Origin of the sequence: Catellatospora sp. NPDC049133, from assembly GCF_040648455.1 — a bacterium.
Taxonomy (GTDB): domain Bacteria; phylum Actinomycetota; class Actinomycetes; order Mycobacteriales; family Micromonosporaceae; genus Catellatospora; species Catellatospora aurea.
The window spans coordinates 1-46057 of sequence record NZ_JBEZDT010000057.1 but is presented as its reverse complement, the minus strand read 5'-3'; the positions used below and the strand labels follow the sequence as shown (position 1 = coordinate 46057).

Below are 46057 nucleotides of genomic sequence, written 5' to 3'. Positions count from 1 at the left end.
GCGCTACGAGCGAACCCCTGAACACTTCCTCGCATTTGCCGACATCGCCTGCACCCTGACCTGCTACAACCACCTCACCAAATGAGATGTGGCCTTAGGCAGCGGTGGCATGAGGTACTCGCAGCCGCCGACGCGCTCGCGCGCCAGCACCAGATGTCCGGACAGCAGGTCGTCGGGCAGATCAGCGGCGGTCAGACCGCCGATCAGGAACCTCGCGAGCTCGCCCGGGTCCAGCGCCTCCAGGAACGCGCGGACGTCGTCGACCAGGCCCGTGCCCACCTGATTGGCGACGATCTTACGGTCGAGAAGCCACTGTCTGGCCTGGCCGATGGCGACGGTCTGGGCCAACAGCCCGTGCAGTTCCACCACCTCGATGCCGCGGCAGCGGAGCTCGTCGACGAAGTCGGCATGGTCTCGCTGCGCCTTCTCCACCCACATCACATCGTCGAACAACAGGTCTGCCGCGTTGGTGGGGGTGAGGCGGCTGTGCGCGAGCCCAGGCGCGCACACCAGCACCTTCCTCAACTTCCCCACCTCGGAGTGCACGCCGTGCGTAGACGCAGGACTCATCTCGACCTCGCTCACGCGCCGCCTCCCCCGTCCCGTTCACTGCCTCAGTGCGCCCCGTCGCCGATCGTCTCGGAAGCGAGGTAGGCCAGCACGTCGTGAATGTCACCGGTCCGGCGGTGGACCCGGCGTTGACGTTCCGCGCCGGTGCCCGCCCTGCGCAGCCGGTCCCAGCCGGTGTTGACCGTCTGCAGGTCGCCGTCCCTGGTCAGCACCGGGCCGACGAAACGCAGCAGGTCATCGACGAGCTCCCCCGCCGGCACCAGTTCCCCGGTCGTCGGGTCGACCAGGTGGCCTTCGAGCCCGTCGCGGGCGGCCCGCCAGTGCGCGGCGTTCAGCAGGCCGGTCCGCAGCCGTGGTGCCGGCAGCCCGGCGCGTATGTCGTCGACGACGGTGGTCACCAGCGCCCGGACGAGCCCGGCCACCAGGACCGCGTCGTCGACCGTCGGCAGCACGTCGGCGACCCTGACCTCGACCGTGGGGTACCGGGCCGAGGGCCGGGCATACCACAGCACCATCCCCACATCCAGCATCACACCGGCCGTGATCAGCTGCTGGACGGTGCGGTCGTAATCCGCGGCGCTCGCGAAGTACGGGGAGGGGCCTAGACTCGGCCAGCGTTCCATCTGGATCGAGCGCCAGCTCGCGTAGCCGGTGTCGACGCCCGCGTGAAACGGCGAGTTCGCTCCGATGGCCTGGATGACGGGCAGCCAGGGCCGCAGGTGGTTGCAGACCTGGACGGCGAGCTCGCGGTCGGGCACGCCGACGTGGACGTGGCATCCGCACAGCGCCGGATCGAGTGCCACGGGTCCGAAGCGGTCGATGATCCGCTCGTATCGTTCGGCGGCCGGCCGGGTGATGGCCGCTTCCCGTACCGGGGTCGCCCCCACCGCCACCAGCCGGGCTCCGAGCGCCGCGCCGGCGGCGGCGGCTTGAGCACGGGAGGACGTCAGGTGCTCGCGAACCTGTGCGAGATCCCCGCACACCGGGGTCACCATCTCGATCATGCTCTCGCGGAACTCGTGCCGGCTCTGCTCCAGTGCCTGCCCGGTCAGCCGCGCCAACACCTCGTCGGCGACGGGCAGATTACGGCCGCTCGACGTGTCGAGCAGCAGGAACTCCTCCTCGACGCCCAAGGTCAGCGGGCTGCGGTCCGCGATGGCGACCCGAGGGCCGTCCCCTTTGAAACCTGGATCCATGTGCTCAGCCGCCTCTGGTGATCTGAAGACCTACTGACTGCATTTCCCCGGTACGGAGCCTCACCACCACCAGGTGCCCTTCCCGCATCGACGACTCGTAGGAGCAGGTCATGGCGGCCGCCCGCCGGCCGAGCCGTGTCAATCCGGCAGGTGAGGATCGTCGTCGGCCGGATCGGGGCGGCCTGTCTGCCGGCCGGCCGGAGCCCGGAAGTCGATCAGTTTGTGGGTGCCGTCGCAGAACGGCTTGATCCGCGAACGGCCGCAGCGGCAGAGCGCGACCGTCGGCCTGCCGGCCTCGATGTGCTCGCCGTCCGGGGTGATGATCTCGAAGTCGCCGCGTAACAGCAGCGGACCGTCCTCGTAGGGCGTCACCGTCACCGAGGGGCGGGCAGGTTCGTGTGTCATGCCGCTGCTCCTGCCAGCACATCGGTCTCTGGCAGCAGTTCGCGCGCTGCGGTCCCTGCCCGCAGCGAACTGCGGCCGGCGGCCCAGCTGTCGAGCAGGTGCGCGCTGACCCTGCCCCCGAGCACCTCGGAGCCGGCGGCGCCGAACAGCACGTCTGCGGCCAGTTCCGGGTGCTCGGCGACCAACGAGCCGCACATGTCGTACGCGGCGATCTGCTCGTGCACCGCGTCTGCCTCGACGTGCTCGTCGTAGAACAGGGTCGCCTTGCTGTCGCCGCCGAGGCGGCGCAGACCGTTGCCGTAACGGCTGTTGGGCAGGCTGGAAGACATCTCGAAGGCGGCGAGCTGACCGGTGAGCGCCGCCCGCAGCCGCCGATGCAGTGCGAACATCGACAGCATGTTGGTGACGGCGAGCGTCACCGCCGGCAGCCGGTCGAGGTAGGCGCCGTAGTCGGTGTCCAGACCCAGGCAGCCCATCGTGTTGCGAAACAGCTCGGCGTGCATCCGCGCGAGCCTGCCAGAGCCGTACTCGTCGATCTGGATCTCGATCAGCGCGGCCTTGGCGCGCCCGGTCAGCCGAGGGATGGCGAAGGTGTGCGGGTCGGCCTCCTTGAGCTGGTAGAGGGAGCGGTGCACGACGAACTCCCGGAGCTGCTCGATCGTGGCGTGGGACTGGATGTAACGGGCCAGTGACGGGCCCTCCCGCTCGGCGGTCAGCGCGGTCAGCGCGGCGGGTATCTCGGCGGCGCTGGTCGCCGGTTGCGGACCGACCTGATCCCGAAGTTCCCTTTCGAAGAGCCGCTCGATGTCGGCGCGCAACGCCAGCAGTCCAGGATCCCACTCCCAGCGGTCGTCGACGTCGTCGAAGCCGGTGTAGTGCAGCTCGTAGCAGACGGCCAGCGCGAGCTGCAGGTCCTCGTCAGCCAGCGGATCGACGTCGACGCGGTTCGGCAGACGCGCGTCCTTGATCGCCTTCCCTGACCGAAGACGTTCGATCACAGCCGCCGAAAGGCCGCCCCGCGCCTCGGGAAGTCTCATGGTCCGCTCCTGCCTCGCTGTGCTGTGGCGATCAGTTCGCCGCTGGTCGGCATGTCATTGCTCAGGACAGACAAGCATCCGCCGAGCAGCGACGGTCGGCTTGGACGGTGCCGCGGCCTGTCGCCCTGTTGCAGCTACCCGTCGGTACGCGCGCCCTTTTCGTGGCTGGGCGGGTCGGACGGTCTCGCAACGGCTGAGGGCACGTCGTCATCGCCTTCGTCGGTTCTCGGGTGAGCGGTTATCGCACCTTCACCTGATGTGCCCTGCCCGGCACCGTCGGTGAACTTCCCCGGCGTCGTTGCGAGATCATGCTCCCGGTACGTCTCGCTCTCGGTCGGCGACCGTTCCTCCCCTGCTGTCGAATCAGACCGGGCGTCCGTTACCTGCCGCTCCGCGCGGTCCCGGTATTGCTGAGCCATCTCGATGCCCCCGTTTCAGTGGCCGCCGAGTCCGGGTCCCCGCCGACAACGACGACATCCCGCAGACAGTGGAGTTCTGGAGTTCCCCATCGGTTACCCCTCAAACACGGGGCCGATGGCGCAGCAGGAAACGACGGAGCGCGGCAATCGGGATCTCCGCCACGCGGTCCGGGATCTAGCTCCGCCGCCGTGCCGGGCCCGCACAGCGATGTCGATGAACTCACATGCCGCAGTCGGTCTGGAGGACCGTGGGTGGCCGGCCCGATCGCCTCGATGATGGCCGGCTGAATCCTCATTTCGGGAGCATCCGGGTCGAATGAACAGCGCAGGCTCGGGGCGACGTGTCCGCGTCGTTCGCTCCGAGCCTGCGCCAGGCCGCTCATGACTCAGCGGTGGCGGTCGACGATGCTCTGGCACGGTACGCAGTGCGTGGCCCACGGCATCACCTGCAGCCGGGTCAGCGGGACCTGCTCACCGCAGCGCCCGCAGGCCCCGAGGGTGCCGCTGTCGAGGCGGTCGATGGCTGCTTGCAGCCGAAGCAGCTGTTCCTGCAGTGCCATGGTCACCATCGTCTGCTCCGCGGCCTCCAGCGCCACCGTGCCGGCGTCGGCGGCGTCACCGGAGCCCGCGTAGTGCGATCCCCGCATGGAGGCGGCCTGCGCTTGCAGGCGGCTGACCTGCCCGGTGGTCTCGGCGTGGCGCTGGCGGAGCAGCAGACCGATCGCGGCCATGTCCAAACCGTCGGTTACAGCGGTCATCGTGTCCTCCTATGTGGTGCGCCTGCGCCCTGACTTCCCTGCACCGGTCGCCCTAAACCGACCGCGCACCGGCCGTTGCCGCGTGATAACCGCGGCGGCCGGCTGAGGCACCGGCCGGCCGTGATGCTTCAGGCGGGCTGATCTGCCGCGGCCGTGGTAATCCTTCCCGACGTCGCCCAGGTAGGCGGGATGGTCGCGCTGATCCTGCTGGCTGTCGGCGGGGTCGTCTACAGCGTTGGCGCGATCCTGTTCGCCCTACGCCGCCCGAACCCCTGGCCGGCGGCATTCGGCCACCACGACGTGTCCCACGCCTGCACATTGATCGCCGCACTGTGCCAATACATTGCCATCTATCTCGCCGTCTTCGCCTGACAGCACCCGACGGCCCGCGAGCGACCCTATGGGCCCGGCCTCGGATCAGCGGCTCGCCAGGCCGGGCATGCCGGCCGAGTCAGTCGTCATGGCACGGGCGGCGTCGCCCAGGCGCAGGTTGTAGCTGCGGCAGTAGGCGCGGGTCAGCCCGACAGCCTCGTCCACACTGACACCGCGCGCCTGCGCGAACGCGCCCTTGCCCTGCTCGATGACGATCCGGCTGTCAGCGCGCCCGGCAACTGCTCGCTGAGCCGCTCACCGCGGCTGACGGTCCCTTGTCACACCGGTACCCACGGCACTTCGTGTTCATGCGGACGACCGTGCAACTACCGACGCTGGCGAAAGATCCAGCGGCTCGCGGGTCTGACACGTCCGGCCGACGACCCTCCGCCACGTAGAACGTCGGTTCGCCGGCCGGTAGGCGTTCTGCTACGGATGCTGGGAAGGGTGGACCACGGCCACGGGTCCGTGCGCGTGGGCGACGAGCGCGTGGCTGACGGAGCCGAGCAGCATTCCGGCGAACCCCCCTCGTCCTCTGCAGCCGACGACGGTCAGCCCCGCGTCACGCGAACTGTCGATCATCACTTGTTCGATGTCGAGACTGCGGCTCGGCCGGTACTCGACCTCGAGGTGCGGGTGTTCGGCGACGACGGGGGCGAGGGCATCGGCGAGCAGTTGGTCGGCGGTCTGCCTGGCGTGTTCCTCGGCCGCGGTCAGCGGGTCCGTGTCCTCGGATCCCGGCCAAGGCTCGGGCCAGTAGACGTGTATGGCGATCAGCGGTACGCGGCGGGCGGCTGCCTCGGCGGCGGCGAAGGATACGGCGGCGGCCGCGGCGGGCGAGCCGTCTACGCCGACGGCCACGGGGCCCAGTGGTGGTGTGGCTGTCGGTGGCTGTTCGGGGCCGGGCGGGATCTCGCGGTCGGGCACCGGTGGGCGCACCACGATGATCGGACCGTGGCCGTGCGCGGCGACCTGGGCGGCGACGGAGCCGAGCAGGAGTTCTCGGAAGCCGCCGATGCCGCGGCTGCCGACGACGGTCACTGCGGCAGTACGGGACAGGTCGATCAGCACACCGGCCGGGTTGCCCGGGACCTGGCGTGACTGGATGTCGACGAGTTCCGGGTGCTGCTTGTGGACGGCTTCCACGGCATCGGCGAGGCTGCGTTCGACATCGGCGCGGGTCTGCTCCTCAGCCATTGGCGAGGGCTGGGACAGGGCGATCGTGCCGTAGCCGTACAGCGGAGCCAGGTGCCCGTAGATAAGGTGCAGTGGGGCGTGGCGGCGTACGGCGAGTTCGGCCGCGTAGGAGGCGGCGGCGAGGCTGGACGGTGAGCCGTCGACGCCGACGATGACGGGCTGGGTGGTGGCCATGGTGCTCTCCTTCAGTATCGCGGATTGATGGCGTCTTCGGCGGGGCGTCGTGTGGTGGGCGGTGGCGGTTCACCGGGCGGCGGGTAGCCGACGCGCACCGCGACCTGCGGGTGGCCCAGACCCGGCAGCAGCGTGCGTAGCTCGTCTCGGGTGGTGGGCAGTTCGGTGATGTCGCTGATCGGTGCGGTGGACAGTCCCGCGGTGATCGCCGCGAGCAGTGCGGCGGACAGGGCTTCGCCGGCGTGCAGCCATCCGTCGGGGTCGTCGGTGTCGGTGTAGATGAGCAGGTAGCGTGCGCCGCGGTCGCTTTCCCGGCCGGGGCGCATGGTGTCCCCGCCGAAGGGTGCGTAGTCGCGCACCGGCACCCGCCGCGGCATGGCCCGTACGGTGGTCTCGGTGGGTACGCCTTCGCCGCTCCACGGTGGGCGGTGGGTCCAGTCGGCGAGTTCGGCGCGGTAGGCCGGGTCGGACAGTTGCAGGGCGCCTGCCTTGATCGCAGCGAGCGCGAGCACGGCTATGTGGTTGTCGTCGATGAGGTGCGCGTGTGCGCCCTGGGTCTCGGCGGCGATGATCAGGTCGTGGCAGGTGGCGTCGGAGACGGGCTGGCCGGTGAAGGGGCGCCGGTCGGTGTGCCTGCGCGCGACCGCGGCGGCGGCTTGCAGTTCGGCCAGGCTCGGGTCGTGGGTGCCGACGATGGTCAGTTCGGCGAGCAGGTCAGGATCGGCGGGGTCGGGATTGCGGTGTACGTCGGCGGCGTGTCCGGCCGCGGCCAAGGCGATGCGGGCGTGGTGCAGGGCGACGCCGCAGCTGACGGTGAGCAGCCGTCCTTCGGGGTCGGCGACCAGCAGTTGGCGGCGCCGGTCGGCGTACAGCCGGGCGCGCTCGCGGTCGATCTCCCACCGCCAGGGTTGGGTGTTGAAGATCGACGGTGCGGCCAGGGCGGTGTGCGCGGCGCCACGGAGGGCCTGCTCGTGTGCCGCTCTTGCGGTGGTCATGTCTTCACCGTCATCCCGCCGCCGTGATGGGGGCAGGGGCCCGCGACCTGCGTCGGCAGGGACAAGGTCCCGCACCGCCCAAACCTGCCGCTCGTGGCACGAAGGCGGCAGACGATCGGGTTGCGGCGTGGAAAGGCACCCGGATCATAGCGGGACGTACCAGGTGAGCAGGGTGCCACCGGTGTCGGCGCGGCCGATGGTCATGGTGCCGCCGTGCGGGGCTGCGCGGTCGCTGAGGTTGATCAGGCCGCCGCAGGCGAAGGCTCCGGCGCAGCCGTCGTCGGCGACGTTGACGGTGAGGCGGCCGCCTTTGGCACGGACTGTCACGTCGACGCGGCCTGCAGGCCGGGCAGCGGCTCAGCGGCAGATCGTCCGAGATGAGGCTGCCATGCGGACGCTGTCGCGTTTACTCGACGCCATCGCTTCCGGCGATCATTACCGGCCACGGACGGCGAGTTCCGGCCTCGTACGGTTGGGCGCGCATGGTCTGGTGCCGGGACGGCGAGTTAGTGCGTTACGGCTCATGCGACGGCCGGGGCGGGTCCCGCCGGGGCGGGCTCGACGGTGTCGAACGCTACACCGGCTGTCATCGTCGGCACTGACGGCGACGAGCGAGCCCTACGATCGCAGGTGTGCGGCTGAAGCCGTACGCGCGCTGCTGCCCGCCGTGGTGCGGGCAGGCCTGATGGTCAGCGGGCGGTCCTGCGGTGCCGGTTCTCGATGATGTCGTAAAGCTCCTGGGCGTCCCGCAGGTGCTGGAGGCCGAACTCGGTCATCCGGCCGTCTCGCAGGTGCACCATGTAACGCACGTGGTGGATGGCACGGATGCTGCCTTGGACGACCACGTGTGAGTTGCTCGTGCGGGACACGTCTATCCACCGCACCACGAATTTGACCTTTCCGCTGACCCCGACCTGCACGAACCCTCGCTCGTACAGGAAGAATCCGGTGTTGACGCGCGACAGCGTGGTGTAGGTGAGGAAGGCTCCTCCGGGCAACAGGAACAGTCCGATGACGATGTACCACGGCGCGCCCATGCATAGCAGGAACAGCCCGAACGCGGTGAGGACCACGCCGAAGTACCTGTGCAGCGGCACGTGGCCGGGATAGCGCCGCTCGAAGCGGCCCAGGTCGAGTCGGGCGGCCTCTGCGGCGACCACAGCCGGAATCCTCGCGGCCACAGCGTCTCCCACCGTTCTCGCCGCCATCGCTCGGTCCGTCCAGAATAGACGCACATGCCGGTACAGGCCAGCTCCGACCCTTGGCTGAGCGGTGTCCGCATCGTGGATCGCGAAAGAAGAAGTGCCTTCTGATCTGGGAGGATCTGACTTCTAAAGTCCAGATCTTCCAGCGAATCGGTCCAGTTCTTCGAAACCCTTCACCGGTGGAGCGCACCCTCCAGGCGCCGACCCCACCCAGAAAGATCAGCCAACCGGATCCGAGAGCTTGATCGACACTTGGCGGAAGGCCGGGGCTAGGTGGCTGTGCGGCCGATCTGCTCGTCTTCGATGGCGTAGGTGATCTGGTCCACGACTGCGGTGACGCCGGACACCGTCTCGGCGAGCCGTACAGCGATCTGGCCTTTGCTGGACCGGCGGAGGGCGCCGGTGAAGGTGACCACGCCGTCGTGGACGTCGACGTCTACGGCGGCGGGCTGGAGGTGAAGTGCCCGATTCAGGATCGACTCGACGATCTCGGCTCTGATGTCGGCATCGGTGCGCCGGAACATGCCCAGCAGGTCGCGCCGGGTGACAATGCCGATCATCCGCCCTTGACGATCGACGACGGGCAGCTGCTTGATGTGTTTGTCGGCCATCAGGCGTGCGGCGTCGGCCACACCCGCATCCGGTGCGACGGTGATGGCGGGCGTTGTCATCAGTTGTCGGGCGACGGCTCCATGAGCCTTCGCCCGAGCCGACTTACGGGAAGGCCGTTGCAGGAAGTGTGCGGCGTCCGCCGGTTCCTGCAGATACTCGATGCGGCGCAGCAAGTCTCCCTCGGAGACCACACCGGCCAGGCGGTGCAGATCGTCGAGGACAGGGACCGCGCTGATCTTGTGGCGAGCCAGGAGTTGGGCGATGTCGGCGTAGGTCGTGTCTAGGGGAACGGTCATGACCTCGGCGGTCATGACATCGCGCACCGTGGGCTCGTTCATGGCGCTGCCTTTCTCGACATGCCCATACGCGGAGCAGCTGCTCCGGGGTGGCGTGGGCGCGGTGGTCATCTCCAACGTGAACCCGGCGCACGGCTCATGGACAGGGCCGCACAGCCCCCCGCGGCGGGACGTATGACCTGGTGAAGCTCGGCTCCGTGGATTGGTCGGGCGCAGTGCCGGTTGGGACGTTCCTGCTTCCGGGCTCGGCAAAACAGCGGACAATGGTGTCAATCGCAAGGGTGGTGAGAGCGATCGCAGCCAGTTCTCCGATCGTGGTGTTCACCGGCCTGGTGCCGGCTTCGGTGAGCCGGCAGCCGCCTCGCCACGCCGCCTGTCCTGGTCGTGGCGCACATCGAGCTAAGCAGGACGCCATGACGCGACGGCAGCCGGCAGGACCGGTATGGCCGCGACCAGGGCGAAGCGCGCTGGAGGAGCTGGTCGCCCGCACCGGCGACACCGACGCATTGACCAGGCTGCGGCAAGCTAGAACCGGTCAGGTGCCGCTCACGGACACGACGGAGCGGGCGGCCTTCGCCGCCGCGAACGCGCCGCTGGCAGCCGTTTACGGCACGGCGACGTACTACACCGACCTGAGTACGCCGACCGCCCCGCGACACGTACGGGTCTGTGCGGGCACCGCGTGCTTCATCGCCAGCGGCGGGCGGCACATCGCGCAGGTCGAGCAGGCGCTCGGCGTGCGTGTCGGCCAGAGCAGCGACGACGGCGAGGTGTCACTGCAGGAGGTCCACTGCCTCGGTTTCTGCTATGGCGGCCCCGCGGCGTTGGACGGCGACGAGCCCGCGGCCGGAGCCGACCTGGCCGACCAGCTGACCGGGTGCACCCCGCGGCGCGCACCCGAGATTCCGGCCTGGGCGGTCACCCACTCGGCCGTGCTGCGCGGCCTGGCAGGTGAGCCTGCGTGGCAGGTGTGGCCACGCCTGCTCGGGCGGCCCGGCGCGGTCGAGCGGGTGCGGGCTGAGGTGGCCGAGTCCGGCCTGCGCGGCCGGGGCGGCGCCGGATTCCCGGCCGCCCGCAAATGGGAGGCGGTCGCCGCGGCCGCTGGCCCACGCTACGTCGTGGCCAACGGCGACGAGGGCGACCCGGGTTCGTACGCCGACCGGCTGCTCATGGAGCGCACACCCGAGCGGGTGCTGGAGGGCCTGGCCCTGGCCGGGCTGGCGTGCGGCGCGGAGCAGGGTTTCGTCTATGTCCGATCGGAGTACCCGCAGGCATACCGGAGCATGTGCGAGGCGGTCCAGCGGGCACGAACGGCCGGGCACCTCGGCAGGGCGGTGCACGGCTCGCCGGTCGCCTTCGACGTCGAGGTGGTGGCCGGGGGCGGGTCGTACGTGGCGGGTGAGGAGACGTCGCTGCTGCGCTCGATGAGCGGCCTGCGCGGCACCGTACGACCGCGGCCGCCGTACCCGAGCGAGTACGGCCTGTTCGGCCGCCCGACCGCGGTGAACAACGTGGAGACGCTCGCGGCCGTGCCCGCAGTCGTCGCCGACGGAGGTGCCGTCTACGCCAGGCTCGGCCGTGCCGAGACCGGGACTTTGGTGGTGTGCCTCAACGAGCGTTTCAGCTGGCCGGGGGCGTACGAGGTGGAGCTGGGCACGCCGCTGCGCGACATCGTGTACCGGCTCGGCGGCGGCCTGGCAGGTGGCCGCGAGCTGCGGGCGCTGCAGGTCGGTGGGCCGCTGGGCGGGTTCCTGGGCCCCGATCAGCTCGACGTTCCGCTGCTGGCCTCGGCGCTCGACGACGCGGGTGCCGCCCTGGGCCATGGGGGCGTCATCGCCGTCGACGACTCCGTGTCCGCCGAGGCGCTGCTGGCTCACCTGTGGCGGTTCTACGCCCAGGAGAGCTGCGGAATGTGCACCCCGTGCCGGGAGGGCACGCGGCGCGGGCGCACCGACCCGGCCGCGAGTTCCACCGACGACGCATTGCTGGATCTGATGGGTGCCGCAAGCTTGTGCCCGTTCGGCCGGAGCATCCCGCGGGCGGTGCGCAGCCTGCTGCGCGTGCTCGGAGGGTCCGGGCCATGAGGGTCACCGTCGACGACCGGGTGGTCGAGGTCCCCGCGGGCGCGACCGTTCTGCAGGCGATCCGTGCGGCCGGAGCCGTGGTGCCGACGCTGTGCCACGACGACCGGCTGAGCCCGTCGGGCAGCTGCCGGCTGTGCCTGGCACGCCTCACCGGCCGAGGAGTCGTCGCCGCCTGCGTGACTCCGGCCGCCGACGGCCAGGTGGTGAGCACCGGCGACCCTGACGTGACGGCGATGGCCCGGCAGGTCCTCGAGCTGACCGTGGAACGCCTGCCCCGCAGGGCCTTGGACCTGCCGACCGAACTGGTCGACCGCTGCGCGGAGCTCGGCGTCGGCCCCGACGGGTTCGCCGAAGCCGGCCGCGGGCTCGGCGCGGACGACTCCCATCCCTACGTGCACCTTGACCGGGACTTGTGCATCGCCTGCGGGCGGTGCGTGCGCATGTGCGACGACGTGCAGGGCGCTTTCGCGCTCACCCTGGCGGGCCGCGGGGCTGACACCGTCGTCGCCCCGGGCGCGGGAAGTTGGGCGCAGTCGGCCTGCGTGTCGTGCGGCGGCTGCGTGGACACCTGCCCCACCGGTGCCATCACGCAGGCGGGCCTGGCCGCCACCCAGGCCCCGGTGACCGCGGTGAACACGACCTGCGGCTACTGCGGCGTCGGCTGCGCACTGACCGTGCACGTCAGCGACGGACGGGTCGCCGAGATCACCCCGGATCGCGACGGGTCCGTCAACCGGGGCCACGCCTGCGTCAAGGGCCGGTTCGCGTACGGCTTCGCCGCCTCGCCCGACCGGCTGACCACCCCGCTGATCCGCTCGGGTCAGCGGCTGGAACCGGCCACCTGGGACCAGGCGCTCGCTGTCATCGCCGACCGGTTGCACGGCGTCGTCGAGCGCCACGGCCCCGACGCCGTGGCCGCGATCTCCTCGGCCCGCGCCACCAATGAAGAGAATTACCTGATGCAGAAGCTGATGCGCACCGTCATCGGCACCAACAACGTCGACAACTGCTCGCGCATCTGCCACGCCCCCTCGGCCGTCGGTCTCACGGCCGCGTTCGGCCTGGCCGGCGGCACGAACCCGGCCGACGACATCGAGCTCGCGGACTGCATCCTGCTGGCCGGAGCGAACCCGACCGAAGCCCATCCGGTGGTCGGGGCCCGCATCCTGCAGCAGGTCCTGTCCGGAGCTCGGCTCGTCGTCGTCGACCCGCGTCGCACGGCGCTTGCCGGGTACGCCGACGTGCACCTGTCCGGCAGGCCCGGCAGCAACGTGGCCGTGTTCAACGGCCTGGCACGGATCATGCTGGAGGAGGGCTGGGTCGACGACGTCTTCCTGTCCGAGCGCGCGGACGGGCTCGAAGAACTCCGGGAGCAGCTGCGGTGGTTCACTCCCGAGCGGGTCGAGCAGGTCAGCGCGGTGCCTGCCGGTGCCTTGCGGAAGGCGGCGCGGCTCTACGGCACAGCGTCCGCGCCGTCGATCATCTACGGGCTGGGCGTCACCGAGCATGCGCACGGCACCGACGGGGTGCGTACGCTGGCCAATCTGGCGATCCTGCGCGGCGCGGTCGGCACCGCGTACGGCGGCGGGGTGAACCCGCTGCGCGGCCAGAACAACGTGCAGGGCGCCTCGGACATGGGGGCGTTGCCGGACCTGCTGCCCGGGTATCAACGGATCGATGATCCGCGGGCCCGGCAGCGCTGTGAGCAGGTCTGGGGTCATCGCATGCCGTTGCGGCCCGGCCTGCGCATCCCGCAGATGTTCGACGCCGCCATCGACGGCCGGGTGCGGGCGCTGTGGGTGTTCGGTGAGAACATCGCGCAGACCGACCCGGACAGCGGCCACGTCCGGGCCGCCCTGGCGGCCTGCGAGTTCGTGATCTGCCAGGAGATCTTCCTTACCGACACGGCCCGGCTGGCCGATGTCGTACTGCCAGGCGCGTCGTTTCTGGAGAAGGACGGCACGTTCGTCAACTTCGACCGCCGGTTCCAGCGGGTACGGCCGGCGCTGGACCCGCCGGGCCAGGCCCGCACCGACTTCGACATCCTCCGGTCGGTCGCGGCCGCGCTGGGCGCCGACCTCGGCTGTGCCACACCGGCTGCGACGCTGGCCGAGTGCGCCCGTGTCGCGCCGCTGTTCGCCGGGATCTCCCACACGCGGCTGGAACGCGAAGGCCACTTGCACTGGCCGTGCCGTTCAACCGACGGCCCTGGTGAGGCACGCCTGTACCAGCAGGGTTTCGCCACCCCGAATGGTCGCGCGCAGCTGGCCGCCAGGCCTTGGCTGCCGCCGGGCGAGCAGCCGGACGCGGCGTTCCCGTACGTCCTGATCACCGGACGGCGGCTGGTGCACTACAACGCCGGCACGATGACCCGGCGCACCCCGAACCTCGCCCTACAGCCACGCGAAAGCGTGGACATCCACCCCGACGACGCCGCCGCGCTCGGCCTGCGCGACGGCGACGACGTCGAGATCAGCAGCCGACGCGGCAGCATCACCGCCGCGGCGCACCTGACCGCGGAGGTCTCCCCCGGCCAGGTGTTCCTCGCGTTCCACTTCCCGCAGGTCGCCGTGAACCTGCTGACCTCTGCCGAGGTCGACGCGGTGACGTCGTGCCCGGAGTACAAGGTCACCGCGGTACGCCTGTGCCGGACGTGATGTGCCGGGCGCGCACCGCCTTGTGGCGAGCACGGCGAGCAGCGCGGCTGCCCACAGCAGCAGAGCGAAGAAGTGAGTCAGCTGCCGGACCAGCAGCAGTGCGACCGGCGGTCGTCGCGCTGCCGGCAGCGTGTTCGGTCCTGACATCGCATGCTTGCGGGTCACCTCACCGGTGGTGAGACCGGTCGCCATGGTGTCATCGGAAGCGTGCGACGCGGATGGGGCAGCACGACGCGTCTCAGCGCTGCTCATCGGGCCCCCCGCCCACAGGTTCGGACGCCCTTGCCCGGGTTGCGCTCGTGGTCAGTGTGGCGCGTGAGGCGGTTCCACGCGCGCTTCCGAGCCGGGGAACACCATGCTCTCGCGGTCGGTGTCCAGCCAGCGCACGATGTAGGGCGGCGTCCCGTCCCGGTGACGCAGCTCGGTGATGACGCCGACCCGCCGTGGCTCGCCGACGTGGATGGCCTCGAGCACGAGGCGGTCTCCGACGTGTGCCTTCATGCCTCCACTGTCGCTCCGGACCGGGCTGACGCGGCAGGGAACAACCGCAGCGGATTCGGGACTTTCGGCCCGTTCCGCTCAGGGGGCACGTCCGGGGTCGTCCGGCAGCGAGGCTGTGGACGGTGCCTGCAAAGCTGATCCAGATCGGGGGCCCTGCAGGGTTGCAGCCCACGCGCAGGACGTGATGATCGGCCCCGCCTGCACGCAGCCAGGGGTGCAGCCCACCGCCACCGCGCACGGCCTGGCGACGTCACTGATGTCGCAGCCCATCGATGTGCCCGCGGCCTGTCTCCGCCGGCCGGCAGATCGGCTCCCGGATGCGCCGGCGCCACAGCGCCCGGCCCGCCCGCCCGCCACTGCCGCCACGCCCGTCATATACGGCAAACGGGACATTAACCAGCGGGCGGCGCTAGGCTGCGGGTTGTGGATCAACAGCGCGGAATGGTCATGGGCGCGACGCGACGAACACTGCTGACCAGCGCAGGCGCGGCAGCCAGCGGCCTGGTAGGCGCCCACGGTTCACCCGTCGCCGGCTCCGCCCAGCCCGCAGCCGACCCCATTGTGCCTGCGGCCGACCCCGTCGTGCCGGTGGTCGACCCCATCGTGCTCGGCCCGGCCACGGACATCCCGGTCGGCGGGGGCAAGGTCTATAGCACCGCGATGGTCGTCGTCACCCAACCCCTGGCCGGTGACTTCAAGGCGTTCAGCTCGATCTGCACGCACTGGGGCTGCCAGGTCACCGAGGTGGAAAGCGACCAGATCATCTGCCGCTGCCACGGCAGCCGCTTTTCGGCGACCGACGGCGTGGTCGTCCTGGGCCCCGCCACACTGCCTCTCGGCCCGAAGGCCGTGACCGTCAAGGACGGCCTGATCACCCTCGGCTGAGTCCGACCCGCCGCCGATCAGCGCGCTGCCACCGCCGCTCCCCTGCCTGCTGCCCCTGGCCGTGGCGACCTTGGCGCTCGCGGACGCCTCTGAGGTGCCGCCAGCCAGCCAGCAGGACCAGCAGAGCGCACGGCAGGGCGATCCGCACGCCCCGCGCCGCCGCGTCCAGGTGGAAAGTTCCGCGCCACACGGCCGGCTTGAAATGTTAGTCGCTAACATTTATGGTGCCGGTATGCAGGACACTCCGCGCGGCCGCCGAGGCCGCACCCGTGCCCGGCTGCTGGAGTGCGCACTGGACCTGTTCGAGCAGCAGGGCTACGAGCAGACGACCGTGGCGCAGATCGCCGGTGCCGCAGGCGTCACCGAGATGACGTTCTTCCGCCATTTCAGCGCCAAGGATCGGCTGGTCGTCGAAGACCCATACGACCCCGTCATCGCCGACGCGGTCGCCGCACAGCCGCACACGCTCGCGCCGCTGGCCAGAGCGGTCGCTGGACTGCGGGCGGCCTGGGGGCAGCTGCCAGAGCCCGAAAGTGACGTGGTCCGGCGTCGGGTGCGGATCGCGGCGGGCACGCCTTCGCTGCGCGCCGCGATCGCTGCCAACAACGCCGCCACCGAGCAGATCCTCGTCGACCAGCTCGTCGCCGACGGCGCCGACCCCCGTTCAGCACGGGTCGCGGCCGCCGCGGTGCTGGCAGGCATCACGGCGGCGCTGCTGGACTGGTCACAGCACGACGGGCTCACTCTGACCGGCGCGGTCTCGGCGGCCCTGGACACCCTGGACGGCGCCCGGTGACCACGCCACGCCTTCGGGCCTGCGCACTGACCCGCCAGTTCGGCGGCGGCGCCGGCGTGAGCGGCATCGACCTCGAGGTCGCTGCCGGTGAGATCCACGCCCTGGTAGGGCTCAATGGCGCGGGCAAGACCACGCTCATGCGGCTCCTGCTCGGCATGCTGCATCCCACTGCGGGCCGCGTTCACGTTGACGGGCGACCATTACCAACCGCGGACTGGGCCAACGTCGGGCACCTCGTGGAGACTCCCCTGGCCTACGGGGAGCTCGACGGCCGGACGAACCTGATCCTGGCCGCACGCCTGCACGGCGCCGACGCCGGGCAAGCCGCACGGATGGTCGACGCTGTCCTGGCCGAGCTCAACCTCACCAGTTACGCCGCGGTACAAGCACGGCGGATGTCGCTGGGCAACCGGCAACGCCTCGGCCTGGCCAGCGCACTGCAACACCACCCCCGTGTCATCGTGCTCGACGAGCCCACCAATGCCCTGGACCCGTCCGGAGTGATCCTGCTGCGCGAGGCGCTCCTACGACGCGCCGCCGACGGCGCCGGAATCCTGGTGTCCAGTCACCACCTGGACGAGGTGGCCCGGGTCGCGCACCGCATCACCGTCATCAACGCCGGCCGCGTCATCGGGACCCTCGACCCGCACGGCGTCGACATCGAAAGGTCCTTCTTCGCGCTCGTCCACGCCGACGACACACACCACGATCGGAACGCGTCATGACTCTGTCGATGCTGGCAACCGCGATCGCCGTGGAAGGCCGCAAAGCTGCGGCCTCGCGCGTACTGACCAGCACCGCGATCCTGCTGACCGCCGGTGTCGCAGCGTTGGCGGCCGCCACCACAGCGGCGGCGAGCAGTGGCAACGAGCAGCTCGCCGCCAAACTCGGGCCGCTGGCTGCCGCGGGCGGATGGCCGGCCGTGCTCGACGTTGCCACCCAGGTCACCGCCGCAGCCGGGCTGCTGGCTTTCGGGGTCGGCTTGAGCTGGATGTTCGGGCGCGAGTTCACCGACGGCACCATCACCGGCCTGTTCGGCCTGCCCGTCAGCCGGCCTGCCCTGGCGCTGGCGAAACTCGTCGTATTCCTGCTGTGGGCGGCGGCGACAGCCACGGCGCTGACCATCGCCGTCGCGCTTACCGGCCTCGCCGTCACAGGGCAGGTGCCTCACCCGGCGGACTGGGCCGGCCTTGGCCGCCTGCTCGCCCTCGCCGCCATGACCGCCACGCTCGCCATCCCGGCGGCCTGGGCCGCCACCCTCGGCCGGGGACTGCTTCCCGCCATCGCGACCATCGTCGGTCTGATGGCCGTCACCCAGATGATCGTCGTAGCCGGCGCCGACGGCGGCTGGTTCCCGCCGGCCGCACCCGCGCTGTGGGCCCTACTACCCGCCACGATCGCCCCGGCACAGCTCCTGCTCGCCGCGACCTTCCCCATTGCCTTCAGCATGCTGACCCTGCACGCATGGCACCGCCTGCAACTCGATCGATAGAACACCGACAATGCGGTGATGCCTTCGATGTCGCGGCCCGCAGGCCGCAGACGTCCGTGGCGCGACCCAACCGTGGATGTTCAGCTGCTCGGCGGACCCGCGACCTCGGCAGCCAGGGCTACTACGTCAGGGAGATGTTCGGGGGTGGCCAAGTGCCCCATCGATGCGATGATCCTCAGGCGCGTGTTCGTGGTGCGCTGGACTACCGGCGCCAGCCGCTGTGGTGGCAGGAACCGGTCATGCTCGCCAACGGCAACCAGGCACGGTAGGTGAGCGCGGTCGGCCAGCAGCGCGGCGGGCAGCGGCGGCGGGGCCAGCGTCGTGCGGCAGTTCGCCGCCATCAGGGTCATCCACTCCACCTCCGTCTCGGGTGCGTCACGGCCGGGGGCGACGAACAGCTGCAGCATGTCACGGGTGCGGTCAGGGGTGGGACGCAGCAGCCACGCTGCTGAAGCACCTACCAGCTTCGGATCGACGGTGAGCCGGACGAACCCCGCAGGTGACACCAGCAGCCGCGCGGCGACGCCGGGCGAGCCTGCTGCCAGCGCCACCGCGGCACCCAGCGAGTTGCCCACCAGGACCACGCCGTGCATCTGCGTGACGTCGAGGACTTCGTCCAGTAGGCGGCCGTACCAGGCCAGTCTGGCTCGCCGTGGTCGGCGCTGGTCGCTGAGGCCTGGCTGGCCCGGCAGGTCGACGACGGTTGTCGGCCAGTGTTGCGACAATTCACGCAGCCATGGCAGCGCCGCTGCGGCGTTGTGGCCGGTTCCGGGGATGACGACGATGCGCGGCCTGCCGGTGCCGGCCGAGGCGAGATGGACCTTCCCGGCTGTGGTGTCGACGGTCGTGGTGGCAAGCGGAAAGTCCGCCCGGGCCAAGGCGTCTGAACACCATTGCTGTACCGCCGCCTGACCGCGTGCGTTTCGGTACACGGACTGCATCACGTCAGTGTGCGGGCAGGCGCGTGGTTCGTCCAGGTCGCTCGCGCCGCGTCCAGCAGAGTTGCCTGGATGTGCAACTGGTCGCCAACGCTGTCTTCGACGACGGTGCCGAACCCGCCTGACGTCGCGGCCGGTCCGCATTGACACGTCGCGATCAACCGCCCGCTGTCCAGGCGGTGGATCGCAGCCATGTCTGGCCGTCGCGCAATGTGAGCTCCGGTACCGGCTGCGCTTGAACCGCCCGGCCGAGGTCAGCCCAGCCGGCGGCCGGGGTGTAGCCCGACCGGCGTCGGATCCGCGGACCCACGCACCGGGGCACCGCACCGTCGGGCACCCGTGCGCTACGGTGTGGGCCGGTGTGCCGGGAAGTCTGGTCGGCGAGCAAAATCCGTCCCTCGACTCTTGGAGCACACCGTGATCACCGAAGTCCTGCTGGCAGTCGCCGGCCTGGTGCTGCTGACCTTCGCCGCCGACCATCTGGTGCTCGGCTCGTCGCGGCTGGCCACCAGGATGCGGATCAGCCCGGTCGTCGTCGGGGTCGTGGTCATCGGACTGGGCACCAGCGCCCCGGAGTTCCTGGTGTCGGCGCTGGCCGCAGCGCGTGGCGACACCGGCATCGCCGTCGGCAACATCGGCGGCTCCAACATCTTGAACCTGACGCTCATCCTCGGCACAGCCGCGCTGATCACCCCGTTCGCCGTCGGCTCGACGGTGATCCGGCGTGAGGTGCCGCTTGCTGTCGGGTCGGTGCTGGTGTTCGCCGTGGCAGCCTATATCGGGCTGGGGCCGCTGACGGCGCTGCTACTGGCCATGTGCGCCACAGGTGCGCTGTTCGTCCTGGCGCGCTGGGCCAAGGACGGCGGCAACTCCGAACTCGTCACCGAGGTGGCCGGGTTCGAAGCCGAGGGCGGCGCCGTGGTCGTCGCGCCGGTAAAACGCGCCGCAGCCTGGTTCGAGCCGGTGCGCACAGTGCTGGGCCTGGCCGGAGTACTGGCCGGTGCACAGCTGCTGGTCGCCAACGCCTCCACGATCGCCGCCCAGCTCGGCGTTCCGCAGATCATCATCGGGTTCACGCTGGTCGCGTTGGGCACGTCGCTGCCGGAGCTGGTCACCACGATCCAGGCGCAGCGCCGCGGCGAGACCGACCTGGTCGTGGGCAACCTGTTCGGCAGCAACCTGTTCAACAGCCTCGCCGGTGGCGCGTTCATCGGCTTCGCGGCCGGTGCCGACCACCCGGGCACGGCCGCGCTGACGCTGCTGTCGGTGATGGTGTTCACCACGGTGCTGGCGTGGGCGCTGCTGCGCCGTGCCCTGCGCCTGACGCGTGTCGACGGCATGGTCCTGCTCGGCGTGTACGGGCTCACTCTGCCGCTGTTGCTGTTCTCCTGACCTGCGTCCGCGCGCCGACGTTGCTGAGGTTCGGCAGCCAACTGCTGCCGAACTCGGCCGAGTCTCAACCTGGAACCGACAGCCGGAGGCAGCCGATGCTGTGGCACATGACAGACGACATCGCCGTACGGACCGAGGACTTGACCAAGTTCTACGGGCCCCGCCGCGGCATCGAAGGCCTCGACCTCGAGGTGCGTGCCGGGGAGGTGATGGGCTTCCTCGGCCCCAACGGGGCCGGTAAGACCACCACGATCCGGCTGCTGCTGGACTTTTTGCGCCCCACCCGCGGCCACGCCACCGTGCTCGGGCTGGACCCCCGCCGCGACAAAGCCGCCTTACACCGCAACATCGGCTACCTACCCGGCGAGCTGGCGTTTCCCGGCCGGGAGAAGGCCGCCGACCTGCTGCGGTTCTTCGCCGACTCCCGCGGCGGCGTCGCCTGGCAGACCGTCACCGATCTGGCCGAGCGCCTGGAGCTGGACCTGTCGCGGCCGATCCACACCCTGTCCAAGGGCAACAAGCAGAAGGTCGGCCTCGTGCAGGCGTTCATGCACTCCCCCGCCCTGCTGATCCTCGACGAGCCCACCAGCGGCCTGGACCCGCTGATGCAGCAGGAATTCCTGGCACTGGTGCGCGAGGCGCGCGCCAACGGGCAGACAGTGTTCATGTCCTCTCACGTCCTGGCGGAGGTGCAGCAGACCGCCGACCGGGTCGCGATCGTCCGCGACGGACGCCTTGCCGCGGTCGAACGAGTCGAGTCGCTCGGCCGACGTGCGGTGCGCACCGTCGAGATCCACTTCGACGGGCCGGTCGAGGCCGCCGAGTTCGCCGTACTGCCCGGCGTCAGCGACGTCACCGTGTCCGGGCCGGTGCTGCGCTGCACCGTCGACGGCCGCCTCGACCCGCTCATCAAAGCCGCCGCCCGCCACGAGGTCGTCGACCTGCTGTCGACCGAACCCGACCTCGAAGAGACGTTCCTGAGCTTCTACTACCACTCCGAAGGAGCAGGCGATGTCCCCGCTGGTGCGTAAGACCTGGCGCGACGACCGCCGCGCCATCATCGGCTGGGCGCTCGGCATCGCCGCGTTCACCATCATCTACACCTCCTTCTACGCCGGCTTCCAAGGCGCCGCGCAGCTCAAAGACGACGCCCTGCCCGAAGGCATGAAGGACTTCCTGTCCATCCAGGACATGACCTCCGGCGCCGGCTACCTGCAGGCCACCGTCTACAGCCTCGTCGGACCGCTGCTCGTGGTCATGGCCGCTGTCATCCTCACCGTTCGCACCATCCCCCGCCCGGAAGAAGACGGCGGCATCGAACTGCTCATGGTCAACCCGCTGTCCCGGCGGGCATTCGCCGCCCAGCGGCTGACGGCGACCTTCGTCACCGTGACCGCGCTGGCCGCCATCCCCGGTCTGCTGGTGCTGACGATCGCACCCGGGGTCGGCATCGACGTGCCGGCAGCCAACATCATCTCGGCCTCGGCCGGGCTGGTCGCCCTGGCCTGGTGCTTCCTGGGCATCGCCTTCGGCATCGGAGCGGCCACCGGCCGCCGCGGCATCGCCTTGGGCGTCACCGGCGCACTCGCCGTCGGCACCTACATCCTGCGCGGCGTATCCGGGATCGTCGACGGCGGAGCATGGCTGCGGTGGCTGTCACCCTTCCACTACTTCATCGGCACCGACCCGCTGCACACCGGCTGGCACCCCGCCCACCTGCTCGCCCTCGCGGCGGCAGGCGCCGTCGGCGCGGTCGCCGGGGTCGTCGTGTTCGACCGCCGCGACGTCGGCGTCTGAACCTCGGCCGCTGGGGCGGGAGCTGGCCTGCTACCCGCCCCAGCCCGTCAGCGCCGCTCCTCCGCCGACAGGACATCAATTGAGCGACACCCACCCCGTCTGGCTTACCGACGCCTGCGCCGAGCTGCTCCACACGAGCTCCGGGCCGCACCCGACCGAAGCGAGCGCATTGGGCGTACGCGCCGCGACCGCTTCCCTGACCAGCGCCGCCACCGTCGACGCGCTCCTGCAAGCCGCCGCCGACCACTGGGCCGCCACCGACCCCGCAGGCGCCCATGAACACGGGCTGGCGCTGCTCGCCACCCTGCGGCAGGTCACCGCAGAAGTGCTCGACGGCTACCAACGCAGCGCCCGCGACGAAGCCACCCATCGCGAAACCGAACGCGCCGCGTTCCTCGACGACCTGCTCGCCGCCCACCCCGACCCCGGACACCTCGCCGCCCGCGCCCAGCGCTACGGCATCCGCCTGTCCGGCCGGCACAACGTCATAGCAGCCCGCACCACCGAGCTGTCACCGGCGGCGGCGTACGCGGTCGACGACGCCCTCTCCCAGCGCTTCGGCGCCGCCAACACCCTCACGACGCTGCGCGACGGCGAGCTGATCTGCGTCGTGGCCGGCGGGTTACGCGGGGTGCCCGCCGAACTCGCCCGCCACCTGCACACCCACCTGCCGGCGGGCAGCTGGCAGATCGCCGTCGGGCGCACCCACCCCGGGCTGGGCGGCCTGGCCACCTCCCTCGACGAGGCCCGCAACACGCTGCACCTGGCCGACCGGCTCGGGTTCACCTCCCCCGTCCTGCACGCCGCCGACCTACTCGTCTTCCCGGTCCTGCTCCGCGACCGCGATGCGATCACCGACCTGGTCACCACCGTGCTCGGCCCGCTCACCGAAGCACGCGGCGGTGCCCAGCCGTACCTGGACACCCTGGCCGTGCTGTTCGACAACGAAGGCAACCACACCGCCACCGCCCGGCAGCTGCACGTCAGCGTCCGCGCCGTCACCTACCGCCTCGACCGCATCCATGCCCTTACCGGATACCACCCCGGCGAACCCACCCAGCGATTCACCCTGCACACCGCCGTGCTCGGGGCCCGCCTGCTCGGCTGGCCCGATAGCGCCGATCGCTGAACACGCCGCAGCGGGCCTCGAGCTCACCCGCGCGGCTGGACACCGACCGTCCCACCGGTTGATCACCGCTGAGGGCCAGGGCTGATCATGGGGGTAGGGTGGGAGCAGGTGTGCCGGGAAGTCTGGTCGGCGAGTCCGTTTTCGCTGACCGCAGGAGGCCGGTATGTCCCCCTCTACACCCACCAAGGTGATCTTCGGGCGGGGCACTTGGGCCGAGACCCGGCGCCTGGCCGACATCCTGCGCCAGGAAACCGTCGGCGGCGCCCTCCTACTCGCCGCAGCCGTCGCCGCGATGATCTGGGCGAACAGCCCATGGTCACCCGCCTACGACGCACTACGGGAGTACACCGTCGGCCCGGTCGCGCTGCACCTGAACCTGCCACTGGGCGTGTGGGCCGCCGACGGGCTGCTGGCGATCTTCTTCTTCGTCGCCGGCCTCGAACTCAAACGCGAATTCGTCGCAGGCGACCTACGCGAACCCCGCCGGGCCGTCGTGCCGATCGCCGCGGCCACCGGCGGCGTGATCATCCCCGCGCTGATCTACCTCGCCGTCAACCACGCCGACGCGACCGCGGCACGCGGCTGGGCCATCCCCACCGCCACCGACATCGCCTTCGCCCTGGCCGTGCTCGCCGTCATCGGCCGCGACCTACCCTCGGCACTGCGCACGTTCCTGCTCACCCTCGCCGTCGTCGACGACCTCATCGCGATCGCCATCATCGCCCTCTTCTACACCCAGAGCCTGCACCCGCTGCCCCTGGCCGCGGCGCTGATTCCGCTGGCCGCATTCGGTGTACTCGTCCAGCGCCGCCACCGCTCCCCGTGGCTGCTGCTGCCCCTGGCCGCGGCGACCTGGGCCCTCGTGCACGCCTCCGGCATCCACGCCACCGTCGCCGGAGTCCTGCTCGCCTTCACCGTCCCCGTCCGATCGCGCCCCGGCGGCGACGCCCACGGCGAGCACGACCCCGGCCTGGCCGGCCACTTCGAACACCGGCTCCGCCCCATCTCCGCCGGTATCGCCGTCCCGATCTTCGCCCTGCTGTCCGCCGGGGTGACCATCGGCGGCCTGACCGGCCTGACCGACGCCCTCACCTCGGGCGTCGCCATCGGCATCACCGCCGGCCTGGTCGTCGGCAAGACCATCGGCGTACTGGTCGCGACCGTGCTCGTCGCCCGGTTCACCGCCGCGAAACTCGACGAGGACCTCGCCTGGACCGACATCCTCGGCCTGTCCATACTCGCCGGGATCGGGTTCACCGTCTCCCTGCTGATCGGCGAACTGTCGTTCGGGCTGGGCACCGAAGCCGACTCCCACGCCAAGATCGCCGTGCTCACCGGCTCGGTGGTCGCCGCAGTATTGGCAGCCGCGGTGCTGCGGGCGCGCGCACGTGTGTACAGGCGCATCGCCGAAGCCGAGCAGATCGACACCGACGCCGACGGCATCCCGGATGTCTACGCCACATCACCGGTACCCACCGCTGATCGTTGACAACGCGGCGAACGCCGAGAAACGGGCGTCATTGGACGGCACCCTGCGCAGACACCATCTTATTGATCAACTAAGGGCGGACGCGTACCGGCGTCCGCAGCCCCCGTGTGTCTTGGACGTGCTACGACCCACCAGATAGGACCATCGAGAGCGGCGCGATGACCCGCCCGGTCGAGAGGTCGACTTCCCGTCCACCTCAAGCGATTCGACCGCCGACGCAAGCCGTATGACACAGAACGACGCCGCCAAGATCGCCCTCAGATCTCGCGAATGCCTCAACCCGTACGCGCGTATGTGCACTTGACCCGTGTCCTGACGAACACAGAAGGGCTGCGCGCTGCGGCGGGCACGTCATCCGCAGTCGCAGTGCCCGCCGCCCGTGGATCGATCGGCGGTTCTGTCGGCCGGTGCGGGATTTGCCACCTTTCGCATTGCGGTGCGGTTCGTACCGCCGACGCAGCGATCGACAGCATCGCACTGCCAGCTTCTTGATCCTGGAGCCGGAAGTTCCCATCTGCGGCACGGCAGACCCTGCCGCTCAGTCCTCGTCGAGAGCGGCCGGCGGCATGGTCGTGGGGCTCGCCGACGGGGCTCTTCTAGGGCTCCGCCGCGTAGTGACAGTGCGCACGATGGCGCACTCCACCGCGACCGCCCAATTCAACCTTCCGCAAGTGACCAAGCTCGATCCGCACGCCCGCATATCTCGTCGAAGCGGTGTACGAGATCTTCGGCAGAAGGTGCCCGCTCTGTGCGGTGGAGTCCGCTGAACGTCGCCCACCTCATGGTCGATGGCTTCGGTCCCGGGTACGAACGCCGAGCCGCGATCGAGTGAGCCGGTGTGGCCGACCGTGCCCCGCGACCTAAAGGGCGTCGAAGGATTTCCGTGACTCCTGGATGCCGGCGGCGTTGTCGACCGCCCAGCAGGCGAGGTGTCGTACAGCGGCGAGCAGGCTGATGCCGCGCGGGGTGAGCGCGTAGTCGACGCGCAGGGGTTTGGTGTCGTGCAGGGTGCGGGTGACCAGTCCGTCGCGCTCCATGCCGCGCAGGGTGGCGCTGAGCATACGTTGGGTGATGGGCTCGCTGAGCCGGCGAAGCTCGTTGAAGCGCTTCGTGGTGTGCCCCAGCTGGCAGATGACCACCACGGACCATTTGTCGCCGATGCGCTCCAGCACGTCGCGCACCAGCTCGCGGCCCTGACCGTAGTTCACCAGTTCCGGTTCGCTGATCGAGGTGGTCGGATGCGCCATGCGCAACAGTATATGTCGTATACCGGGTCCCGCCTTTCACCGGTTGGTACCTCTGGCGATACCAGGGCACTTTGAAGTGCCTTCTTTTCGTTCATGCCGGGATTGCAGACACTCGAAGCTCGGTACTGATCGGGTACCCGGTAGGTGATGGAAACCACATGTGAGCTGGAGCTGCATCCTCGGAGGAAGACCATGAAAGCTGTAGGTCTGCACAAGTTCGGTGGGCCGGAGGTGCTGCGGGTCGTCGACGTACCGGAACCGCACGCCGGCCCCGGCCAGGTCCGGATCCGGGTGCACGCTGCCGCGGTGAACCCGGCGGACATGCTGCTGCGCGGCGGCACATGGGCCCTGGAACTGGAAGGGGTGCCCGCACCCTATGTACCTGGGATGGACGTCGCGGGCGTGGTCGACGAGGTCGGTCCGGACACCGACACGGGGCTGCGCGTCGGTGATCCGGTGATGGCGATGCTGATGCCGTTCCTTCCCGCCGACGACGGCACCGTCGCCTACCGGGGCGGCGGCTACGTGCAGTACGCGGTCCTGCCGGCGAGTTCGGTGGTCCGCGCGCCGGACGGGTTCGGTCACGAGGCCGCGGCGACGCTGCCGATGAACGGCCTGACCGCGCTGCTGGCCTTCGACCAGCTCGGCCTGCCGCCCGGCTCGACCCTGGCCGTGATCGGGGCCGCCGGAGCGCTCGGCGGATACCTGGTCCAGCTGGCCGCCCACGCCGGGCTGACCGTGATCGCCGACGCCGCCCCGGCCGACGAGCAGCTCGTCCGCGAACTCGGCGCGACCGAGGTCGTGCCCCGGGGACGCGGGGTCGTCGACAGCATCCGGGCACGGTATCCCGAGGGCGTGGACGCGGTCGCCGACGTGGCGCTGTTCGGGCCGCGGCTGCTCGACGCCGTCCGTCACGGCGGCACCTTCATCAGGTTCCGGCAGGCCGAGGAGCCCGGCGGCTACACCGCCGAGAGCACCCGCGGGATCAGGGTGCTGTCGCCGTTCGTGCCCGAGTACGACGGCCGCACCGACAAGCTCGACGAGATCCGCCGCCTGGCCGGTGCCGGCGTGCTCACGCCCCGGATCGCCGAGGTCATGCCCGCAGGCCAGGCATCAGACGCCCACCGCCGGCTCGAGGCGGGCGGGGTACGAGGGCGGTTCGTCCTGACCTTCTGACAACAGTCCGACGCATACCAAAGACGCGTCCGAAAGAGGAACAACCGTGTCTGCACACTTCACCGACAAGGATCCCGGTCACCGGCGCGACCTCCGGCATTGGCCGGGCAGTCGCCGAGCGGGTCACCGCCGAGGGCGCCAAGGTGCGCGCCCGGCACGGCCTCCTACAGCGCCGCCAGCATAGCGTCATCGGACTCACCCGTCGGCCGCGCTCGACACGGCCGCGAAAGGGGTCCGGATCAACGCGCTCGTGACCGGCGGCACCCTCGCACCCCGCCACCGGCGCTATGACGGCTCGGGACAGCACGACCGCCCTGAACGCGGTCATCGACAACTACCAGCGTCTGTTGCGGGCGATCTGAGAGTTCACCGGGTGCGGCCGGATCGTCGCCCATAATCACAGTCGCGGTCTCGTGCCGCATCGTGGCTGCGCTCTTCTCACCGGGGCGCCCAAAGGGCTTCTACTCGAGCCTATCGATGTTACGAACGAAGTGACAACTTCGGTCGACGAGTCGGGCCAGGCTCGGCGCGACCGAGCAGATGGCGCATGCGAGCCGCAGTCAGTCCACGCCCGCGCACCAACAGCTGAACGGCCTCGCGGGCGAGGCGCTGTCGTGACCACCCGGTTTCAGCGGCGGGCACCCGGCCGGTGACATCACCCAGCGCGAGCAGAACCGCGGCGATGCTGACCGAGCCGCCGGTGTGATGGCGGCCCCGCTCCGTCGGAGCGTTTCAAACGTCCAGGTCCGCTGGACGGCTATACGGTGGCGGGGAAGTCGGCCCGACGTGACAGCGCTTCGGAGGTCCGGATGTCGGCCAGGTTCTCTTCGATCGTCTTCACCACGACGTCGAAGGCGCCGCTGCCCAGAACCAGCCGGTGCGGGGGCGACGCCTGGGCCATGGCGGCGATGACCGCGCGAGCTCCGCGCTGCGGGTCGCCGGGCTGCTTGCCATCCTGGTCGATCATCGCGCTGCGGACGTCTTGCAGCATCGGCTGGTACTCGGCGATGGTCTCATCGACGGCTTCGTCGGCAAAGCCCGCATAGGCCCTGGTCCGGAACGCCCCTGGCTCGACCGCCATCACCCGGATGCCGAGCGGCTCCACCTCGTTGCGCAGCACCTCGGTGACAGCCTCAACCGCGAATTTGGAGGCGCTGTAGTAGCCGAATCCGGTCACCCCGCGCAGCCCGGCCACGGAGGACATGTTGATGATCCATCCCCGGCGTCGGGCTCGCATGCCCGGCAGTACGGCACGCGTGACCGACAGTACGGAGAAGAAGTTCAGTTCGAACATCTGCCGCACGGCGTCGTCGGCCATGCCCTCGATGGACCCGTACCAGCCCCGGCCGGCGTTGTTCACCAGCACGTCGACGGCGCCGAAATGCCGTTCGGCAGCCTTTACGGCGTCGATCACCTGCTGGTCGTCGGTGACGTCCAGGGGCAGGATCAGCACCCGGTCGCCATAAGCCTGTGCCCACTCCTTCAGCCGCTCGACCCGCCGCGCGGTCAGCACCACGCGATCGCCGACATCGAGCGCGGCCTCGGCGTAGGCCGAACCGAATCCACCCGGCGTGCCACCGGTGATGAACCACGTCCTCATGTCTTCCCCAATAATGATCATTTTCCTGGCGACCATCCGACGGCCGACACTCACAACGGACGCCGCCTCAACAATGCCACAAATCGTGTGAAATGTACTACGGTGCGATATGCAGCGCCGCGATCAGCGGGCCACGCATCGTGAACCGGTAGTGCAGGTCGACCACCCCGCCGGGAAAGTCTCCTTCGAGATGCTGGACGACGTCGTAGTGCGTCTCGTCGATCCGACCGGCACCGGTGAGTTCGGTGGTGAACGTGTACTCGCTCGCCGAGCGGCCCAGCCAGGTCCGAATCTCCTCCAGACCACGATAGGCGTGCCCATTGTCCGTCACGACGGCATCCTTGGTGTAGCACGCGATTGCTGCATCGACGTCGCGAGCCCGATGCGCGTCGAGGTAGGTGGTGACTTCGGCCGGCAATGCCGACGAGGCGATCGGGGTTGCCCGACTCCAGTCCGTTCTCATCTGACCACTGTCGGGTCTCCCGCAGGGGGAGGGTCAACTGGCGACCGCGGGCCGCACGACGACATCGACGTGCGTGACCCCATCCGGCATGCGCAGTCCGAGCGCCGGTGAACACGCCAAAACTCCCGCAGATGCATGGCTTCGCCTTGCGAGCCGCACCGGGTGGACGGACTCCCGGATACGAACGGTGCCGGCCCTACCAGTCAGGCCTACTTGGAGGCGCGGGCGGCTTCGATGATGAGGTCGGCGACCGCGCCGGGCTGGGAGACCGGGACGGCATGGGATGCCTTGACTTCCACGGTCTTGGACTTGGCGCGCTCGGCCATGAACTTCTGGGCGGCCAGCGGGATCGCCTTGTCCTCGGTGGCCAGCAGCGCCCATGACGGAATGACCTTCCAGGCCGCCTCGACCGCCTTGCCTTCCAGCGCGGCAGTGGCAGCCGGACGCTGCGTGACCGCCATCAAGGCCGCGGTCGGTGCAGGGACGTCGGCCGCGAAGTGCTCCCGGAACGCCTCGCGCTTGACGTACAGGTCGGCGCCCTCGCCTCCGCCGGGCAGCGGGAACGGCACCGACTGCAGGTTCGCCCCCAGCGTGTTGCCCGGGAACCTGTTGACCAACTCCCCCGTGCTCTCCCCTATCTCCGGTGCCAGCGCTGTTATGTAGACCAGCGCCTTCACGTCCGGATCACCCGCGGCGGCGCTCGACATGACGGCCCCGCCGTAGGAGTGCCCAGCCAGCACGATGGGGCCCTGCACGCTGTTGAGTACACTGCGCAGATAAGCCGAGTCCGTTGCCAGGTCCCGCAGTGGGTTGGCCGGCGCCACCACCGGGTAACCCTCGGCCTGCAGGCGCTCGATCACGCCGTTCCAGCTTGACGCGTCGGCGAACGCGCCATGCACCAACACCACCGTCGGTTTGTCCTGCTGCTGAGCGGGCTGAGGTTCTGCGGCGCCCGCCGACGTGACGGAGTTGGCCGTAACAGGTGCGGTGAGGGCGAGAGCCGCCACCAGCACACTGGCCGCGACCCCCAACAAACGCGATTTCGGTGTCGGTTTCATGGTTCTCCTCCGAGGCTTGCGCTACGCCAGCGGCGGACCAAGACGCACTGGTGCCAGCGCGAGAGTCGGCCGGGCAAGACATAAAGGTCCGAGAGGACACTTCAGGCACGTTGCGGGACCGCGACCGCATTGAACGTGTCGCCCCCGCCATCGGATGCTGCGCTGCAGACGCAATGCTACGCCCGTTATGGAAGTTATATATCGATTTGGCATGAGCGAGGGCCGTTCGTAGCACGGAAGCGCCCTGTTTCAGCCCTCTGCCCGGATCAGCTCAGCGCCACGCTCGGCGATCATGATGGTGGCGGCGTTGGTGTTCACGCTGACAAGTGTCGGCATCACCGACGCGTCGATGACGCGGAGGTTCTCGATGCCATGCACCCGCAGCTGCGGCGTGACCACGCACTGATCATCAGTACCCATCTTGCAGCTTCCGGCCGGGTGGAAATAGGTCCCCGTTGCTGTGCGGACGTAGTCCTCGACCCGGAGGCCCCTGCCTGGCAGCAGTTCCGCTCCGCGCCATGGATCGAATGCCGCACTCGCCGCGATGGTTCGCGCCTTCTCCACGCCCTCGGCCAGACGACGCCGATCGCTGGGATCAGCCAGATAGTTCGGATCGATCAGCGGGCTGCTGTCCGGATCAGCGTTCGCCAGTCGCACGGATCCTCGACTACGGGGCACGACGGACACGCCGAAGGTGAAGCTGCTTGCCGGAGTGTCGAACGCCCCCACGTAGTGGAACGGCACATGCAGGAACATGATCTGCGCGTCAGGCCCGCCGACGGCCTCACTGCTGCGATACAGCAGCGAGGTCTCCGCGTGGTTGGAGTTGCCGGGCAGAATCTGCCGCATGGATTCGAAGACCACACCGGTCAGCGGGTGGTCCTGCAGGTTCCTTCCGACACCGGGAAGGTCATGCACCACCTTGACGCCCGCCTGCCGCAGTTCGTCTGCCGGCCCGATCCCCGACAGCAGCAGTAGGCGTGGTGAGTCCACCGCACCGGACGACACGATCACCTCTCGGTTGGCGCGTACGTCGACAAGTTCGCAGTTGTGTCGCACGAGGACACCTGTACAGCGGCCGTCGCGCACGAGCAGGCTTGTCGCGCGCGACTCGGTCCACACCGTGAGGTTCGAGCGACGTAGCGCCGGTCGCAGATACGCAACCGCGGTACTCTGCCGCTTTCCGGCGCAGATGGTCAGGTCATGCCAGCCGGCTCCTTCCTGCACCGCACCGTTGAAGTCGCCGGTGACCGGATGGCCGGCCTGCGCGGCGGCATCCACGAAGACCTGCGACAGTGGATTGGGCGTGGCGGACCTTTGGGGCATCATCGGCCCGCGGAAGCCGCGATACCGCAGATCCCCGTCTGGCACCGTCTCCATTCGCTGGAAGTAAGGCAGGACGTCGTCATACGCCCAACCGGGCGCGCCGCCCTGAGCCCACGAGTCGAAGTCGTTGCGATGGCCACGCAGGTAGACCATGGCGTTGATCGAACTGCTTCCGCCCAGCGTTCGCCCACGAGGCCAGTTGTGCTCCCGACCCCCCATCGTGCTCTGCGGCACCGTCCGGTACGCATGATCGACTTCGGTGCCCCACAGGGCAGGCCACGCCGTCGGCACGTGGATCTCCGGGCGGGTGTCCTCCGGGCCGGTCTCCAACAGCAGGACACTCACATCCGGCTGCTCAGACAGCCGTGCCGCCAGGACACAGCCTGCCGAACCGGCACCGACGATCACATAATCGAAATCCATGCTTCCTCCGATTCACGTTCCGGTAGCCAGCGCCCACCGCGCCTGGCAACGACCACGTAGCAGCGGCGGACCCAACTTTTGACGATCGCCCGGCGCTCGCTCAGTCATTGCCCCAGAACAACCGACGCGGCTGCGGACGACTTCAGATGGGCCCATTGAAAGCTAGCGCACCGATAGCTCGTGCACAAGGTTTCTGCGTCATGGATGGATGACCTCGTCGGCAGGCCCCCGATTAAGCCACACCAGCCGCCGGCCCGCGCTGCAATGAGGCCTTCGACGCGACCGAGACGCCTCGGCCGCCACCGCCCGCCGAATCCGGTCGGAGACGGGCATCGAGTGCCGGCGCGGGTGCCCCGCAGTCCTGGACCTGCCCTGCCCAATGCTGCAGCAGGCTGCCTTTCCATCAGTTGGCGTTGCCCATACGCCCACTGTCGGGTCTCCCCCAGAGGGAGAGTCAAGTCCTGCTCCGGGAGGGTGCAGATTGCCATGAGCGGCCGGCCAGACGATCGGGAAGACGCGGCTGACCGACGCGAGCGCGTGCACCGGGTCGCCAGGAGCGGTGGGTGGGTGGACCCGCACCCCGGACGAATCCCGCCATCGCGCTTGATCGCCATTCGACAGCCCGGCGGGCCGGTCGCCCGCATCGAAGGAATATCTCGACCACGTACCATCGTTCCGTATGCGGAACGCCAAGTGAGGTCGACCCAGCAGCTTGACGACAGAGCCCCCCACGGGCACGAGCACAAAGGGGACGTACGTGGGATTAAATACCCAAGTTATGGCATCCGAAGCCAGACGATGCCCACCGAGCTGACCAGCGCCAACTTCCGGCCATCGGGAGAGCGACAGATCTCGGCCGCGTTGTCGACGCCTTCTGCACGGTCGGGCGCCACAGCTGCGGGGCCGGCTACCCGGCCAATCTGACCGAGCCCGCAAACCCAAACGATCGCCGGTCGAGCCGCGACTTGACGCGGCGTCGACCTGGGCGACAGCCCATCCCGAGTTCACATCAATAGCCGAAATCCGACCAATTACCTTGTACACGAGGATTATGTGGGCTAGGTTTTTGTCATTGAGGCGGGGCCGCTGGGCGAGCTCCCGCACACTCCCGAGGAGGAAGCCATGGGCAAGGTAGTGCAGCCGGCAGTCGTGATGGTGTTCGCCGAGTCGTCCACTTTGAGCGAAGCGGTCGACCGCCTGCGGCAAGCGGGCTGTCCGGTGGCCCCCGCCAACTGGAGCTGGGAAACGGCTTCAACTGCGGCGCACGTGCAAAGGCTCATCGGCGGCATCGACGGTGCAATGGTCCTGGTCAAGCAATCCCGCCGCAGTGCGACGCTCCCCCACACCCATGGCGACCATTCGGCCGTCATGGCACTGGTGTGCATCGAAGTGCCAGCTCTCCAGGCGGGACGGAACACCGTGGAACGGTGCGAGGAGTTGCCGGGCGAGACGCTCGACCCGAACCCGGCATCGGCGCGGACCGAGCCCGCGACACCGGTCGACCCCGAAGACGCGCTCTCACAGGACCTGGTGTCGATAGCCGACAAGATCGACGCCATCCTGGGGGAACGCGAGCACGGCACCGCCGTCGCCCGGTGGGCCGAGCAGACCGCCGCGCGACTGGGTCTTGATCGCCGGACGCAGCTGCGCACGGCAGCCGCTGGACGCCTGCATGACGTGGGCAAGATTTGCGTTGACGAGTCCCTGCTGGCCAAGCCCGGCCGGCTCACCGCCGACGAGTGGGTCGAGATGCGCCGCCACCCGGACGAGGGTGCCCGGCTGCTCGTCGAGATGAACCGGCCGGATTTGGCCCCGCTGGTCGCGGCACACCATGAGCGGTATGACGGGACCGGTTATCCGCGCGGCCTGGCCGGTGCCGACATCCCGATCGAGGCACGGATCATCGCGGTGTGCGACGCCTGGGCCACTATGCGCGTTGACCGCCCGTATGCCCGGGCGCTCGGGGTCGGCAAAGCGCGCGAAGAGCTGGAGACGGGACGGAGCACGCAGTTCGATCCCCGCGCGGTCGACGCCTTTCTCCAACTTGTCGACGAGGGCGCCATCGACGAGCCGGCACTGCTGTCCGAGTACACCAGCCGGCAGTCGGCCGGGCGCGGACACTTCTGACGTTGTGCCCGGCTCCTGAGGAAGGAGGACCGCCGAAGTGACCGCAGCACCAGGACTCGTCGATGAGGTCGCCCAGTCCATACGCTCCTGTGAATCCGTCTACAGAACGTGCAACGCGGTGGTCGACGCTGTCAGCACCCACACGGGTGCCTCGGTGAATGTTCTGCTGACCAACGCCAGCTACCTGCACCTCGGCGCGAGCAGCGGGGTCTGGCACGCGCCGAGGACAGTGCGCATCAACTACGGCATGGCCGGGCGGGTACTGACCACGGGGCACACCGTCACGCGTCGCACCTCTGCCGTCGACCGCACCGGGCCGCCCGCAGGCCGACCAGCCGGCTCGATGATCTGTGCTCCAGTGCGCGGCACGCGCGATACCGTGATCGGCGTCATCATGGTCGAGTTCGACCTCGTGCTGACCGACCTCAGAGACTGGGAGTCAGCGCTGACGAGGATCGGCGTGCTCCTGGGCGCACGTATCCACCAGCTGGGTGGCCCGTCCGAGCCGAGCCCGCCCCAGTGGCTGCTCAGCCACACCTTGAGCATCGCCACCGCCAACGACCCCACGGAGCTGGCACAACGCTTCTGCCGCGCGGCGGTCGACCTGTCCGGGCTGCGATGCGCAGTGACACTCATCCGCAGGGCCAACGACCTCGTCGGCAGCGCTCCGCCGCTCGCCGTCCTGGCGGACCACTGCGGGTCGGGGTCACGGCGACTCGTCGACGCCGTCGGCGCCCTTCCGCCGGAGAGCCTGTCCGCGTTGATGGATGCCGCGGCTCGCCAGCAGGCCGCGTACTCCCGGGGCGGGGTAGGCGTCGCCGACACCAGCGGTTTCGAACCACTCGCCGACGTCGGCGTGCGCACCCTGGTCATGGCTACTCTGCCGGTGAATACGCGGCATCCCGACTTCGACGCCGTCACGCTGATCATGGACGAGCTCGCGGTTCAACCACTGCCGGACACCGCGGTCATACTGGAACTCCTGATGATCAACGCCGTCGCGTCCTACGAGCGCATGTCCACGCAGCACACACTGCAGACTCTGGCCGACTCCGACCCGCTCACCGGCCTGCGCCACCGACGCCCGCTGGCTCGACAACTGGCCTCCGGCGCTCCGTCGCCCACGGCCGTGCTCGCGATGGACATCGACAACTTCAAGGCCATCAACGACACCTGGGGCCATGACGCCGGAGACCGTGCACTCATCGAGGTGGCCGACGCCATCCGCCTGGCGCTGCGCGAGGGCGACGAGGTGTTCCGCGTCGGCGGCGACGAGTTCGTCGCGGTGCTGAACGTGGCCGGCCGGGACGAGGCCGTACAGGTCGCGGAACGGATAGCGGCTGCGGTAGCCGACGGCGGCCGGACCATCAGTGTCGGGGTGACTTTGCGGCGGTCGGAGGACGTGGAGACGACTCTCCGGCGCGCCGACGAGGAGTTGTACGCGGCAAAACGTGCCAAAGACCACCTCGGTCGTGGTCGGCCACTGTCCGGACGACGTGTCGGCGAGCAGGTCCGCTAATTTCTCCGCGGGCGGACTGGCACCCGGCCCGCGCAGAAATCGTGGTGCCGATGGTCGCCAGACCGCCGGACCGCTGCTGACCAGCGCCAAGTTCACCGTCGCCCCGGCTCGGTCGAGATCGTCTAGCACGACCAGCCGGGCGTGACACGTGGCAATGTCGGCGAGTTGTTTTGCCCGACCGCGTCGCAGCGCCGCGGCCGCCGGTCAGCAGCGGGCCTGGCCGGCCTATTAACTTGTGCAAGAGTAAACCGTGGTAAAGTTGGTTGGGGCGGTGAATCGCCGCGACCGAAGCGAGGCCACGTGAGCCGGTTGCCAGCACCGTCGGTCGAGCCAGACACGAACGCAGGAGGTCATGTGACACAGTCACCAATACGCTCGGATGAGCCCGACTATGCCTCAATGCGGCTTGACGACCAGTTCTGTTTCGCGCTGTACGCCGCCTCGCGCGCGGTGACCAGCGCCTATCGGGTTCTCCTCGAGCCAGTAGGACTGACATATCCCCAGTATCTCGTGATGCTGGTTCTCTGGGAGCGCAAGAGCGTCGCTGTGAAGGACCTCATTTCCGCGCTTCAGTTGGAGTACGGCACCTTGACACCGTTGATCAAGCGGATGGAGACCAACGGGCTTATCACCCGTCGACGTCGAGGCGAGGACGAACGTGTTGTCGAAGTCGCACTCACTCCGAAAGGTGAAGCACTTAGGGAACGCATCAGTTGCGTGCCGACGACAATCGGTGACGCGTCGGGACTCACCCAAGAGGAGATCGCAATAACTCGGATGCTACTTCGCCGCCTCACAGCGAATGAGCTCGCCTTCGCAGCGGCATCTTGATCTCCTGGCAGCCGGTCGCCCACCCACAGGGCAAACCCTCCCGGCCCGGTCGCGCAGACCGCCGCCGTGGCGGCGTGGCCATGTGTCCCGAGCGTGTCGCCACTGTCTACAGACGACCGACATCCTGATCACCGCCGACCGAGAAGACAGCACGTCCCGCGGGCGTGATCATGGAGGCTTCCGTGGTCATTTCCTCTGCACACCAGGGCATTTGACAGTGTCGCGCAAGACGCGCCACGCCACAACCAAGATCAAAGAAGTCTCGGCCAGTTCATGCGCACCAAGTTCCGTGGGGCGGTTCGCCAAAACCGTACGCTCGTACGTGTAGAAAACGTGTCTCGAAGAACATAAAAGGCCGGGCTCCAGCCTGAACCGGGCACCACGCAAGCTGGCCAGCACCGTGGCGAAGACCTCCACGATGATCAACAGCTGCAAGTGCTCCCACCCTCGCACCTATGGTCCCCTCAGCGAAGTCCAGGGTCCTTAATCGGGTCTAGCCCTGGCGCAGTCGTAGATGTTCATGGACGAACCGGATCGCCATGGCCCCCTCGCCGACGGCTGATGCGACCCGTTTGATGGAGCCGCTGCGCACGTCGCCTGCGGCGAACACGCCGAGCCGGCTCGTCTCCAGCAGGTACGGCCGCCGAGGTGTGCCCTGGCGCAGGTCGGTGACGGCGTCGGCAGGCACGTCCGGGCCGGTGAGCACGTACCCGTGGTGGTCGACTGCGATCTGTTTGTCCAGCCAGGTGGTGCACGGTTCGGCCCCGATGAACACGAACAGGGCGGTGGCCGGGATGCGTCGGCTGTGTTCGGTCTTCATGTCGACCACGACCACCTCCTCCAGCCGGTCGCGTCCGGCCAGTTCGCATACCTCGGTGTTGGTGTGGACGGTCACGTTGGGCAGTGCGGTGATGCGGTCGGCGAGATAGCGCGACATGTCCCGGCTCAGGTCGTCGTGCATGATCATCAGGTGGGCGTGGGCCACGTGGCCGGCCAGGAACACGGTCGCCTGTCCGGCGGAGTTGCCGCCGCCGACCACGGCCACCTGGTCGCCGCGGCACAGCTGGGCCTCGGCGGCGGTGGCCGCGTAGTAGACGCTGGTGCCCTCGAACTCGGCCAGCCGGGGCACCCGCAGTTTGCGGTAGCGGGCCCCGGTCGTGATCAGCACGGTCCGGGTGGCGATCTCGGTGCCGTCGGCCAGCCGTATCAGGTGGAGCCCGTCGTGTTCTTCCATCGCCGTGACCGATGCGGGCACGGTTATCCGAGCGCCGAACTTGCGGGCCTGCAGCGTGGCCCTCTCGGCCAGCTCCGCGCCGGAGATCCCGCCCGGGAAGCCGAGGTAGTTCTCGATCCTCGACGAGGTGGAGGCCTGCCCGCCGGCGGCGACCGCGTCAAGGACCACGACCGACAGGCCCTCCGACGCCGCGTACACGCCTGCGGCCAGCCCGGCGGGGCCCGCGCCCACCACGACCACGTCGTAGTCGGAGCCGGCGATGCTCGGCTCGGCGAGCCCGACGACCCGCGCGAGCTCGTCGTTGCCCGGATTGCGCAGCACCTCCTGGCCGCGCCAGATGACCACCGGCGTCTCCTGCGGCGTGACGCCGAGCTGGCGCAGCAGCGTCTCGGCGGTGGGGTCCTGCTCCACGTCGATCCAGCGGTAGGGCAGCCGGTTGCGGGCGGCGAAGTCGCGCAGCCGCCGCGCGTCGGCGGAGTAGCGCGAGCCGATGATCCGGATCCCGGCGCCCATCTCGATCAGCAGCGAGCGGCGGATCATGTACGCCCGCAGGATGAGGTCGCCGAGCGTCGGGTCGTGGGCGACCAGGGCGCGTACGTCGTCGACCGGGATGCTGAGCACCTCGCCGGGTGCGCGGACCACGGCGCTCAGCAACGCCGGCTGGCCCGCCAGGAGGCTGAGTTCGCCGAGGAAGCGGCCCGGCCCGTGCACACTGATCTCCCGCTCGGCCGGGGTGCCGTATCCCTCGATCAGTGCGACGGCGCCGGACAGGATGACGTGGAAGTCGTAGCTCGGGTCACCCTCGTGGAACAAGGGTTCGCCGATGTCGGTGGTGTGGCGCTGCCCGCGTGAGGCCAGCGCGTCGATCTGTTCGGCGCTCAGCCGCGGATAAGCTCCGTAGCGGTCCGGTGTCTCCTGTACGGGCTCGGACATTCTGGTCACCTTCTCTGACGGTGATGAAGTCGGGTGGCATACCTGGGTTAGTCGGCGGGAGGCTGGGCCAGCACCTGTTCGACCCAGCGCAGCAGTGCGCAGGGTGGGGCGGCGCCGACCTGGCGGGCCCGTACCTGCCCGTGGTCGAGCAGGAGCAGTAGCGGGATGGACTGGCCGTCCGGGCCGGGCACGACGTCGAAAGCGACCGCCTTGGCCTGACCGCCTTCGAACACCGCGATCACCGAGTTGGTCGTACCGAGATCTATACCGACTGCTTTTGCCATGCTGATCACCAGCCAGCCGTGGACGCGTGCCGGACGATGCCGGGTGCCAACTGTCGTCACCCGGCAGTACGGGGCAAGCTCCTCAAGTTCCGGAATCGAGGTCGGGGAGGCCTCAACGCATAAAGGGCCGGCAGCACCAACTGCCTGTTAAGCCCTCACCGTCATGCCGACGCGACCACACCAAATACGCACCAAATTCTCATACTACCCACCACGGACGGGACAAAACATGATCCGGACGTTGCCGGAGAACCGCACCCAGGCCAGCCTGCCAGAACCGCCACATGGTCGCCGGAGCCAGTGGCGCTGGACATGGGCATACGGCTGCTCGGCAGGGTGATCTGGCCGACGCCCATGCCCAGGTCGTCCTGGCCCAGCGCGTCCCTCGCCGGACGGGGTTGCCGTAACATGATTGACCAACACCGAGTGACGGTCGCTCACCGGATCGGGGCAGGTGCGTGACCGCGCACCGTGCCGGTGGCACCGCCCCTGTCGGGAGATGCACGATGACGACGGCAACGTTAACGACTCGGTTGGGACGACGAGCGCTTCGGCCGGTGACTTGAGATGACCGTGATCGGACTGGTCGCGTCACCGGGGGCGGCTGCCGATCTGACACAGAGTCTTCTGGCGGACCTCACCGGCCTGATCTCTGTTCGACTGCCGGAGGGAGACTGGCATATACGGCTGGCCGTGGACCGGCTGGTCGACGCCCCGGCAGACTTGAACCGGCTGGTCGACGCCGCCCGGCGCAGGCTGCTGGACGAAGGCTGGCAAATGGCCGTCTGCATCACCGATCTACCGTTGGCGACCCAGCGCCGGCCGGTGGTCGCCCACGCGAGTGCGACGCACGGTGTCGCTGTGCTGTCCCTGCCTGCGCTGGGCGCGGTGGGTGTGACCCGCCGGGCCGCGGACGCGATCGTGCGCCTGGTTGAAGCACTGCTGGGCGAGGTCGACACACAGAACGCGGACCTCGATGATCGCGCCACCCGGCGGCGTCGGGTGGCCCTGTACCGACGGACGCGCGAGCTGAACGAGTTGCCGGTACCTGAAAGCGGAGCCGTCGGTCTGATCGCTGGCGTACTGACCGGAAACCTGCGGCTCCTACTGGGCATGCTGCGAGCCAACCGGCCGTGGCGACTGGTCTCGCGGCTCTCCCGAGCTCTGGTCGCGGCTTTGGCCGTCGACATCCTCGCGCTGGTGACGAGCGACATCTGGCGGCTGGCGAACGCGTTGGGCGCGGCGCGACTGAGCATCCTTACCGTCGGTTCGCTACTCGCCGTGGTACTGAGCCTGGTGCTCGGCGCCGGCCTGTGGGAGCGGATGCCGCCCCGGACTGCCGGTCCCGCGATTCGCCAACAGGTGGCTCTGTTCAACATCGTCACGATTCTTACCGTGGTTATCGGCGCGGTAGCGCTGTACGGCGAGCTGGTGATCCTGACCGCGGTGGGGGTGCTCGTCATGGTCCCGGCCGATCTGATCGCCGCTGCCCTCGGTCATCCGGTCGGTATCAGTGACCAGGTACGGCTGGCGTGGTTGGCCAGCTCTCTCGGCACGCTCGGCGGGGCGCTGGGAGCCGGGCTGGAAAGCGACGAAGCGGTACGTGAGGCTGCGTACCATTATCAACCAGACAATGAGCTGACCGCCGATCGCTGACCTCTTCCGCCGCTACAGCAGTTGTAGCTACGCGCTTGCTGCACCGCATGGCGCCAGGTGCCTGGGCAGCACGTTCACCGGCCGCTGGGTGTCCATGTCGATGAGCAGCGTGCCGTAGATGTGACCGTGCCGCATGGGTAAGACCCGTGTCCGATGTTGCAGCGTCGTCAGTGGCTATTCGCCGGCGCGCTGCGTTGGGCCCTGGGTGGTAGCGCATCAGCGCCGGCGGTTACGGCCACTCGACGACCTCGTGCACGCTGTCGATCCGGTGGACCCCGGGTTGCCGCACACGGTGGTCAGGCCGAGTGACCTGAGCAGATCGAAGGTGACGCTGCGGACCGTCGCCTTGATGTTGTTGATGTCAGCCGACCGCTCCTTGCCGTGGGCGTAAAACGACCAATGCGTGCGGCAAGGCGCAGGCCACCGACACACGACCACTGATCTTACACAGAGTACATAGACTCTCACTTTGCGTAGCATGTACTGGCAGATGGCATCGGCTCGACCGACCGGTGCCGCCCGCCGGACCGACCGGAGCCGGACGTCTCGTCACCACCCAGGAGGTATGAACCATGACTCGCAAGGTGGGCTCGGAGAAGCCCCGAACGATCAGCGGGGCCGGGGCGCCGGCGGCGAAGGCCGGGACCGCCCCAGACCACGACGCACATGAGCAGACGCCGCGTTCGCTCGTGGTCAAAGCGCCGGAGGAGACCCTTCCCATCGGACTGGTGCCGGCGAACTTCGAGGCCGACTACGTCGCCGGCGTAGTCGCACCGTTCCTGCTGAGCAACGAGTTCATCAGCGAGACGCCGCTGCTACCGATGATCGATCTGGCACTGACCAAGGAAAAGGCCGTCCCCGTGCAACTGTGGGGCATGCTCTACGAGGGGTGGACACCCAACCCGCACGACGAGGGCGTGTCGGTGTTCTTCCAGGGCTACGAGAACCGCGGTCAGAGCAACGCCCGCAAACGGATCTACATGACGGCCACCACACCTGACCTGATCGAGACCAGGTACCGGCCGAAGATCCAGGAGTTCCACCGCCGGTTCCTGTCCGATGTCAACGTCGGCAAACCGCTGATGGCGCAGTACTTCGACAACTACTACGACCTGTACTGGAACCTGCACGTCGGGGCCACCGGCGACCAGATTCCCGCCGAGGTCCGCCAGTACAGCAGCGCGTTCAACGCGGTGATCGGCTTCTGGTTCCCGACCGAGGAGGTCGTGCGGCAGGCCTACATGCAGACCCGCGCCACCCGGGAGAGCCTGCGCGAGTGGCTCGACACCCGCGTGCAGGCGATCATCGACGACCGGACGCCGGAGGCCGACAGCACCTTCGTGCACTACTGGCTCAAGAACGGCGAACTGGGCGACAACTTCCGGCGCACCGACATGATCTTCGAGTGCTTCCACAACTTCCTGGCGTTCAGCCAGTGGGGCAACATGGTCTACCAGGTCGCGAGCAGGCTGTCCACGGGCGGCGACCCGAAGATCCGCGAGTGCTTCGACAAGACGATGTCGCAGGACCCGGACACGCCCGACGGCTGCGCCTTCACGCCGCTGGACCGGTTCGTGATGGAACTGTTCCGGTTCATCACACCCAACGGCGGCAGCCTGTCCATGCTGCACCGCCGCCACGCCCTGCTCGGCGAGGGCTTCAACGGGACGCTCACCCCGCACCGGCAGGCCTGCATGGACCCGCGGCTGTGGGAGGACCCGACCGCGTTCGACCCCGACCGCTACCGCGGCGCGCCGACCACCGCCGACAACGACGCGGCCGCCTGCGAGCAGGTCAGGCTGACCCGCTGCCCGTTCGACAAGGAGGCGATGGCCGTCAAGGACGGGCGTGACGTCACCATGACCAACTCGGTGTTCGGAGCCGTGTACAGCGAGGTGGACGGCACGCCGCACCCGCTGGTCGACACCGCGGGGTACGCACCGTTCGGATTCGGCTACCGCCGCTGCGCAGGAGAGCAGCTCACCATCGAGTTCATCAAGCAGATGCTGCACAAGGTATGGCAAGACAAGATCACGTTCGCCGACCTGAACCTCGACGCACCGGTCAGGACACCGGTCGGGCCCGGCACCGTGCTCGCCGACGACATCGGCTTCACCAAGGGGTGAGCACGTCGCCGGCACCGACGATGGGGCGGTGAACCCGGCCGGGCACCCTCAGTGGGCAACGGGGGTGAGAGCGCCCGGCACAGCCGGTTCAGGCCACCACGCTGCCGCGTAACCCGGGCTCGGTCGCGGCCCGCAACTGCGGCAGTGCGCCCTGCTCCACCGGCCGGGTGGCCAGCAGGCCGAGCCAGGCGATCACCTGCCCGAGCCGGCCGCGGTGTGTCCAGAAGCTGAGCATCCGCAGCGCCGAGTTCCGGCGGCTGTGGGCCCGGCACGACGTTCGCGAGTCGGTCAGCGGCACCAAGACGTTCCGGGTCCCCGAGGTCGGCGACATCGACCTGCACTGGGACACCTATTCCCTGCCCGGCAGCCCCGGCCCGGTCATGCTGGTCTTCACCGCCGAGCCGGGCACCGCCCACGCCGAGCGGCTGCGGCTGCCGGGCTCGCTGCACGCGAGCCGGGTTCGCCGGGCGGCGGCATAAACCCGCCCGGCCGGGTCAGAGCCGGACACGGCATCAGATGGGCGCCTCGCCGGGGCGGAGCACGCGCCGCTCCTCGATCCTGTTGGTCCGCCCGAAAACGCCCCAGTCGGTGGGGACGACCTCGCGCAGGCCTATGTAGACGGGCACACCGCCTGCAGCGGTGATCGCATCTGCTGCGTTCGCCCGGTTGGGGCGTGCCGGTCGACGATGACAGCGAGTGGTCAACTACCCGGCCCTGAAGGGCTGGGCTGGCAGGCTTCCTCCCCGGTCGCCAATTCTGGACATGACCTTGGTCCCGCCGGGAAGGACCTTCGGCGGCCTGAACTGCCGACGTTGGGCCCTGCACGAGCGCCGGCACTCCTGGGACTCTGACCTCGGGCCCGCCTCCCCCGGCGAACCCACGACGCCCTGGTGGCCCGCAACGTGCGCCAGCCCGACCCACAACGCATCGCCGCACGGCGTATCGGAGGCTGACATGGACAACCTCGACCTGGCACGGTGGCAGTTCGCCATCACCACCGTGTATCACTTCCTCTTCGTACCGATCACCATCGGGCTTTCGTTTCTCGTCGCCGGAATGCAGACCGCCTGGGTGCGCACGGGTGACGAGCGCTGGCTGAAGCTGACGAAGTTCTACGGCAAGATCTTTTTGATCAACATCGCGATGGGTGTCGTCACCGGCATCGTGCAGGAGTTCCAGTTCGGCATGAACTGGTCGGCCTACAGCCGGTTCGTCGGCGACGTCTTCGGCGCACCCCTGGCGATCGAGGCTCTGCTGGCGTTCTTCCTCGAGTCGACATTCATCGGACTATGGATCTTCGGGTGGGACCGGCTTTCCCGGCGGATCCATCTGACCTGCATCTGGCTGGTCGCGGTCGGCACCCTGCTGTCGGCGTACTTCATCCTGGCCGCCAACTCCTTCATGCAGAACCCCGTCGGGTTCCGGCTCAACCCCGACACTCACCGCGCCGAGCTCACCGACTTCGCCGCCGTACTGACCAACAAGGTCACCCTGGTCACCTTCCCGCACACCGTCGCCGGCGCGTTCATGACCGCCGGTGCCCTGGTCGCCGCCATCGCGCTGTGGCACCTGGTCCGACGGCCTTACGCCGAGACCACGACCTACCGCAGCGCGCTGAAGGTCGGCGCCTACACGACGTTGGTCGCCACCGTCGCGGTGCTCGTCACCGGCGACATCCAGGGCAAGGTCATGACCGAGGTGCAGCCGATGAAGATGGCCGCCGCAGAAGCCCTCTACGAAACCGCGCGGCCGGCCCCGTTCTCGATCTTCACTGTCGGCACCCTCGACGGCAGCGAGCCGGTCTGGCAGGTGGAGGTCCCCGGCCTGCTCTCCTTCCTCGGCACCGGCCGCCTCGACGGCACCGTCCAGGGCATCAACAACCTGCAAGCCGAGTACGAGGCGAAGTACGGACCCGGCGACTACAAACCCATCATCCCCGTCACCTACTGGACCTTCCGGTTCATGATCGGAGCTGGGATCCTCGCCGCGCTGCTCGCGCTGTGGTCGCTGTGGGCGATGCGGCGCGGCAGGTCACCGGCGTCGCGATGGCTGCTGCGGGGCGGCATCCTGCTGCCGCTGCTGCCGCTGATCGCCAACGCCTTCGGCTGGATCTTCACCGAGATGGGCCGCCAGCCCTGGATCGTGTTCGGCCAGATGAAAACCGCCGACGGCGTATCGGCCACCGTCAGCAGCGCGAGCATCGTCACCTCTCTGCTGGTCTACACCGCCCTCTACGGCGTCCTCGCCGTCGTCGAGGTCGGGCTGCTGCTCAAGTACGCCAAGTCCGGCATAGCCGTGCCCACCGCGCTGCCGGACGAGGCCTCGGCCGACGACGCGCGCCCGCTGACGTTCGCCTACTAGGAGACGATCGTGGAACTGACCACCATCTGGTTCATACTCATCGCGATCCTGTGGACCGGGTACTTCGTCCTGGAGGGCTTCGACTTCGGCGTAGGGATGCTGCTGCCGATCCTCGGGCGAGGCTTCTCCGCGCAGGGTGAACGCGAACGCCGCGTCCTGATCAACACCATCGGACCGGTGTGGGACGGCAACGAGGTCTGGGTGCTCACCGCCGGCGGGGCCACCTTCGCCGCCTTTCCCGAGTGGTACGCCACCCTGTTCAGCGGCTTCTACCTGCCCCTGCTGCTGATCCTGGTGGCACTGATCATCCGTGGAGTGGCGTTCGAATACCGGGGCAAGCGCGACGACCTGAGGTGGCGTAGACGATTCGACATCTGCATCGTGGTCGGCTCGGCCGTGCCGGCCCTGCTGTGGGGTGTCGCGTTCGGCAACATCTTCCGCGGCGTCAGACTCGGCCCCGGACACGAGTACGCAGGTTCGTTCGGGGACCTGCTCAACCCCTACGCGCTGCTCGGCGGCACCACCACGCTGGCGCTGTTCCTCCTGCACGGAGCGATCTTCCTGACCTTGAAGACCTCCGGCAACGTACGTGACCACGCCCGCCGCGTGGCCGGCACCGTCGGCCCGGTAGCGGCGCTCATCGCGGTGACCTTCCTGCTGTTCACATTCGACATCCGCCGCACACCCGCCTCGATCACCCTCGGGCTGCTCGCCGCCGCGTCGCTGCTGGCATCACTGGTGCTCGTACGGACGGGAACGGCACGCACGAAACGTGACGGGTGGGCGTTCGCCGGGACCGCGGCCTGCCTTGTTCTCACGGTGGCGAGCCTGTTCAGCGGGCTTTATCCATACGTCATGCCGTCGACCACAGCCGACGTGTTCAGCCTCACCGTGACCAACGCGTCGTCGACGCCGTACACCTTGAAGATCATGACCTGGGTCGCGGTGGTTTTCACTCCAGTTGTCGTGGCGTATCAAGGCTGGACCTACTGGGTCTTTCGAAAGCGGATCAGCATCACGCACATCCCACCCGCCTCGGAGCCGCACCCCCTGAACGTCGGCCGGCTGGCCGTCGATGGCGAGGCGGTGCGCTGATGCAGGTCATCGGCACCGGCCACGCCGGCTTCCGGATCGATACGGCGGCGGGTTCGATCCTGTGCGATCCGTGGGTGAACCCGGCGTACTTCGCCTCGTGGTTCCCCTTCCCGGACAACTCGCAGCTCGACTGGGAGCACCTCGGCGACGTCGACTACCTGTACGTCTCCCACCTGCACCGGGACCACTTCGACGCGGCGCA

41 protein-coding genes and 3 pseudogenes are annotated in these 46057 nt (G+C 69.0%); 22 read left to right on the top strand and 22 right to left on the bottom strand.

Translation table 11 applies throughout. The annotated features are described in order from the left end of the window. Window positions 1-63: 63 nt before the first annotated feature. The 5 genes from AB0B35_RS39520 to AB0B35_RS39500 all read right to left on the bottom strand — a co-directional run bounded on the left by AB0B35_RS39520 (window position 64) and on the right by AB0B35_RS39500 (window position 4385). On the bottom strand, window positions 64-585 hold the full coding sequence (locus AB0B35_RS39520) for an arginine deiminase family protein (RefSeq protein WP_361056269.1): 522 nt from the start codon (window positions 583-585) through the stop codon (window positions 64-66). 29 nt (window positions 586-614) lie between these two features. Continuing rightward, a complete protein-coding gene (locus AB0B35_RS39515) occupies window positions 615-1766 on the bottom strand; it encodes a glutamate--cysteine ligase (protein WP_361056266.1) in 1152 nt (383 codons plus the stop codon). Between the two features lie 138 nt (window positions 1767-1904). Next, the gene (locus tag AB0B35_RS39510) at window positions 1905-2171 is read right to left on the bottom strand and encodes a CDGSH iron-sulfur domain-containing protein (protein ID WP_361056263.1); all 267 of its coding nucleotides are present in this window, start codon (window positions 2169-2171) and stop codon (window positions 1905-1907) included. Beyond that, window positions 2168-3208, bottom strand: a complete 1041-nt coding sequence (locus AB0B35_RS39505; protein WP_361056260.1) for an iron-containing redox enzyme family protein — start codon at window positions 3206-3208, stop codon at window positions 2168-2170. The genes AB0B35_RS39510 and AB0B35_RS39505 overlap by 4 nt, the downstream gene beginning before the upstream one ends. An 805-nt stretch (window positions 3209-4013) precedes the next feature. Continuing rightward, window positions 4014-4385: a TraR/DksA C4-type zinc finger protein gene (locus AB0B35_RS39500; RefSeq protein WP_361056257.1), complete on the bottom strand. Its 372-nt coding sequence runs from the start codon at window positions 4383-4385 to the stop codon at window positions 4014-4016. 150 nt (window positions 4386-4535) lie between these two features. Between AB0B35_RS39500 and AB0B35_RS39495 the strand changes: the two are divergent. Continuing rightward, window positions 4536-4757: pseudogene (locus AB0B35_RS39495) on the top strand (hemolysin III family protein); the annotation flags it as partial. 45 nt (window positions 4758-4802) lie between these two features. Here the strand turns inward: AB0B35_RS39495 and AB0B35_RS39490 are convergent. From AB0B35_RS39490 to AB0B35_RS39465, 6 genes are all read right to left on the bottom strand, one after another. Then, window positions 4803-4967, bottom strand: coding sequence for a hypothetical protein (locus tag AB0B35_RS39490; RefSeq protein WP_361056272.1), 165 nt, complete (start codon window positions 4965-4967; stop codon window positions 4803-4805). 219 nt (window positions 4968-5186) lie between these two features. Further along, complete coding sequence (locus AB0B35_RS39485; protein ID WP_361056254.1) at window positions 5187-6128, bottom strand: universal stress protein; 942 nt, start codon at window positions 6126-6128, stop codon at window positions 5187-5189. A gap of 11 nt (window positions 6129-6139) precedes the next feature. Then, entirely contained in the window at window positions 6140-7123 is a 984-nt protein-coding gene (locus AB0B35_RS39480; RefSeq protein ID WP_361056251.1) for a nitroreductase, read from the bottom strand. A 144-nt stretch (window positions 7124-7267) separates the two neighbouring features. Continuing rightward, window positions 7268-7450: a hypothetical protein gene (locus tag AB0B35_RS39475; protein WP_361056248.1), complete on the bottom strand. Its 183-nt coding sequence runs from the start codon at window positions 7448-7450 to the stop codon at window positions 7268-7270. 362 nt (window positions 7451-7812) lie between these two features. Then, window positions 7813-8283: a hypothetical protein gene (locus AB0B35_RS39470; RefSeq protein WP_361056245.1), complete on the bottom strand. Its 471-nt coding sequence runs from the start codon at window positions 8281-8283 to the stop codon at window positions 7813-7815. 314 nt (window positions 8284-8597) lie between these two features. Further along, the gene (locus AB0B35_RS39465) at window positions 8598-9278 is read right to left on the bottom strand and encodes a CBS domain-containing protein (protein ID WP_361056242.1); all 681 of its coding nucleotides are present in this window, start codon (window positions 9276-9278) and stop codon (window positions 8598-8600) included. Window positions 9279-9649: 371 nt separating this feature from the next. Here AB0B35_RS39465 and AB0B35_RS39460 point away from each other — a divergent pair, with 371 nt between their 5' ends. Then, on the top strand, window positions 9650-11320 hold the full coding sequence (locus AB0B35_RS39460) for an NAD(P)H-dependent oxidoreductase subunit E (RefSeq protein ID WP_361056239.1): 1671 nt from the start codon (window positions 9650-9652) through the stop codon (window positions 11318-11320). Then, entirely contained in the window at window positions 11317-13977 is a 2661-nt protein-coding gene (gene fdhF / locus AB0B35_RS39455) for a formate dehydrogenase subunit alpha (RefSeq protein WP_361056236.1), read from the top strand. The genes AB0B35_RS39460 and fdhF overlap by 4 nt, the downstream gene beginning before the upstream one ends. Window positions 13978-14025: 48 nt before the next feature. Here fdhF and AB0B35_RS39450 read toward each other — a convergent pair. Continuing rightward, window positions 14026-14169 (bottom strand): annotated as a pseudogene (locus AB0B35_RS39450) (cation-transporting P-type ATPase); the annotation flags it as partial. Between the two features lie 111 nt (window positions 14170-14280). After that, a complete protein-coding gene (locus AB0B35_RS39445; protein WP_360532283.1) occupies window positions 14281-14478 on the bottom strand; it encodes a DUF1918 domain-containing protein in 198 nt (65 codons plus the stop codon). A gap of 423 nt (window positions 14479-14901) precedes the next feature. On the opposite strand from AB0B35_RS39445, the gene AB0B35_RS39440 reads away from it, so the two are divergent. The 4 genes from AB0B35_RS39440 (at window position 14902) to AB0B35_RS39425 (ending at window position 17651) form a co-directional block, all read left to right on the top strand. Further along, complete coding sequence (locus tag AB0B35_RS39440; RefSeq protein WP_360532286.1) at window positions 14902-15363, top strand: Rieske (2Fe-2S) protein; 462 nt, start codon at window positions 14902-14904, stop codon at window positions 15361-15363. Between the two features lie 232 nt (window positions 15364-15595). After that, window positions 15596-16159, top strand: coding sequence for a helix-turn-helix domain-containing protein (locus AB0B35_RS39435; RefSeq protein ID WP_361056232.1), 564 nt, complete (start codon window positions 15596-15598; stop codon window positions 16157-16159). Beyond that, complete coding sequence (locus AB0B35_RS39430) at window positions 16156-16884, top strand: ABC transporter ATP-binding protein (RefSeq protein WP_361056230.1); 729 nt, start codon at window positions 16156-16158, stop codon at window positions 16882-16884. Before AB0B35_RS39435 ends, AB0B35_RS39430 begins: the two co-directional genes overlap by 4 nt. Then, the gene (locus AB0B35_RS39425) at window positions 16881-17651 is read left to right on the top strand and encodes an ABC transporter permease (RefSeq protein ID WP_360532295.1); all 771 of its coding nucleotides are present in this window, start codon (window positions 16881-16883) and stop codon (window positions 17649-17651) included. Before AB0B35_RS39430 ends, AB0B35_RS39425 begins: the two co-directional genes overlap by 4 nt. Before the next feature lie 80 nt (window positions 17652-17731). Here AB0B35_RS39425 and AB0B35_RS39420 read toward each other — a convergent pair whose 3' ends face one another. Beyond that, entirely contained in the window at window positions 17732-18592 is an 861-nt protein-coding gene (locus tag AB0B35_RS39420; protein ID WP_361056227.1) for an alpha/beta hydrolase, read from the bottom strand. A gap of 414 nt (window positions 18593-19006) precedes the next feature. On the opposite strand from AB0B35_RS39420, the gene AB0B35_RS39415 reads away from it, so the two are divergent. The 5 genes from AB0B35_RS39415 to nhaA all read left to right on the top strand — a co-directional run bounded on the left by AB0B35_RS39415 (window position 19007) and on the right by nhaA (window position 24396). Continuing rightward, a complete protein-coding gene (locus tag AB0B35_RS39415; RefSeq protein WP_360532301.1) occupies window positions 19007-19981 on the top strand; it encodes a calcium/sodium antiporter in 975 nt (324 codons plus the stop codon). Between the two features lie 107 nt (window positions 19982-20088). Beyond that, complete coding sequence (locus AB0B35_RS39410; RefSeq protein ID WP_360532304.1) at window positions 20089-21012, top strand: ABC transporter ATP-binding protein; 924 nt, start codon at window positions 20089-20091, stop codon at window positions 21010-21012. Next, entirely contained in the window at window positions 20993-21778 is a 786-nt protein-coding gene (locus AB0B35_RS39405) for an ABC transporter permease subunit (RefSeq protein ID WP_361056224.1), read from the top strand. The genes AB0B35_RS39410 and AB0B35_RS39405 overlap by 20 nt, the downstream gene beginning before the upstream one ends. Window positions 21779-21857: 79 nt before the next feature. Continuing rightward, window positions 21858-22907, top strand: coding sequence for a helix-turn-helix domain-containing protein (locus tag AB0B35_RS39400; RefSeq protein ID WP_361056221.1), 1050 nt, complete (start codon window positions 21858-21860; stop codon window positions 22905-22907). 163 nt (window positions 22908-23070) lie between these two features. Further along, complete coding sequence (nhaA, locus tag AB0B35_RS39395; protein WP_361056218.1) at window positions 23071-24396, top strand: Na+/H+ antiporter NhaA; 1326 nt, start codon at window positions 23071-23073, stop codon at window positions 24394-24396. An 860-nt stretch (window positions 24397-25256) separates the two neighbouring features. Here the strand turns inward: nhaA and AB0B35_RS39390 are convergent. Continuing rightward, window positions 25257-25643 (bottom strand): helix-turn-helix domain-containing protein, encoded by a 387-nt coding sequence (locus AB0B35_RS39390; protein ID WP_360532316.1) that lies wholly within the window; start codon window positions 25641-25643, stop codon window positions 25257-25259. A 192-nt stretch (window positions 25644-25835) separates the two neighbouring features. On the opposite strand from AB0B35_RS39390, the gene AB0B35_RS39385 reads away from it, so the two are divergent. Further along, entirely contained in the window at window positions 25836-26819 is a 984-nt protein-coding gene (locus AB0B35_RS39385; RefSeq protein WP_361056216.1) for an NADP-dependent oxidoreductase, read from the top strand. Window positions 26820-27576: 757 nt separating this feature from the next. Here AB0B35_RS39385 and AB0B35_RS39380 read toward each other — a convergent pair. The 4 genes from AB0B35_RS39380 to AB0B35_RS39365 form a co-directional block, all read right to left on the bottom strand. Beyond that, the gene (locus tag AB0B35_RS39380; RefSeq protein ID WP_361056213.1) at window positions 27577-28419 is read right to left on the bottom strand and encodes an oxidoreductase; all 843 of its coding nucleotides are present in this window, start codon (window positions 28417-28419) and stop codon (window positions 27577-27579) included. 97 nt (window positions 28420-28516) lie between these two features. After that, window positions 28517-28882, bottom strand: a complete 366-nt coding sequence (locus tag AB0B35_RS39375; protein WP_360532324.1) for a nuclear transport factor 2 family protein — start codon at window positions 28880-28882, stop codon at window positions 28517-28519. A 209-nt stretch (window positions 28883-29091) separates the two neighbouring features. Next, window positions 29092-29940 (bottom strand): alpha/beta hydrolase, encoded by an 849-nt coding sequence (locus tag AB0B35_RS39370; protein ID WP_361056210.1) that lies wholly within the window; start codon window positions 29938-29940, stop codon window positions 29092-29094. Window positions 29941-30189: 249 nt separating this feature from the next. Continuing rightward, on the bottom strand, window positions 30190-31689 hold the full coding sequence (locus tag AB0B35_RS39365; RefSeq protein WP_361056208.1) for a GMC family oxidoreductase N-terminal domain-containing protein: 1500 nt from the start codon (window positions 31687-31689) through the stop codon (window positions 30190-30192). Window positions 31690-32811: 1122 nt separating this feature from the next. Here AB0B35_RS39365 and AB0B35_RS39360 point away from each other — a divergent pair. From AB0B35_RS39360 to AB0B35_RS39350, 3 genes are all read left to right on the top strand, one after another. Next, window positions 32812-33816 (top strand): HD domain-containing phosphohydrolase, encoded by a 1005-nt coding sequence (locus AB0B35_RS39360; protein ID WP_361056205.1) that lies wholly within the window; start codon window positions 32812-32814, stop codon window positions 33814-33816. A gap of 154 nt (window positions 33817-33970) precedes the next feature. Then, window positions 33971-35335: a GGDEF domain-containing protein gene (locus AB0B35_RS39355; RefSeq protein ID WP_360532339.1), complete on the top strand. Its 1365-nt coding sequence runs from the start codon at window positions 33971-33973 to the stop codon at window positions 35333-35335. A 399-nt stretch (window positions 35336-35734) separates the two neighbouring features. Further along, entirely contained in the window at window positions 35735-36166 is a 432-nt protein-coding gene (locus tag AB0B35_RS39350) for a MarR family transcriptional regulator (protein WP_360532342.1), read from the top strand. Window positions 36167-36352: 186 nt separating this feature from the next. Here AB0B35_RS39350 and AB0B35_RS39345 read toward each other — a convergent pair whose 3' ends face one another. From AB0B35_RS39345 to AB0B35_RS39335, 3 genes are read right to left on the bottom strand one after another with little or no spacing between them, the layout of a single operon-like run. After that, the gene (locus tag AB0B35_RS39345) at window positions 36353-36601 is read right to left on the bottom strand and encodes a hypothetical protein (protein ID WP_361056202.1); all 249 of its coding nucleotides are present in this window, start codon (window positions 36599-36601) and stop codon (window positions 36353-36355) included. Window positions 36602-36659: 58 nt separating this feature from the next. Further along, the gene (locus AB0B35_RS39340; protein WP_361056198.1) at window positions 36660-38333 is read right to left on the bottom strand and encodes an FAD-dependent oxidoreductase; all 1674 of its coding nucleotides are present in this window, start codon (window positions 38331-38333) and stop codon (window positions 36660-36662) included. Window positions 38334-38380: 47 nt separating this feature from the next. Beyond that, window positions 38381-38617, bottom strand: coding sequence for an Hsp70 family protein (locus AB0B35_RS39335; protein ID WP_361056195.1), 237 nt, complete (start codon window positions 38615-38617; stop codon window positions 38381-38383). 567 nt (window positions 38618-39184) lie between these two features. Between AB0B35_RS39335 and AB0B35_RS39330 the strand changes: the two genes are divergently transcribed. The 6 genes and pseudogenes from AB0B35_RS39330 to AB0B35_RS39305 form a co-directional block, all read left to right on the top strand. After that, the gene (locus AB0B35_RS39330) at window positions 39185-40273 is read left to right on the top strand and encodes a hypothetical protein (protein WP_361056192.1); all 1089 of its coding nucleotides are present in this window, start codon (window positions 39185-39187) and stop codon (window positions 40271-40273) included. Between the two features lie 572 nt (window positions 40274-40845). Further along, window positions 40846-42399, top strand: coding sequence for a hypothetical protein (locus AB0B35_RS39325; RefSeq protein ID WP_361056189.1), 1554 nt, complete (start codon window positions 40846-40848; stop codon window positions 42397-42399). A gap of 167 nt (window positions 42400-42566) precedes the next feature. Beyond that, on the top strand, window positions 42567-42878 hold the full coding sequence (locus AB0B35_RS39320; RefSeq protein ID WP_360532357.1) for a hypothetical protein: 312 nt from the start codon (window positions 42567-42569) through the stop codon (window positions 42876-42878). 475 nt (window positions 42879-43353) lie between these two features. Continuing rightward, the gene (locus AB0B35_RS39315; RefSeq protein ID WP_361056186.1) at window positions 43354-44760 is read left to right on the top strand and encodes a cytochrome ubiquinol oxidase subunit I; all 1407 of its coding nucleotides are present in this window, start codon (window positions 43354-43356) and stop codon (window positions 44758-44760) included. Between the two features lie 9 nt (window positions 44761-44769). Continuing rightward, a complete protein-coding gene (gene cydB / locus AB0B35_RS39310) occupies window positions 44770-45855 on the top strand; it encodes a cytochrome d ubiquinol oxidase subunit II (RefSeq protein ID WP_361056183.1) in 1086 nt (361 codons plus the stop codon). Further along, window positions 45855-46057, top strand: a pseudogene (locus AB0B35_RS39305) ((2Fe-2S)-binding protein); the annotation flags it as partial. The gene cydB and the pseudogene AB0B35_RS39305, both read left to right, overlap by 1 nt.

Coding starts and splice junctions, on each gene's coding strand:
- AB0B35_RS39515 (WP_361056266.1), bottom strand. CDS start 1,766: ATGGATCCAGGTTTCAAAGGGGACGGCCCTCGGGTCGCCATCGCGGAC.
- AB0B35_RS39510 (WP_361056263.1), bottom strand. CDS start 2,171: ATGACACACGAACCTGCCCGCCCCTCGGTGACGGTGACGCCCTACGAG.
- AB0B35_RS39505 (WP_361056260.1), bottom strand. CDS start 3,208: ATGAGACTTCCCGAGGCGCGGGGCGGCCTTTCGGCGGCTGTGATCGAA.
- AB0B35_RS39500 (WP_361056257.1), bottom strand. CDS start 4,385: ATGACCGCTGTAACCGACGGTTTGGACATGGCCGCGATCGGTCTGCTG.
- AB0B35_RS39485 (WP_361056254.1), bottom strand. CDS start 6,128: ATGGCCACCACCCAGCCCGTCATCGTCGGCGTCGACGGCTCACCGTCC.
- AB0B35_RS39480 (WP_361056251.1), bottom strand. CDS start 7,123: ATGACCACCGCAAGAGCGGCACACGAGCAGGCCCTCCGTGGCGCCGCG.
- AB0B35_RS39465 (WP_361056242.1), bottom strand. CDS start 9,278: ATGAACGAGCCCACGGTGCGCGATGTCATGACCGCCGAGGTCATGACC.
- AB0B35_RS39460 (WP_361056239.1), top strand. CDS start 9,650: ATGACGCGACGGCAGCCGGCAGGACCGGTATGGCCGCGACCAGGGCGA.
- fdhF (WP_361056236.1), top strand. CDS start 11,317: ATGAGGGTCACCGTCGACGACCGGGTGGTCGAGGTCCCCGCGGGCGCG.
- AB0B35_RS39445 (WP_360532283.1), bottom strand. CDS start 14,478: ATGAAGGCACACGTCGGAGACCGCCTCGTGCTCGAGGCCATCCACGTC.
- AB0B35_RS39435 (WP_361056232.1), top strand. CDS start 15,596: ATGCAGGACACTCCGCGCGGCCGCCGAGGCCGCACCCGTGCCCGGCTG.
- AB0B35_RS39425 (WP_360532295.1), top strand. CDS start 16,881: ATGACTCTGTCGATGCTGGCAACCGCGATCGCCGTGGAAGGCCGCAAA.
- AB0B35_RS39420 (WP_361056227.1), bottom strand. CDS start 18,592: ATGCAGTCCGTGTACCGAAACGCACGCGGTCAGGCGGCGGTACAGCAA.
- AB0B35_RS39410 (WP_360532304.1), top strand. CDS start 20,089: ATGACAGACGACATCGCCGTACGGACCGAGGACTTGACCAAGTTCTAC.
- AB0B35_RS39405 (WP_361056224.1), top strand. CDS start 20,993: ATGTCCCCGCTGGTGCGTAAGACCTGGCGCGACGACCGCCGCGCCATC.
- nhaA (WP_361056218.1), top strand. CDS start 23,071: ATGTCCCCCTCTACACCCACCAAGGTGATCTTCGGGCGGGGCACTTGG.
- AB0B35_RS39390 (WP_360532316.1), bottom strand. CDS start 25,643: ATGGCGCATCCGACCACCTCGATCAGCGAACCGGAACTGGTGAACTAC.
- AB0B35_RS39385 (WP_361056216.1), top strand. CDS start 25,836: ATGAAAGCTGTAGGTCTGCACAAGTTCGGTGGGCCGGAGGTGCTGCGG.
- AB0B35_RS39380 (WP_361056213.1), bottom strand. CDS start 28,419: ATGAGGACGTGGTTCATCACCGGTGGCACGCCGGGTGGATTCGGTTCG.
- AB0B35_RS39375 (WP_360532324.1), bottom strand. CDS start 28,882: ATGAGAACGGACTGGAGTCGGGCAACCCCGATCGCCTCGTCGGCATTG.
- AB0B35_RS39370 (WP_361056210.1), bottom strand. CDS start 29,940: ATGAAACCGACACCGAAATCGCGTTTGTTGGGGGTCGCGGCCAGTGTG.
- AB0B35_RS39365 (WP_361056208.1), bottom strand. CDS start 31,689: ATGGATTTCGATTATGTGATCGTCGGTGCCGGTTCGGCAGGCTGTGTC.
- AB0B35_RS39360 (WP_361056205.1), top strand. CDS start 32,812: ATGGGCAAGGTAGTGCAGCCGGCAGTCGTGATGGTGTTCGCCGAGTCG.
- AB0B35_RS39350 (WP_360532342.1), top strand. CDS start 35,735: ATGCGGCTTGACGACCAGTTCTGTTTCGCGCTGTACGCCGCCTCGCGC.
- AB0B35_RS39340 (WP_361056198.1), bottom strand. CDS start 38,333: ATGTCCGAGCCCGTACAGGAGACACCGGACCGCTACGGAGCTTATCCG.
- AB0B35_RS39335 (WP_361056195.1), bottom strand. CDS start 38,617: ATGGCAAAAGCAGTCGGTATAGATCTCGGTACGACCAACTCGGTGATC.
- AB0B35_RS39330 (WP_361056192.1), top strand. CDS start 39,185: ATGACCGTGATCGGACTGGTCGCGTCACCGGGGGCGGCTGCCGATCTG.
- AB0B35_RS39325 (WP_361056189.1), top strand. CDS start 40,846: ATGACTCGCAAGGTGGGCTCGGAGAAGCCCCGAACGATCAGCGGGGCC.
- AB0B35_RS39315 (WP_361056186.1), top strand. CDS start 43,354: ATGGACAACCTCGACCTGGCACGGTGGCAGTTCGCCATCACCACCGTG.